This is a genomic window from Pseudalkalibacillus berkeleyi (assembly GCF_021608225.1).
Taxonomy (GTDB): Bacteria; Bacillota; Bacilli; order Bacillales; family Fictibacillaceae; genus Pseudalkalibacillus; species Pseudalkalibacillus berkeleyi.
In genome coordinates, this window is sequence record NZ_JAKIJS010000001.1 from 749,729 (window position 1) to 807,399 (window position 57,671).

Annotated in this window: 61 protein-coding genes and 1 tRNA gene (2 of these 62 running past the window's edge); 43 read left to right on the plus strand and 19 right to left on the minus strand. The window is 37.1% G+C overall.

Annotated elements, in window-relative coordinates; all coding sequences use genetic code 11:
- Together L2716_RS03985 and glf are read left to right on the plus strand one after the other, a co-directional pair.
- Positions 1 to 581: the 3' portion of a glycosyltransferase family 2 protein gene (locus L2716_RS03985; protein ID WP_236332000.1), read on the plus strand. 229 nt of this gene lie to the left of the window's left edge; only the last 581 of its 810 coding nucleotides appear in the window; its start codon lies beyond the left edge, outside the window; its stop codon occupies positions 579 to 581.
- 39 nt (positions 582 to 620) lie between these two features.
- Positions 621 to 1,751: a UDP-galactopyranose mutase gene (gene glf / locus L2716_RS03990; protein WP_236332002.1), complete on the plus strand. Its 1,131-nt coding sequence runs from the start codon at positions 621 to 623 to the stop codon at positions 1,749 to 1,751.
- Positions 1,752 to 1,847: 96 nt separating this feature from the next.
- Here glf and L2716_RS03995 read toward each other — a convergent pair whose 3' ends face one another.
- Positions 1,848 to 2,798, minus strand: a complete 951-nt coding sequence (locus L2716_RS03995) for an NAD-dependent epimerase/dehydratase family protein (protein WP_236332004.1) — start codon at positions 2,796 to 2,798, stop codon at positions 1,848 to 1,850.
- 132 nt (positions 2,799 to 2,930) lie between these two features.
- On the opposite strand from L2716_RS03995, the gene galE reads away from it, so the two are divergent.
- From galE to L2716_RS04010, 3 genes are read left to right on the plus strand one after another with little or no spacing between them, the layout of a single operon-like run.
- Positions 2,931 to 3,911: a UDP-glucose 4-epimerase GalE gene (gene galE, locus L2716_RS04000; protein WP_236332005.1), complete on the plus strand. Its 981-nt coding sequence runs from the start codon at positions 2,931 to 2,933 to the stop codon at positions 3,909 to 3,911.
- Positions 3,912 to 3,937: 26 nt separating this feature from the next.
- Positions 3,938 to 4,657 (plus strand): glycosyltransferase family 2 protein, encoded by a 720-nt coding sequence (locus tag L2716_RS04005; RefSeq protein WP_236332007.1) that lies wholly within the window; start codon positions 3,938 to 3,940, stop codon positions 4,655 to 4,657.
- Positions 4,654 to 5,376 carry a glycosyltransferase gene (locus tag L2716_RS04010; protein WP_236332009.1) on the plus strand — a complete coding sequence of 241 codons (723 nt, stop codon included), beginning with the start codon at positions 4,654 to 4,656 and terminating at the stop codon, positions 5,374 to 5,376. The genes L2716_RS04005 and L2716_RS04010 overlap by 4 nt, the downstream gene beginning before the upstream one ends.
- A gap of 59 nt (positions 5,377 to 5,435) precedes the next feature.
- Here the strand turns inward: L2716_RS04010 and L2716_RS04015 are convergent, their stop codons facing one another.
- On the minus strand, positions 5,436 to 5,678 hold the full coding sequence (locus L2716_RS04015) for a hypothetical protein (RefSeq protein ID WP_236332011.1): 243 nt from the start codon (positions 5,676 to 5,678) through the stop codon (positions 5,436 to 5,438).
- A gap of 256 nt (positions 5,679 to 5,934) precedes the next feature.
- Between L2716_RS04015 and L2716_RS04020 the strand changes: the two genes are divergently transcribed.
- The 14 genes from L2716_RS04020 to cysC all read left to right on the plus strand — a co-directional run bounded on the left by L2716_RS04020 (position 5,935) and on the right by cysC (position 19,270).
- A complete protein-coding gene (locus L2716_RS04020; protein ID WP_236332013.1) occupies positions 5,935 to 6,138 on the plus strand; it encodes a hypothetical protein in 204 nt (67 codons plus the stop codon).
- A gap of 57 nt (positions 6,139 to 6,195) precedes the next feature.
- Positions 6,196 to 7,122 carry a glycosyltransferase gene (locus L2716_RS04025; protein ID WP_236332015.1) on the plus strand — a complete coding sequence of 309 codons (927 nt, stop codon included), beginning with the start codon at positions 6,196 to 6,198 and terminating at the stop codon, positions 7,120 to 7,122.
- Between the two features lie 11 nt (positions 7,123 to 7,133).
- Positions 7,134 to 7,898: a glycosyltransferase gene (locus L2716_RS04030; RefSeq protein WP_236332018.1), complete on the plus strand. Its 765-nt coding sequence runs from the start codon at positions 7,134 to 7,136 to the stop codon at positions 7,896 to 7,898.
- An 81-nt stretch (positions 7,899 to 7,979) separates the two neighbouring features.
- A complete protein-coding gene (locus L2716_RS04035) occupies positions 7,980 to 8,756 on the plus strand; it encodes a sulfotransferase domain-containing protein (RefSeq protein ID WP_236332019.1) in 777 nt (258 codons plus the stop codon).
- 142 nt (positions 8,757 to 8,898) lie between these two features.
- Entirely contained in the window at positions 8,899 to 9,981 is a 1,083-nt protein-coding gene (gene wecB, locus L2716_RS04040) for a non-hydrolyzing UDP-N-acetylglucosamine 2-epimerase (RefSeq protein ID WP_236332021.1), read from the plus strand.
- Positions 9,982 to 9,984: 3 nt separating this feature from the next.
- On the plus strand, positions 9,985 to 10,968 hold the full coding sequence (locus tag L2716_RS04045; protein ID WP_236332023.1) for a polysaccharide biosynthesis protein: 984 nt from the start codon (positions 9,985 to 9,987) through the stop codon (positions 10,966 to 10,968).
- Entirely contained in the window at positions 10,968 to 11,804 is an 837-nt protein-coding gene (locus L2716_RS04050; protein ID WP_236332025.1) for a dTDP-4-dehydrorhamnose reductase family protein, read from the plus strand. Before L2716_RS04045 ends, L2716_RS04050 begins: the two co-directional genes overlap by 1 nt.
- Positions 11,791 to 12,693, plus strand: a complete 903-nt coding sequence (locus L2716_RS04055) for an NAD-dependent epimerase/dehydratase family protein (RefSeq protein ID WP_236332027.1) — start codon at positions 11,791 to 11,793, stop codon at positions 12,691 to 12,693. Before L2716_RS04050 ends, L2716_RS04055 begins: the two co-directional genes overlap by 14 nt.
- A gap of 45 nt (positions 12,694 to 12,738) precedes the next feature.
- Complete coding sequence (locus L2716_RS04060) at positions 12,739 to 13,488, plus strand: glycosyltransferase (protein WP_236332029.1); 750 nt, start codon at positions 12,739 to 12,741, stop codon at positions 13,486 to 13,488.
- Positions 13,478 to 14,674, plus strand: a complete 1,197-nt coding sequence (locus tag L2716_RS04065; protein ID WP_236332031.1) for a glycosyltransferase family 2 protein — start codon at positions 13,478 to 13,480, stop codon at positions 14,672 to 14,674. Before L2716_RS04060 ends, L2716_RS04065 begins: the two co-directional genes overlap by 11 nt.
- Positions 14,675 to 14,743: 69 nt before the next feature.
- The gene (locus tag L2716_RS04070) at positions 14,744 to 15,727 is read left to right on the plus strand and encodes a glycosyltransferase family 4 protein (protein ID WP_236332033.1); all 984 of its coding nucleotides are present in this window, start codon (positions 14,744 to 14,746) and stop codon (positions 15,725 to 15,727) included.
- A gap of 4 nt (positions 15,728 to 15,731) precedes the next feature.
- A complete protein-coding gene (gene sat, locus L2716_RS04075) occupies positions 15,732 to 16,874 on the plus strand; it encodes a sulfate adenylyltransferase (RefSeq protein WP_236332035.1) in 1,143 nt (380 codons plus the stop codon).
- Between the two features lie 11 nt (positions 16,875 to 16,885).
- Positions 16,886 to 18,649, plus strand: a complete 1,764-nt coding sequence (locus tag L2716_RS04080) for an SLC13 family permease (protein WP_236332036.1) — start codon at positions 16,886 to 16,888, stop codon at positions 18,647 to 18,649.
- Between the two features lie 12 nt (positions 18,650 to 18,661).
- Positions 18,662 to 19,270, plus strand: coding sequence for an adenylyl-sulfate kinase (cysC, locus tag L2716_RS04085; protein WP_236332038.1), 609 nt, complete (start codon positions 18,662 to 18,664; stop codon positions 19,268 to 19,270).
- 49 nt (positions 19,271 to 19,319) lie between these two features.
- Here cysC and L2716_RS04090 read toward each other — a convergent pair whose 3' ends face one another.
- Together L2716_RS04090 and L2716_RS04095 are read right to left on the minus strand one after the other, a co-directional pair.
- Positions 19,320 to 19,592 (minus strand): hypothetical protein, encoded by a 273-nt coding sequence (locus L2716_RS04090; RefSeq protein WP_236332040.1) that lies wholly within the window; start codon positions 19,590 to 19,592, stop codon positions 19,320 to 19,322.
- A gap of 395 nt (positions 19,593 to 19,987) precedes the next feature.
- Positions 19,988 to 20,749 carry a hypothetical protein gene (locus tag L2716_RS04095; protein WP_236332042.1) on the minus strand — a complete coding sequence of 254 codons (762 nt, stop codon included), beginning with the start codon at positions 20,747 to 20,749 and terminating at the stop codon, positions 19,988 to 19,990.
- Positions 20,750 to 20,856: 107 nt separating this feature from the next.
- On the opposite strand from L2716_RS04095, the gene L2716_RS04100 reads away from it, so the two are divergent.
- Positions 20,857 to 22,038, plus strand: a complete 1,182-nt coding sequence (locus L2716_RS04100; protein ID WP_236332044.1) for a BMQ_0737 family morphogenetic spore coat protein — start codon at positions 20,857 to 20,859, stop codon at positions 22,036 to 22,038.
- Between the two features lie 150 nt (positions 22,039 to 22,188).
- On the opposite strand, the gene L2716_RS04105 is transcribed toward L2716_RS04100, so the two are convergent.
- Positions 22,189 to 23,469 carry a UDP-glucose dehydrogenase family protein gene (locus L2716_RS04105; protein WP_236332045.1) on the minus strand — a complete coding sequence of 427 codons (1,281 nt, stop codon included), beginning with the start codon at positions 23,467 to 23,469 and terminating at the stop codon, positions 22,189 to 22,191.
- A 176-nt stretch (positions 23,470 to 23,645) separates the two neighbouring features.
- Between L2716_RS04105 and L2716_RS04110 the strand changes: the two genes are divergently transcribed.
- The 4 genes from L2716_RS04110 to L2716_RS04125 all read left to right on the plus strand — a co-directional run bounded on the left by L2716_RS04110 (position 23,646) and on the right by L2716_RS04125 (position 26,762).
- Positions 23,646 to 24,467, plus strand: a complete 822-nt coding sequence (locus tag L2716_RS04110) for a UTP--glucose-1-phosphate uridylyltransferase (RefSeq protein WP_236332047.1) — start codon at positions 23,646 to 23,648, stop codon at positions 24,465 to 24,467.
- Between the two features lie 100 nt (positions 24,468 to 24,567).
- The gene (locus tag L2716_RS04115) at positions 24,568 to 25,449 is read left to right on the plus strand and encodes a coiled-coil domain-containing protein (protein ID WP_236332049.1); all 882 of its coding nucleotides are present in this window, start codon (positions 24,568 to 24,570) and stop codon (positions 25,447 to 25,449) included.
- Positions 25,450 to 25,546: 97 nt separating this feature from the next.
- A complete protein-coding gene (locus tag L2716_RS04120; protein ID WP_236332051.1) occupies positions 25,547 to 25,786 on the plus strand; it encodes a hypothetical protein in 240 nt (79 codons plus the stop codon).
- Between the two features lie 76 nt (positions 25,787 to 25,862).
- Complete coding sequence (locus L2716_RS04125; RefSeq protein WP_236332053.1) at positions 25,863 to 26,762, plus strand: MBL fold metallo-hydrolase; 900 nt, start codon at positions 25,863 to 25,865, stop codon at positions 26,760 to 26,762.
- Here the strand turns inward: L2716_RS04125 and L2716_RS04130 are convergent.
- The 4 genes from L2716_RS04130 to L2716_RS04145 form a co-directional block, all read right to left on the minus strand.
- Complete coding sequence (locus tag L2716_RS04130; RefSeq protein WP_408005319.1) at positions 26,746 to 27,429, minus strand: DUF421 domain-containing protein; 684 nt, start codon at positions 27,427 to 27,429, stop codon at positions 26,746 to 26,748. The two genes, L2716_RS04125 and L2716_RS04130, sit on opposite strands and share 17 nt — an antisense overlap.
- Before the next feature lie 135 nt (positions 27,430 to 27,564).
- A complete protein-coding gene (locus tag L2716_RS04135) occupies positions 27,565 to 27,987 on the minus strand; it encodes a GNAT family N-acetyltransferase (protein ID WP_236332055.1) in 423 nt (140 codons plus the stop codon).
- A complete protein-coding gene (locus L2716_RS04140; RefSeq protein WP_236332058.1) occupies positions 27,987 to 28,505 on the minus strand; it encodes a YjcG family protein in 519 nt (172 codons plus the stop codon). Before L2716_RS04140 ends, L2716_RS04135 begins: the two co-directional genes overlap by 1 nt.
- Positions 28,506 to 28,605: 100 nt before the next feature.
- Positions 28,606 to 29,334, minus strand: a complete 729-nt coding sequence (locus tag L2716_RS04145; protein ID WP_236332060.1) for an alpha/beta hydrolase — start codon at positions 29,332 to 29,334, stop codon at positions 28,606 to 28,608.
- A gap of 139 nt (positions 29,335 to 29,473) precedes the next feature.
- Here L2716_RS04145 and L2716_RS04150 point away from each other — a divergent pair, with 139 nt between their 5' ends.
- Both L2716_RS04150 and L2716_RS04155 read left to right on the plus strand, forming a co-directional pair.
- Positions 29,474 to 30,028: a phosphatidylglycerophosphatase A family protein gene (locus L2716_RS04150; RefSeq protein ID WP_236332062.1), complete on the plus strand. Its 555-nt coding sequence runs from the start codon at positions 29,474 to 29,476 to the stop codon at positions 30,026 to 30,028.
- A gap of 188 nt (positions 30,029 to 30,216) precedes the next feature.
- Positions 30,217 to 30,291: transfer RNA gene (locus L2716_RS04155), tRNA-Val, on the plus strand.
- Between the two features lie 336 nt (positions 30,292 to 30,627).
- Here L2716_RS04155 and L2716_RS04160 read toward each other — a convergent pair.
- Positions 30,628 to 30,801, minus strand: coding sequence for an aspartyl-phosphate phosphatase Spo0E family protein (locus L2716_RS04160; protein WP_236332064.1), 174 nt, complete (start codon positions 30,799 to 30,801; stop codon positions 30,628 to 30,630).
- Between the two features lie 154 nt (positions 30,802 to 30,955).
- Between L2716_RS04160 and corA the strand changes: the two genes are divergently transcribed.
- Together corA and L2716_RS04170 are read left to right on the plus strand one after the other, a co-directional pair.
- Positions 30,956 to 32,011: a magnesium/cobalt transporter CorA gene (gene corA / locus L2716_RS04165; protein ID WP_236332066.1), complete on the plus strand. Its 1,056-nt coding sequence runs from the start codon at positions 30,956 to 30,958 to the stop codon at positions 32,009 to 32,011.
- Between the two features lie 73 nt (positions 32,012 to 32,084).
- On the plus strand, positions 32,085 to 33,593 hold the full coding sequence (locus L2716_RS04170; protein ID WP_236332068.1) for an MDR family MFS transporter: 1,509 nt from the start codon (positions 32,085 to 32,087) through the stop codon (positions 33,591 to 33,593).
- 85 nt (positions 33,594 to 33,678) lie between these two features.
- Here L2716_RS04170 and L2716_RS04175 read toward each other — a convergent pair whose 3' ends face one another.
- Both L2716_RS04175 and L2716_RS04180 read right to left on the minus strand, forming a co-directional pair.
- Positions 33,679 to 34,053 (minus strand): VOC family protein, encoded by a 375-nt coding sequence (locus L2716_RS04175; protein WP_236332070.1) that lies wholly within the window; start codon positions 34,051 to 34,053, stop codon positions 33,679 to 33,681.
- Positions 34,050 to 34,793: a sulfite exporter TauE/SafE family protein gene (locus tag L2716_RS04180; protein WP_236332072.1), complete on the minus strand. Its 744-nt coding sequence runs from the start codon at positions 34,791 to 34,793 to the stop codon at positions 34,050 to 34,052. Before L2716_RS04180 ends, L2716_RS04175 begins: the two co-directional genes overlap by 4 nt.
- Before the next feature lie 125 nt (positions 34,794 to 34,918).
- Here L2716_RS04180 and ccpC point away from each other — a divergent pair, with 125 nt between their 5' ends.
- The 4 genes from ccpC (at position 34,919) to L2716_RS04200 (ending at position 38,083) form a co-directional block, all read left to right on the plus strand.
- Positions 34,919 to 35,800 (plus strand): transcriptional regulator CcpC, encoded by an 882-nt coding sequence (ccpC, locus tag L2716_RS04185; RefSeq protein WP_236332075.1) that lies wholly within the window; start codon positions 34,919 to 34,921, stop codon positions 35,798 to 35,800.
- A 66-nt stretch (positions 35,801 to 35,866) separates the two neighbouring features.
- Positions 35,867 to 36,586, plus strand: coding sequence for a 2,3,4,5-tetrahydropyridine-2,6-dicarboxylate N-acetyltransferase (gene dapD / locus L2716_RS04190; protein WP_236332077.1), 720 nt, complete (start codon positions 35,867 to 35,869; stop codon positions 36,584 to 36,586).
- 21 nt (positions 36,587 to 36,607) lie between these two features.
- Positions 36,608 to 37,732 (plus strand): N-acetyldiaminopimelate deacetylase, encoded by a 1,125-nt coding sequence (locus L2716_RS04195; protein WP_236332079.1) that lies wholly within the window; start codon positions 36,608 to 36,610, stop codon positions 37,730 to 37,732.
- Between the two features lie 105 nt (positions 37,733 to 37,837).
- On the plus strand, positions 37,838 to 38,083 hold the full coding sequence (locus L2716_RS04200; RefSeq protein WP_236332081.1) for a YkuS family protein: 246 nt from the start codon (positions 37,838 to 37,840) through the stop codon (positions 38,081 to 38,083).
- A 37-nt stretch (positions 38,084 to 38,120) separates the two neighbouring features.
- Here L2716_RS04200 and L2716_RS04205 read toward each other — a convergent pair whose 3' ends face one another.
- Together L2716_RS04205 and L2716_RS04210 are read right to left on the minus strand one after the other, a co-directional pair.
- Positions 38,121 to 38,321: a ChaB family protein gene (locus tag L2716_RS04205; protein WP_236332083.1), complete on the minus strand. Its 201-nt coding sequence runs from the start codon at positions 38,319 to 38,321 to the stop codon at positions 38,121 to 38,123.
- Positions 38,322 to 38,377: 56 nt separating this feature from the next.
- Positions 38,378 to 39,220, minus strand: a complete 843-nt coding sequence (locus L2716_RS04210; RefSeq protein WP_236332085.1) for a mechanosensitive ion channel family protein — start codon at positions 39,218 to 39,220, stop codon at positions 38,378 to 38,380.
- 357 nt (positions 39,221 to 39,577) lie between these two features.
- Between L2716_RS04210 and L2716_RS04215 the strand changes: the two genes are divergently transcribed.
- The 6 genes from L2716_RS04215 to L2716_RS04240 all read left to right on the plus strand — a co-directional run bounded on the left by L2716_RS04215 (position 39,578) and on the right by L2716_RS04240 (position 47,099).
- Complete coding sequence (locus L2716_RS04215; RefSeq protein ID WP_236332088.1) at positions 39,578 to 40,126, plus strand: peroxiredoxin; 549 nt, start codon at positions 39,578 to 39,580, stop codon at positions 40,124 to 40,126.
- A gap of 162 nt (positions 40,127 to 40,288) precedes the next feature.
- Positions 40,289 to 42,043, plus strand: a complete 1,755-nt coding sequence (locus tag L2716_RS04220) for an ABC transporter ATP-binding protein (RefSeq protein WP_236332090.1) — start codon at positions 40,289 to 40,291, stop codon at positions 42,041 to 42,043.
- Positions 42,044 to 42,056: 13 nt separating this feature from the next.
- Positions 42,057 to 43,859, plus strand: a complete 1,803-nt coding sequence (locus L2716_RS04225) for an ABC transporter ATP-binding protein (protein WP_236332092.1) — start codon at positions 42,057 to 42,059, stop codon at positions 43,857 to 43,859.
- Between the two features lie 158 nt (positions 43,860 to 44,017).
- Positions 44,018 to 45,346: a cytochrome ubiquinol oxidase subunit I gene (locus L2716_RS04230; protein ID WP_236332094.1), complete on the plus strand. Its 1,329-nt coding sequence runs from the start codon at positions 44,018 to 44,020 to the stop codon at positions 45,344 to 45,346.
- A gap of 12 nt (positions 45,347 to 45,358) precedes the next feature.
- Positions 45,359 to 46,378, plus strand: a complete 1,020-nt coding sequence (locus L2716_RS04235; RefSeq protein ID WP_236332096.1) for a cytochrome d ubiquinol oxidase subunit II — start codon at positions 45,359 to 45,361, stop codon at positions 46,376 to 46,378.
- Between the two features lie 58 nt (positions 46,379 to 46,436).
- Positions 46,437 to 47,099 carry a potassium channel family protein gene (locus L2716_RS04240; RefSeq protein WP_236332098.1) on the plus strand — a complete coding sequence of 221 codons (663 nt, stop codon included), beginning with the start codon at positions 46,437 to 46,439 and terminating at the stop codon, positions 47,097 to 47,099.
- Positions 47,100 to 47,360: 261 nt separating this feature from the next.
- On the opposite strand, the gene L2716_RS04245 is transcribed toward L2716_RS04240, so the two are convergent.
- Positions 47,361 to 48,902: a mechanosensitive ion channel gene (locus L2716_RS04245; RefSeq protein ID WP_236332100.1), complete on the minus strand. Its 1,542-nt coding sequence runs from the start codon at positions 48,900 to 48,902 to the stop codon at positions 47,361 to 47,363.
- A gap of 310 nt (positions 48,903 to 49,212) precedes the next feature.
- On the opposite strand from L2716_RS04245, the gene L2716_RS04250 reads away from it, so the two are divergent.
- Both L2716_RS04250 and L2716_RS04255 read left to right on the plus strand, forming a co-directional pair.
- Entirely contained in the window at positions 49,213 to 50,289 is a 1,077-nt protein-coding gene (locus L2716_RS04250; RefSeq protein WP_236332102.1) for a hypothetical protein, read from the plus strand.
- Between the two features lie 41 nt (positions 50,290 to 50,330).
- Positions 50,331 to 52,118 (plus strand): protein-tyrosine phosphatase family protein, encoded by a 1,788-nt coding sequence (locus L2716_RS04255; protein ID WP_236332103.1) that lies wholly within the window; start codon positions 50,331 to 50,333, stop codon positions 52,116 to 52,118.
- A gap of 154 nt (positions 52,119 to 52,272) precedes the next feature.
- Here the strand turns inward: L2716_RS04255 and rnjA are convergent, their stop codons facing one another.
- A complete protein-coding gene (gene rnjA / locus L2716_RS04260; RefSeq protein ID WP_236332105.1) occupies positions 52,273 to 53,940 on the minus strand; it encodes a ribonuclease J1 in 1,668 nt (555 codons plus the stop codon).
- A gap of 3 nt (positions 53,941 to 53,943) precedes the next feature.
- Positions 53,944 to 54,153 (minus strand): DNA-dependent RNA polymerase subunit epsilon, encoded by a 210-nt coding sequence (locus tag L2716_RS04265; RefSeq protein ID WP_236332107.1) that lies wholly within the window; start codon positions 54,151 to 54,153, stop codon positions 53,944 to 53,946.
- A 275-nt stretch (positions 54,154 to 54,428) separates the two neighbouring features.
- On the opposite strand from L2716_RS04265, the gene L2716_RS04270 reads away from it, so the two are divergent.
- Complete coding sequence (locus L2716_RS04270; protein ID WP_236332109.1) at positions 54,429 to 55,355, plus strand: DMT family transporter; 927 nt, start codon at positions 54,429 to 54,431, stop codon at positions 55,353 to 55,355.
- On the plus strand, positions 55,352 to 56,131 hold the full coding sequence (locus L2716_RS04275) for a Cof-type HAD-IIB family hydrolase (RefSeq protein ID WP_236332111.1): 780 nt from the start codon (positions 55,352 to 55,354) through the stop codon (positions 56,129 to 56,131). The genes L2716_RS04270 and L2716_RS04275 overlap by 4 nt, the downstream gene beginning before the upstream one ends.
- Positions 56,132 to 56,241: 110 nt before the next feature.
- On the opposite strand, the gene L2716_RS04280 is transcribed toward L2716_RS04275, so the two are convergent.
- Positions 56,242 to 56,499: a hypothetical protein gene (locus tag L2716_RS04280; RefSeq protein WP_236332113.1), complete on the minus strand. Its 258-nt coding sequence runs from the start codon at positions 56,497 to 56,499 to the stop codon at positions 56,242 to 56,244.
- A 208-nt stretch (positions 56,500 to 56,707) separates the two neighbouring features.
- On the minus strand, positions 56,708 to 57,259 hold the full coding sequence (gene def, locus L2716_RS04285) for a peptide deformylase (RefSeq protein ID WP_236332115.1): 552 nt from the start codon (positions 57,257 to 57,259) through the stop codon (positions 56,708 to 56,710).
- A 244-nt stretch (positions 57,260 to 57,503) separates the two neighbouring features.
- Here def and L2716_RS04290 point away from each other — a divergent pair, with 244 nt between their 5' ends.
- Positions 57,504 to 57,671 carry the 5' end (the start) of a YkyA family protein gene (locus L2716_RS04290; protein WP_236332117.1) on the plus strand. Its footprint extends 501 nt past the window's final position, so the window shows 168 of its 669 coding nt (coding positions 1-168); the start codon lies at positions 57,504 to 57,506; its stop codon lies beyond the right edge, outside the window.

Sequence of the window (57,671 nt, forward strand, 5' to 3'; positions counted from 1 at the left end):
TAGGTTTAGATGAGATCGATACACCATACATCGTAAAGTTGGATAGTGATGATTGGTTTTTCCCGCATACAATAGAGGTTCTATTAAAAGAGATGGAGAGCGCTTCTGAAGATGTGGCGTTAATTTGGGGAAATAAAACGGATGTTTACGAAGATCGTGACGGGAACACTTGTCTGACAGTCCCTAGGTACGGAGGAGCATCATACGAAGATAAATATGAATTCATTTTATCGAATGATGTGCCTTTCCCGAGATTCTATCGGACGGCAGCTCTAAAGTCGGTAGGCGGTTGGCCTACTGATGATCCTTGGGAAGGAAGAGTGATGGAAGATCGGCGAATCGACATTCGATTGATTGAAAACTATAAAATTCATTGGATTGATGAAATGCTATACAACTACAGGCAACACCCATTCAATGCGACGAAGAAATTGGACCTATATAATGAAGTCTTCGAATGGCACATTTATGACACGTTGGTAAGGTGGGGGAACGAATACCGACCGAAATTCAAATATCGATGTGGCTGGAAACAATTAGCTGAACTTATTCCTAATAAAGGTAAAAATTTATTCGATTAAACATATAATTGTGTAAAACGGTCATTGGAGAGGATTGTTTTGAAATTCGATTGGTTAATTATTGGTGCTGGATTTTCTGGTTGTGTGCTTGCTGAACAAATTGCGAATCGTATGAATCAGAAAGTTTTAATTATAGAAAAAAGGGATCATATTGGTGGAAATGCGTATGACTGTTATGATCCCCATGGCATCCTCGTCCATCAGTATGGTCCACATCTTTTCCATACAAATTCCAAAAAAGTTTGGCATTATTTAACTCAATTTACTGATTGGACATGTTATCAACATCACGTGTTAGCTGTCATTGATGGAAAGACAGTCCCGGTTCCATTCAATTTAAATGCACTACGTTCATTGTTCCCTATCAAATATGCCGATCGATTAGAAGAGAAGCTTACCAAACAATATGGGTTTGGGAAGAAAGTTCCTATTCTAGAATTGATGGATGTAGCGGATGAGGAAATGAAGGAACTAGCGGAGTATATATACAAAAATGTCTTCTACGGATACACAGTTAAGCAATGGGGAATGAAGCCTGATGAACTTGACCGTTCTGTCATGGCAAGAGTCCCTATTCACATCAGTAGAGACAATCGTTATTTTCAAGATCAGTATCAAGGCGTCCCTATGCTTGGTTATAAGTCAATGTTTAATAATATGATATCCCATCCAAACATTAAAGTATTACTGAAAACAGATTACGATGAGGTTAAGGAATACTTTCATTCTACTAATATGATATACACAGGTCCGATTGACGCGTTTTTTGACTATAAATTTGGCAAACTCCCCTATCGTAGTTTGAACTTTACAGCACGCCACCTACATAATTGCACATCTTACCAACCAGTTGCGCAAGTGAATTACCCAAATAATTATGAGTTCACAAGAATTACAGAATACAAAAAAATAACGGGTCAAAACGTGCCTGGAACAACAATTATGCACGAAGAAGCTTGTTCCTATACCCCAGGGGTGAACGTTCCATACTATCCGATTCCACGAAAAGAAAACAATGATTTGTATACGAAATATAAAATGGAAGCAAAGAAATTAAAGGAAAATGTACTATTCGTCGGGAGATTGGCAGAATACAAATACTACAATATGGATCAAGTAGTCGCTAGAGCTTTACATGTGTTTGAAAATGAAATAGCCAAACAAAAATAAAGAAGCTGGACTCAAGCGTGATAATTATCTTCTGAGTTCAGCTTAATTTGAAGGTTACATGTATGAAACTAACCTGATGGTAAGTAGCAAGTAATTTTATAGATCATTTCGATATTCAGATATCATACGTTTTAATCCCTCTATTAAACTAATCTTAGGCTGCCAACCTAAAAGTTCCTTCGCTTTTGTAATGTCAGGGCATCGTTTTTGGGGATCATCGACGGGCAGATCTTTATAAACAATTGTGCTCGAAGAATGGGTCAAAGACTTCACCAATTCAGCTACCTCGGTGATTGTGTATTCTTGTGGATGACCGATATTGAAAATCTCTCCATTTGCTATTTCATTCGTCATCATTTTCTTAAGTCCAGCAATCGTATCTTCTACGTAACAGAACGTCCGAGTTTGTTTGCCATCTCCATATACTGTTATATCCTCGCCTTTCAAAGCTTGCATGACGAAATTGGACATGACACGTCCGTCTTTCTTCCATAGACCTGCAGAATAAGAGTTGAAGATACGAGCGACTGTTACCTTCGTATTATAAAGCGAATGATATAAGTAGCAGTAAACTTCTCCAAGTCTTTTCGACTCATCATAACAGGCACGCGGTCCCCAGGTGTTGACATTGCCATTATAGCTTTCTTCCTGTGGATGTTGATTAGGGTTGCCATAAATCTCACTCGTACTTGAATATAGGAGCTTTGCATCATTAATCTTTGCTAGTTCCAACATATATTTTGTTCCCAATGTGTTTACTGTAATGGTTTCAAATGGAGCAGCTTGATACCATTTTGGTGATGCCGGTGAAGCGAGATGGTAAATCATTTTAATCGGTTGTAATGAAGGATGATTGATTACGGAATCATCCGTAACATCGTACTCAATATAATGAAAATTTCGATAAGCTGACAACTTGATGATATTCTCAGCTCTACCTGTATATCCGTTATCAATTCCGGTGACTTTATGACCGCTTTCCAAAAGGTTCTCTGCAAGCGTGTTGCCAATAAAACCCGCTACACCCGTGATTAAGATATTACTCAATATATCCCCACTTCCTTCAATCGTCGACATATTCATAAAAAATCATGATGGATAATAATCTATTGATAAGTTATGAAATATGAAGAGGTTATGATTGGGCATTTATTTTGTTGCTGGAAGAAGGTGTGATAGATGATTTTGGTTACTGGTGGCGCTGGTTACATTGGAAGTCATATGGTGAAACTGCTTTTGAAACACAAATTTAAAGTAGTCGTACTGGATGATTTATCAACAGGAAATCGTAAAGCTGTGCCAGATGACGTACCTTTTATAATGGGTGATCTAAAGCATGCTTCTCAGGTTAAACAAGTTTTTCAAGAGTACCCCATATCAGCTGTCATGCATTTCGCGGCTAAATGTTATGTTGGAGAGTCTGTAGAACAACCGAGTAAGTATTACAACAACAACCTTTTGGGATTAATCAATTTATTGGATGTAATGGTTGAATCAAATGTATATAAGGTGATCTTCTCTTCTTCATGTGCAGTATACGGTGTTCCTGCTCAACACTTCATAAAAGAAGATACTACACAACGCCCTATCTCCGCATATGGAAGAACGAAATTGTTCTGTGAGGAAATTATCAAAGATTACAGCATAGCATACGGATTGAACTATATATTTCTAAGATACTTTAACGTGGCTGGTGCAGATACCGATGGGGAGCTGGGAGAAGACCATCAACCTGAAACGCATTTGATCCCGAATATTTTGAAACACCTCCAAGGTCAAACTCAACAATTCAATATATATGGAGTAGACTACCCTACGCCGGATGGGACGTGTATTAGAGATTATATTCATGTAACAGACCTTGTAAATGGACATTTAACCGCCTTATCTATGCTCCTCAATGATAAGGTGAAAAATGATGAATTTAATTTAGGAAGGGGAGCGGGTTATTCCATTAAAGAAATTCTCCATACATGTGAACAAATCACGAATAAACAGGCAAATATCCATATAGATAAAAGGAGACCTGGAGATCCTGCAAAGCTGATCGCAAATGCTTACAAAGCAGAAAATGTATTGAAATGGAAAGCTTCTCTTGATCTTGAGGATATGATACGTACTGCATGGAAGTGGTTCACAACTCATCCCAATGGTTATTAAGACTAGAGGGGCAGGGAGGTTGTTCAGTGATTTCAATCATTACTTGTACGATGAGAGATTCTTGTATGGATAACGTTTTTCAAAACTATACTCGCCAGAACTATAAGCAAAAGGAATTGATAATAGTCCTTACAAAGAAAGATATGGATGTAAAGATGTGGAGACAAGAAGCAAGTAAATACGATGGAGTGAAAGTGTTTCACATTATAGATTCGTGGTCTCTTGGAAAGTGCCTTAACTTTGCTGTGCAACAAGCAAGATACAATTGGATCGCCAATCTTGAAGACGACGACTATTATGCCACTCATTATTTAACTTCATCCCTTAGAGAAATTTCAAGGACTAAAGCAGATGTCATCGGAAAGACATCTGTTTACTTATATATGCCAGTAAAGAAGGTGTTAACAATTTTCAACTCTAACAATGAACACCAATATGTAAATGATCAAAAAAGGGTAGGGGCGCAATATTTACAAGGGGGGACACTCTTTTTCAGGCGCGATATCAATCATAGCGTTCCGTTCCGTGATCAAATCGTGGAATTGGATCGCTTATTTTGTTCTGATTGTTTACATGAAGGATATAAGGTGTATTCTGCAGGTAAGGAAAATTTCGTTTATATTCGAAACGACACTGGCACAACACACACATGGAAAGTACCAAATGACTTGATACTCAATGTCAGTAAGGTGGTTGCCTACACTGATGACTTCATCCCTTATATAGAAAAGAGGGATGTTGAATGATTAGTGTCATTACTTGTACGAATCGGAATACCTTTCGAAATAACATTATAGAAAATTACACCCGCCAAAAGTGGAAAGACAAAGAACTGATTATCATCCTTAACAATGATTCTTTAAATATTAAAGAGTGGGAAGCACATTTTGAATATGAGAATCATGTGACTATTAAACAAATGAAGGAAAGTTATACATTAGGAGAATGTTTGAATAGTGGTATACAACTAGCACAACATGATTACATTGCAAAAATGGATGATGATGATTATTATTCACGAGAATACTTGAATGGTAGCTATGAAGCATTAATGAAAAGTAAAGCGAAGGTAGTCGGTAAGACCTCAATATATATGTACTTTGAAGAGGATCAATCGCTTCAACTATTTAACCCCTATAAGTTTGCACCTATGAAAATTCAACACTCAGAAAGTATGTATAATCCTAAAGTATTAATGGGGGGCACCCTATTGTTCGAAAAGAAAGTCAATGATATTGTACCTTTTCAATCTTCAAGTCTAGGGGAAGATGCTAAATTTTGTGAGGATTGCATTGATAAGAAAATCACGATCTATTCGGGAAAGAAAGACCATTATGTTTATATTCGCCGATTGCAAAATGAGCATACATGGAATATCCAAAATGAGCAGCTTAGAAGATTTTGTTCTCTTATCACTAGAACTGATGATTTTCAAACTTACTTATCTACACAAACAAATGAATAATATAAAGGGGTCGACTCATAATGAGAGTCGACCTCTTTATTAAAGGAATATGAGTTGTGTTACACGAGACGGATCGCTTCTACTTTACGACAGTCTACGATGAAAGGATAGTCTCCATCTAAGAAAGTTGCACAGCAAGTAGCATTATCGATGCAAGCAAAAATCAGATTAGGAAATTCATTTCCATCAATGATCAAATCTACTACTTCCCCTGAACGAAGTTTTTTAAGTTGATCACAAACACATCCGTCGCACTTTGAAGCTCCAGCTACGTCATTACAGCCTTTATCAAATAAACTCATGATTATTCCTCCTTTGTTGTTAAAGTGTGTATGCACCCCAAAAATGCATAATAGAAAGGGTTACTATACTATATTGAAAAGGATGTCCTTTGGAATGGGTTAAGACCTATGAAAATAGAAAATGGTTGTCAGCCTGTCCGCCATAAACCATTTTTTAACAATTCTGATGTTTGTCCATACTACCTCCCACCTTTTTACATATATATAAGGGAGCATTCAATAACGGTGCTGAATCTTTTGATAAAGGAGTGGAAATATGGCTAGTACAAAACTTGTTTGGTTACGTATGCACATGGGAATGACGCTTACTGAAGTCGTTGTAGAAGCATCCGATATGATCTTCACAAATGTGGAAATTATTGAGGCTGGTAATGACTGGACAGTAATCCGTCAGAGCGGATCTGGTGGGTTAGGTGACGTTTGGATCCCGACTCAAAATATCGCGTGTATCATCATGTAATTGTAATGAGACTCTATTAGAGTCTCATTCTTTATCCATAATTGAGGTGAATAAGGTTTGAAAGAAACCCTTAATATCCTTTTTATTACAAAACCGATGCAATATCATATTGAAAAAAGTACCTATTATCTTGGAAAAGAGCTTGAAAAGCATTGTAAGCTTATATATTGGTATGAAGATGGAAATCTCCCGGATATTATCAATCAATTGGCCTCTCAACCTGACTTCATTCTATTCAATGACCAGAAGCCTGATTATTGTCCGTGGATCAGAAACATCAACCAAGTCAAGATACCGAAAGGAACGCTCGTACATGATTTGCAGTACCGAATCCCTCGAAGAAAGAAAATGTACAAAAAGGATCAGATTGAGCACTTATTTGTCCAATATCGAGATGCATTCTTAAATTGGTATCCCGAGTTCAAGGATCAAATGATCTGGTTCCCACACCATGTACCTGAAGATATTTTTAAAGATTACAAGTTTCCCAAAAATATCGACATGCTGATGTTCGGAAGCCTCATTCCTCACTTATATCCTTTACGAGTAAGAATATACAATCAATTCATTAAACACCCCTCATTCAAATATTACGACCATCCAGGGTACAAGACCCTACCTCAAGGGCATCATTTTATTACAGGACAACAGTATGCGATGACATTGAATAAATCAAAGCTCTTCTTTACATGTGATTCCATTTATAAATTCCCAGTCCTGAAATATTATGAAGCACTAGCTTGTCGTACGCTATTACTTGCATCTGGGTCCAAGGAACTCGAAGACCTAGGGTTTAAAGATGGTGAAACCTTTATAAGCGTGGATGAATACGACTTCCAAAAGAAAGCGATGTACTACTTACAAAATGAAAGGGAAAGGAACCGTATTACCATGAACGGAATGAAACTGATTCAACAACGGCATACGACAAAGATTCGAGTACAGCAACTGCTATCTTATATCAGACAAATATTGAACCGTTAAAGGAAGGGATTATGATGTGGAGGAAGAGTCCAAAAGTCTCCATTGTTATACCATTTTATAACTGCATGTATATCGATCGAGCGATTGAAAGTGCACTTGCTCAAACCTACCCGAATTGTGAAATCATTGTTGTAGATGATGGATCAACCATGTACGTGGATCGGATAACTCCCTATAAGAAGAAAATAAAATATATCCGAAAAGTGAATGGTGGAACTGCTACCGCCTTGAATAAGGGAATCCAGCTGGCTGAGGGAGAATACTTTTCTTGGCTTAGTTCTGATGACTTGTATCATCCACAAAAAGTTGAAAAGCAATTACAATACATGATTGATCATCAAGCGTTTATCAGCTATGGAAATTATTATTTGATGAATGAATATGATCAAATTACAAGTAATCCCACAGGAGTTGGAGCTCTTGACAAGCGACATTTCTTAAGATTAATGAGGTCGGGCTGCATAATTAATGGATGTACAATTATGGCTAAGATAGAAATCCTGAAAAAGGCGGGATTATTTGATGAAACCCTACCTTTTACACACGACTATGATCTTTGGTTGAGACTGTCTCCTGCCTATGACTTTCTTTTTTTTGACCAACCATTAGTAAACTATCGTATACATGGAAACATGGGCTCCCAGAAATATAAAGGAGCTATTGCAGTAGAGGTTCAAATGGTGAAACGTAAACACCGAGATACGATCAGCAGAATGATTAACAGCCTTGCACCAGTTAGAAGATCCAGGTATCTCAGAAATCAAAATCGTCAATAAGTTGTCCAATCAACTCGTTTTTGGAGAAATATAATTGAAAATGATGTAATGATTAATAAACATAAGAAAGGAAGAAGTTCGTTGGGACAATCAAATAAAGGTTTGTATCCATTTGTGCTGAATTCCATTCCAAAGAGTGGAACGCATTTGCTCAAACAAATATTAATGGGGATTCCAGGTATGCAGCACTATCCTGATAAAGGCATGTTTGGGCACTATCACTTCCAAACACCTAAACACTTTGAATGGGTGAGAACCCTTAGTGAAAACGAATTTGTGAATGGTCATTTGTTCTACTCCTCTGAATGGGAAGATTTTTTCAAAAAATTGAATATGAAGCAAATATTCGTCCTCCGAGATCCGAGAGATGTCATTGTCTCTTATGCTTATTTCATACCCACTCTGAAAATACACCCACTTTATACAACCTTTACTCAAGATGGATTTACTCATAAGGATAGACTTAAGTTTCTTATTGAAGGTGGAGACCCGATCAGCCAAACCAAATATGTACAACCGGATGTTCATGAATGGTTTACAAGTTTTTCGAAATGGATGGATAAGGAAAATGTATTTACAGTTAGATTTGAGGAATTGAATGGCTCACAGATATTAAGGTTTCAAGTGCTTCATAGAATGGTGAAATTTCTATGGGGTGAAGATCCCGTACCATTTACGAGGCCAATAATGGTAGGGAAAATGATACAAAACATCAATACTGCAACCTCTCCAACTTTTCGAAAAGGTGGGAGTGGGGGCTGGAAGCATGAATTAGATGATGAATTGAAGGGACTCTTTAAAGAAAAAGCTGGTCAATTATTGATTTCCCTCGGTTATGAAAAGGATACGAATTGGTAATAGCGGCACACGGACAAGTGCCGCTTTTTATTTTTTTATAAGATTAACTGGGAGCCTGTCTATGCGTTCATACAACCATTACATAGTATAGAAATAAATGGAATAAATGTTAGAACGGGTCCATAAATGGAAGGAGCATAGTATGAAAATTGTTACCATTCTAGGAACGAGACCAGAAATTATCCGGCTAAGTCTTATTTTGAATAAGCTTGACCAATGGGCTGACCAACATGTAATCGTCCATACCGGCCAAAATTTTGTTTATAACTTGAGTGAAATATTTTTCAAGGAACTTGAAATAAGAATGCCAGATTATATTTTGCAAACTGAACAAAGAACATTAGGTCAACAGCTTGGAACGATGTTTGAAAAGGTTGAAGAAATTCTTATTAAAGAGAAACCTGACAAAGTACTTGTCTTAGGTGACACAAACAGCGCGCTTAGTGCCATCCTATCAGAGAGGATGGGTATTCCTGTCATTCATATGGAGGCAGGAAACCGTTGCTTCGACTTATCTGTACCAGAGGAAAAGAATCGGAAGGTCATTGATGCAATTTCTACTTATAACCTTCCGTACACACCCAATAGTAAAGAGAACTTGATTCGTGAAGGTGTACCATCAAATAGGATCCTGTTATTCGGAAATCCAATATATGAAGTGTTGGCACATTTTCAAGATAAGATAGACAATAGCCACATTTTATCAAAACTCCAGCTCACCTCAGGAGAATATTTCCTCGTAACAGCTCACCGCGCTGAGAATGTTGATAACCCTAAACATTTGAATGAAATTTTTGAAGGGCTAAACTCGATTGCCCAAAAGTTTAACAAACCAATCATATGTAGTATTCATCCCAGGACGAAGAGTAGATTGGAAAAACAAATCAGTATTACACATCACCCGCTCGTTCGTTTCTTTGAACCTTTTGGATTTTTTGATTTTGTCAAACTAGAAAAGAACGCTTTTTGTGTATTAACAGATAGCGGTACTGTTCAAGAAGAGTGTTGTATTTTCCAAGTACCTACCGTAACCATTCGAAACAGTACAGAACGTCCAGAGACAGTGGATTGTGGTAGTAATGTGATTTCGGGGTTAAATCGTAAGCAGATCTTAGATGCAACGACTGTCATGGTGAATAGTGTAAATAACTGGGAGTGTCCAGCAGGTTATATCGAAAAGGAAGTTTCACAGAAAGTTGTACAATTTATATTAGGAGGTCGCTAACCATTGCGAAACAAAACGATATTAATTACAGGAGGAACAGGATCATGGGGGCATGAACTCGTTAAACAATTACTAGAAAAGAACCCCAAGGAGATTCGAATTTTCTCTCGGAATGAAGCAAGTCAAGTCCAGATGCAACATGAATTTGAATACAACCCTAAACTAACTTTCATAATCGGTGATATCAGAGAGTATCAGGGGATATGTAAAGCTACTGAAGGTGCCGATTATGTTTACCATCTTGCAGCATTAAAGCATGTCCCGATTTGTGAACATCAACCTTATGAAGCTTTGAAAACGAATGTATTAGGGACACAACATGTTATTGAGGCTGCTATACAAAATAATGTGGAAAAAGTGATTTATATATCAACAGACAAAGCTGCAAATCCTTCAAACTTTTATGGGATGACAAAAGCGATTGGTGAGAAATTGATTATTTATGCCAATGTACTTAGTCCATCAACGAAATTCGTTTGTGTGCGGGGTGGTAATGTACTTGGAACGAATGGGAGTGTTATCCATGTGTTTAAACGACAAATTGAACAGAAAGGTGAAATTGGTATTACAGATAAGCGGATGACCCGTTTCTTCTTAACGCTTCAAGATGCAATCAAATTATTGTTCAAAGCTACGAATGAAAGCCGGGGTGGAGAAATTTTCGTCATGAAAATGCCAACTTGTCGGATCATCGACCTCGCTGAAGTATTAATTGAAGCTTCAGGTAAAAAGAACATTAAAATTAACGAGGCAGGTATTAGACCGGGTGAAAAGCTGCATGAGATCCTATTATCTGAATATGAAAGCAACACAACCGTTTATTTTGATGAAGAATATTTTGTGATCCTTCCTACAATCGAACTGGAGAAACTGAAAGAATTTTATCAAAGTTATAAAAAAATCGATTTGCACAGTTATAGTTCACATGAATCATTGATGACTAAGCATGAGATTAAGGAAATGCTTAACAAAGGTGGATTCCTGTAATGAAAGTATTGATACTTGGTGGGAAAGGAATGCTTGGACATGTAATGGTACACTATTTTCAACAATTTCAAGAATATGATGTTCAATACACCCATCGTGACAAGAATGAATCCAACGGCATTTTCTTGGACGTCCTTGACTTTGATGATGTACGGTCACTAATCTCAACATACAAACCAGATTACCTCATTAATTGTGTTGGAATATTGAATGAACATGCTACGGAAAACCCACATGAAGCAATTAAAGTAAATACACTCCTACCACATATACTACGGTATGAATTATCTAAATTTGGTGGCAAGTTAGTTCACATTAGTACAGATTGTGTTTTTGAAGGAGATAAAGGGAAATATACCGAGTCTGATAAACCAGATGGAAAGAGTGTTTATGCCATGACTAAATCTCTTGGTGAGGTGATTGATGAGCCCCATTTGACGGTTCGGACTTCTATTATTGGCCCTGAGCTTAAAGAAGGGATCGGCCTCTATCATTGGTTTATGAAACAAACTGGAAAAGTAAATGGTTATGTCAATGTATTATGGAATGGTGTAACAACACTAGAACTTTCTAAAGTGGTCAAGTACCTTATTGAAAACAACGGGTCAGGACTGTTTCATTTGACGGCACCAGAACGTGTTTCGAAATATACGCTTCTCAAAAAGATTCAAAATGTCTTTGAGAAAGAAGATGTAACAGTGATTCCATATGAAGACGTCATATGTGACCGGACACTCGTAAACACCCGAGAAGATATTGAATACACAGTTTGTTCTTATGATGAGATGCTTAATGAGCTAAAACAATGGATCGTCGTTCCACATGAGAAGCGCTAATCCGAGAATTCTTATAACTGGAGCTACTGGCTTCACAGGCATGTATGCTTATCATTATGCATTAGAAAAGCATATGAATGTTACTTGCATTGGGAGGACCTTACAGCGTTTCCAACAAAATGATCACTTCGTACAATGCAATCTGACAAATTATTTGGAAATCGATCAATTGATTAAAGATATAAAGCCTGACTATGTGCTACATCTTGCGGGATTCAATGATGCAGCAAAGTCTTGGGAAAATCCGATGGAATGTATAGAGACCAATTTGCATGGCACGTTGCATTTGTTGGAATCAATTCGAAAATATGTACCCGAATGCAGGACACTCGTAATCGGTTCCGCACTTCAATTTTCCCCTCATAATGAAAAAGCACCCCATCCTTATAGCTTAAGTAAAACGCTTCAAATTCTTCTCACACAAAATTGGCAGGACCTCTTTTCAATGGATGTGATAGTAGCAAAGCCTTCAAACTTGATTGGACCAGGCCCTTCTAAAGGCATCTGCTCAATTGTTGCCGAGCAAATCGTAAAATCTGAGCAAGAAGGAAAGCCTGTAAAAATCACATTAAATAACAGTTTGGCTCAATGTGATTTTGTGGATGTAAGGGATGTAGTCAAAGCGTACTTTCTTCTCCTAGAATATCCATCCAGTTTCCGTTCTTTTGAGATTGGATCTGGTACGAGCCATACATTAGAAGAAGTGATAACCATTTACAAAACGATGACCCAACAACAGTTCTTAGTAAATATTAATGAAAGCTGTGAACAGACACCCGTTTGTATGGAATTAGGACCTATTCAAACGCTTGGGTGGGTGCCAGAGTTTACTCTACAATCGTCTTTAAAAGATATACTCACTTATTTTCGAACCTATGAAGCTTTGTAAAGTCAATTCTATGTAAAGATTAAATAAGGAAATGAGGAAAAGACGTTGGTAAACGATCGTCCCAAAATAAGTGTAGTCATCCCTTTTTATAATTGTCCATATATACATCTAGCCATTAGAAGTGTATTAAGACAAACTTATAGGAATTATGAAATCATCGTTGTTGATGACGGATCCACACTTAACCAAAATTTAATTAGTCCATATTTGAAACAAATCAAATACTACTACAAGGATAACGGTGGTACTGCAACAGCTCTGAATAAAGGGATTCAAGTTGCTTCTGGTGATTTGATCGCTTGGTTAAGTTCCGATGATATTTTCTTACGAAACAAACTTCACAGACAAGTGCAATACATGCAAGAGACTGGAGCAGATATGGTTTATACGAACTTTAGTTTAATTAATGAACGGAACAGGATTATTAGAGAGAATGTAGGTTTGGTTCTCGGAAACCGTAAGGATTTACTGAAAAGACTTCCAATTAGCTGTCCTATTAACGGAAGTTCTGTATTAGTCAAAAAAGAAATCTTCACAAATGTTGGTTTATTTGATCCTACCTTACGTTATACACAGGATTATGATATGTGGATTCGAATGGCTGCAAAGGCAAAAATCGAGATGTTAAATGAAACGTTATTGCATTATCGTCATCATGAAAATATGGGTTCAAAATTATATGTTGAAGAGCAATGGAAGGAAATTAAACAACTCCAAGACAAGTATAAAGGAATGTTAGCTAGATTGATACATTGTGAAGAACTTGGTTATGGAGGAGAATGTGATGAAATATGAAAAGGAAATCACTGTAATCATACCGACATATAACAAGTATCCTCAAAATCTCTTAACCCTTTACTCATTAACCCATCAAACATTTGACCTCACAAAAGTCGAAGTGATTATGGTCGATGATGGATCAACAGATGAAACAGAATCCATCACTAAACTCCATAACTTCCCTTTCGAATTCAATTATATGAAATGTAGAACTAATATTGGTAGACCCGCTGCCAGAAATAAAGGCTTGAAAATGGCTAAGGGCAAGGTCATCATCTTCTTGGATGCAGAAATTCTTGTAAGACCCGATTTCCTAACAATACACCATCAGTATCATGCTGAAACAACAAATCTCGTCGTGTCGGGTATCATGTTTCTAAAACGGTTATATTCTGTTTTATTTCCAGATTTCTCAGAGGAACAACTTGAAGAATGCATGAGACTTATGATACGTAATCGAACGCTCTATAAAAAATTAGAAAGCTTCAATACTCAGCCGCACATCTTGCCGCTTATAGAAAAATCTGATATTGAAAATGACTCTTTTCAAAAGCTTTCTTTGCCTTCTAAAGTAGAGGTGTTTTACAAAGAAATTATCGTGAAAAATTACGGTTATGGACTATCGAACTATCAAATTCCATGGCAATTATTTGGTACTGGTCACGTATCTGTTTCTAAAAAAGCACTTGATGAAGTGGGATTATTTGAAGTGTACCCAGGTTATGGATGGGATGATTGTGAAATGGGATATCGGTTATACAAGAACGGGGCTACTTATCTGACAGACAGAAGGTTAATTAGTTACCATCAGGAGCACCCAATAGCTCCGACGATTAAGAATGAATCCAAACAAAACTACTACCTCTTTCAAGAAAAGTATAAAGAAGTAGACCAGATGATCATTAGTTTGACATTTCTTCCAGTCCCATTCAATCTTCATCAAACTAATCAAATACTTGTCAATTATAAGCGCTTATGTAAAGAGCATCCTAAGAGCTTTCCAATAATGAAGAAGTATTTCCAGTCGATGCTAAGAAAAATTGGATTTTTGGCAAGCAAAAGTATGAACATCACTAACCTTAAACCAACTCCAACAAACATGACAGAACTCCATCAACTGGAACTGGAGAAAGAAAGACTTAAGGAATTAAATATATATATGACTTTTCTTCAATGTTTTAAACGACTGGAAAACTTATGAATGAAAGGAATCATCTAAATGAAAATAACGTTTGTTGCGATTACCCTTTGTAAGGGAGGGGCACAAAGAATGTTAGTTGAATTAGCGAATGGTCTATCAAGAAAAGGACATGATGTTTCTTTTCTAATGCCACCTAACGGCGTTATTGAGTACCCCGTAAATGTTAATGTGATTCGCACAGCAGGTCATATTATCAGAGCAACTGATATTCCGAAAAGCGATGTCATCGTCTCCAACTTCTATACTTTGACAAATACATGTCAAGAGGCAAGCTTATCAGGAAAAGGTACACACGTCCGAATAAGTCTTTGTTATGAACCGGTATTTTTACCTGATCATGAAGCTTCATTCAAAAGTTACCATGTAAGTAAAAATCTTGTAGTTCTTTCGGATTGGCAACAACAACTTGTTAAACTTAATCATGGAATTGAAGGAAAAATCGTTCCTGTAGGAGTGAGTAATCTATTCAAGAACTTAGGTATTAGGCGAAGTACTAAAAGAGTGCAAGTTAGTGGCATCTTACGTATACCAGAAGGAGGATATTCGTGGCACAGAGAACAAGAGTATTTAATTGAAGCTTTTACAGCCCTTAAGAGAAAATACCCGAGTGTTATCTTCAATATTATTACCCCACCGAGTGAATTGAGGTCTTCGGTCACACTTCGTAAAATTCATGCCAATCGATTATTCAATTCAATGACGCCCAACGATGATCAACAACTTAATCAATTTTTCAACAATACTGACATTTTTGTCAGTGCTTCAACATATGATACAGCTTCACTTCCGGGTCTTGAAGCGATGAAGTGTGGAGCTGCACTTGCAACCGTTTATTCCGGAGGGAATATGGATTATTGCAGACACGAAGAAAATTGCCTTCTATCGTATCGTCACGAAAATAGACTAATCCAACATGTATCTTCATTGATCGATAATCCAGGGTTACGAAATAAATTAGCGATCGCAGGAGAACAAGAAGCGATTAAATGGACATGGGCTAGAAGTGTCAACCATTTCGAAAATGCTTTAGAGACTTTTATTAAAAGGGGGTAGACGTATGGTAAGTATTCCACACGGAGGTTCTTTAATTAATCGTATAGATAAGCAAACAAAAGCAAATGACTTATCAAAATTTAAAAAAATAACTCTATCATCAGATGAGCTTGCTGATTTAGAAGCTATCGCTACAGGTGTTTACAGTCCATTAGTAGGTTTTTTGAATGAAGAGGACTATAAAAGTGTACTTCATTCAATGCGCTTATCTAGTGGATTAGTTTGGTCGATTCCTATCACTCTTTCGATTCCAAATGAACAAGTAGAACAGTTGCAGAGAGGGGAAACAGTCACACTCGTCTATGATGAGGTGATATACGGGTATATCATGATTGAAAGTATCTATGAAGTTGATTTGGAAGAAGAAGCGGAATTCATATATGGGACAACTAATAAGGATCACCCTGGTGTTGCTAAAATAATGATTCGTTCACCCTATTATGTCGGCGGAGAAGTCATGCTGATCCGTAAGAAATATAGTGAATTTCCGGACTATGTATACACACCAGGAGAAACAAGGGAACTTTTTGAACAAAAAGGATGGAAAACAATCGTAGGATTCCAAACGCGAAATCCAATTCATAGAGCTCATGAGTATATTCAAAAGGTTGCATTGGAACAGGTTGACGGTTTATTTCTACATCCGCTAGTAGGTGAAACAAAATCTGATGATATCCCAGCTGATATAAGGATGAAATGCTATGAAGTATTGTTGAAAAATTATTATCCTGCAGAACGCGTCCATCTTGGGGTCTTCAATAGTTCTATGAGGTATGCGGGTCCACGAGAAGCTGTCTTTCATGCACTTGTCAGAAAGAACTTTGGCTGTACTCATTTTATTGTAGGAAGGGACCATGCTGGAGTAGGAGATTATTATGGCACCTACGATGCTCAGCGTATTTTTGACTCTTTCACATTAATCGAACTTGGCATTACACCAATGCGGATGGAGCATAGCTTTTATTGTAAGAAATGTATGCAAATGGCGTCTTCGAAGACCTGTCCACATGATATAAAAGACCATATCCATCTATCTGGAACGAAAGTGCGAAACATGTTGAAAGAAGGAAAAGTACCACCGAGGGAATTCAGTCGTCCAGAAGTGATCGGTATACTGGTGGAATTATATAACAAGCCAAAGGAATGACATAATAGCAAATGATGGAAATTTGGATTACCTATACGGTAATAGGCTTCATGTTTTTGTTCTTAATCGCTAATTGGTATAGTGCTGAGGTTGTTATACTCAGTGCGGTTATTATATTGATATGGAGTGGAATTCTGACCATTCCTGAGGCATTTAATGGATTCATCAATGAAGGAGTTCTTACAATTGCCTCGTTATTTGTAATCATGAATACACTTCAAAAACACCCTGCATTTATAAAAATCACGAAGATTATTTTTGGAAATAAACAGACACTGAAGAGTGGTTTAGTACGTATGATGGCTGTAACTGGCGCGTTTTCTAGTTTAATGAACAACACACCTCTCGTCATACTTTTGACCCCAATCGTCAAAAAATGGTCTGACAAGTATAACATTTATCCTTCTAAACTATTGATCCCTCTTTCTTATGCCGCCATCATCGGAGGTATGTGTACGCTCTTAGGTACTTCTACCAATCTAGTCGTCCATACATTATTACAAAAAGAGGGTTATGATGGTTTCTCATTATTTGAGCTTAGCTTTATAGGTATTCCGTTTTTTGTAATTGCTTTGATTTATATGATCACGTTCGGACATAAGTTATTACCTGAGCGTGTCTCCATCCATATGGATGATCTACAAAGCACTCAATTTAATGTGCAAGCCATTGTGAATGATTCTTTTCCTTGGATCGGAAAATCAATTGAACAAGCCGGACTAAGGCACCTTAAACAAAGTTATGTTATGGCAATTCTAAGGCAAGGTGAGTTTATTTTCCCAGTAACTCCGGACCAGAAAATATGTTTGAACGACCATCTTCTACTAGTAGGTGATCAATTATCTGCAGATGAATTGAAGCGTTTTGAAGGGCTATCCATTCAAGCGTCTAATTTTGAAATTGGAGGGCAAGGATCCGAATTCAAATTATTAGAAGCCACAATTCCACTGCACTCTGCATTTATTTCATTAAGTATTAAAGAAATCGGATTTCGTGCGAAGTATGGAGGCGTAGTTGTAGCTGTTTATAGAAATGGTCTGCGAATGAATGGTAAAGTTGGATCTATCCGCTTAAAAGCCGGAGATATGCTTTATATTCTTACGACAAAAGATACTGTTCAATACGAACGTCTGGAAAGAAATTTATTATTATTATCTACTTATACGCCAGAGAAAGAAGTGAAAATGAGAGATTGGATACCAGTGATTTTGTTTGGTTTAATGATCTCCGTAGTTACATTTGGCCTTGTGCAAGTGGCCCAGGCTGCGATAACAACTGCATTACTGTTGTTGATATTGAGGAGTACTACATTTAATGATGCCAAAGATTCAATTAAATGGGATGTCCTATTTATTATAGGAGGAGCCTTTGGAATAGCTGAGGCGATGATTAAAACTGGAGCAGCTCAATATTTATCTAATGTTCTTTTGCGATCTCTAGATCAATTGACGCCTTTTTTCTTACTGTTACTTATTTACGTCATAACAAATCTTCTCACCGAATTGATTACAAATAACGCAGCAGCCGTCATCATGTTCCCGATTGCCATGTCTTTTGTTCAAGAATTGTCGTTAAACCCAGAGCCATACGCTGTTGCCATTGCCATAGCTGCTTCAGCTAGCTTTTCGACCCCTATTGGATATCAGACTAATTTACTTGTATATAGCACAGGTCAATATCGATTCAATGATTTTATTAAAGTAGGCATACCATTAAATATACTTGGACTAATCATATCTATCATGATCATTCCATTCGTATGGCCATTAAATTAGGGAGGTGGTCTTATGACTTCAAATTTATTCTGGCATCACCAAGATGTTTCTAAGAAAGCCAGACAACTGTTAAATGGACATAAAAGTTTCGTTATTTGGTTTACAGGATTATCAGGATCGGGGAAATCCACGATAGCAAACAAACTGGATCGGTCCTTATACCGAAACGCGATTTCAACTTATTTATTGGATGGAGATAATTTAAGAATGGGACTGAACAGTGATCTAAGTTTTAAGCCTGAGGATCGTGCAGAAAACATCCGAAGGGTAGGAGAGGTTGCTCGCCTATTTGTAGATGCAGGTATTGTAGTATTAGCAACATTCGTATCCCCATATCGTGAAGATCGTGAATTTGTCAGAAGCCTATTTAACAAGGATGAATTTATTGAAGTGTATGTAAAATGTAATATGGACACATTAAAAGCCAGAGACCCTAAAGGGTTGTACAAAAAAGCATTGAACGGTGAAATCGAAAACTTCACAGGTATTTCGGATCCATATGAAGTACCTGAAGATCCTGAAATCATTGTGGATACAAACATGATGTCTGCTAGCGTATGTGTGAAACAAATTCAAAACTATCTTTATAATAATGGCTATTTACCAAAAAAAAGTAGTTAAACTAAAATAAGGCTGAATTAATCAGCCTTTAATAAGGTAGACAACCTATTTAATCACTATTCACTTCAAGGAATAATGCATCAATCTTGCGACAATCAACAATGACTACATTACGCTCATCCTCATCTCCATCATCTTCTTGGATGAACTTGACACAGCATGTTTTATCATCAAAGCATACGAAGATTAAATCCTCAATTTCTTCTCCGTTCACGATGATTTTTTCTACTTCTTCTCCGACACTTAACCCTTTAAGTTCATTACATATACATGTATCACATGCATTGTCTGTTTTTTTCCAATCTTTATCAAATAAACTCATTCGGCATCCTCCTTTCAATACATAGAACTCTATAAAGCTTATTTTAAGATACTATATTATATTGAAGGTGCCGAAAAAGGAGTGGTTGAGTACCTAAATTTACTATAAATGGTTGTTCGCCTTGTCCTTATGAGAGGATAACCTTTAATACAGAAAAACCAACATACCATATTGAGGTGTTGGTTTTCATCGACAATCATTGATTAGGCTTCCATGTCACTTTTCCACATGACTTGCAACCAGATTGAGGTTTTCTTTCAAATAAATCTATTTTCTTCTTATTATTCCTCTTTCTTTTTACCTGTTTATATAAATCGATTACATCTTGTTTTCTCATGTCCTATCACCTCTAAATAAGATATTGTATGTTATTCGTACAAGGTAATAGAGGTGTGCTATTTCCTGAAAAATGGATTAATGACTTTAGTTTCTGCATTTTTATTTTGTTTCTTAAAAGGATTAATCTTTGAAGTCTCCGAATTTGTATTATTCTTAAAGGGATTAATGGGTTCTCCTTGTTTCTGTTCTTCAGGAGGAATGAGGAATTTAGGCTTTTCAGGCCAAGAAGGCTGTAACTGGTAAGAGGACAATGCAGGATTGATTGGTGCAAGCACTTTCCTGAGCAGGTTTTCATAGGTTGAAGTAGTGATTGATAGTGGGTGATTAGCAGATTCTGATTGGCACGTTTGAAGAATTAAATAGGTTAACCATTCTGCAATTTCTTCACATTGATTTGGATTCCAATAAACTTTCGTATCCCTATTGGTGATAATTGGGTTAAATCCTTTATAAACCCAATCCAGTGTGGATTTAAATGGTCCCTTTTGCTTCCTATATTCATAAACATCTTGGTCTGATTCCACTGATAAATACGACACAGAATCAGGTTCTCTAAACGATGAAAGCACTAAATGTTCTTCATTTTTGTGCGTTGTCGATAATGACACATCTGTATGTTTCAATAATTGATTCAAACGATTGAATTCTTTTTTATTCAAACCAATAATTCGGATCGTGTAATTTGATAAACCACCAACGAGATCTTGTTCGGATTCATTCCATATAAGTCCCCAGAAAACTGCAATCTGTTTTAATGCTTCAAGTTCGTCTATAGGTAGCATACATAACTCTCTTCTATTATATGAAACTCGATGCATAGCTTTTCCTCCCTCAAAAATAGGCATTAATCTTTGTGTCATTAGCCGTCGTATTCCCATAGTATGTATTGAATCTTCAGTTCATGATGAAGAAAGGAAGGGAAACTATGAGTCATAAAAAACACAATATACCTAAAGCTACCAATAGCTTACAGGATGAGTGTATTCGCGTACAAAAAGTGTACGACTGGGTAACCGATGCACTTACCGTTCGTAAGACGGTCCTTTTTACCCGCGAGCAGATAAAAGACATTGAAGAAGCGATGGAAGACCCTGGTCGTCGCCCTTTACGTCTTATCTGTGAGCCGCCTGAAACACCACCAATTTTCCCTCTAAACAACAGACGCAGTCATGATCACGATCATGATGATGATAATTTAGAATTCATCTGCGAGCAAGTTGGAGAAAAGCGTGATGTTACAATATCAACAAATGGCGGTTTCGTTGATGCACAGCTAGTAGAACTTTTAATCAGCACGGATTTGAGAATAGTTGTTGTAGATCGCCACGGTTGTATTGTAACTAAATCTAATATCAACGCTTCGGTTTTTGAGTCATTTGTACTTTGCTATCCAGATGGAACAGATCTTTTCTGTAAAGTATCTAAGATCTTCTGTAAAATTCCATCAGGAACAGTGTTATTGAACTCACCAGCACCAGAAAGCTTCGATATTGAAATTACATTCTGTCTCGACATTCAAGTAGAAGCGGAAGTGAAGCTAGAAGTACTTGCTAAATTCTGCTCTCCACGAGATAACGATTTGATTGCACCTGAGTCAGTTGATCAGTGTCCAAAAGTATCGTTCCCTCCACAATGTCCAGATATTTTCCCACGACCTAACTGTGACTGCTCTGCTGAAGGGGAAGCAAGTGGTAATACAGGAGAGGACTCATCTGCTACTGGTCGATTAGCTGTACTCGTAAACATTTGTCCTGACTGTAGTTTAGTCGACAGTGAGTTGAGAGGTAGTTTCAGAGATACAGACACGAGTGATGGTACTGAAAGCTTTAACTTTACTGCTACAACATTTGATCAAGATACACTTTGTTGTGAGGAAACACGAGGTGGCTTGAAACTGATCATCAGTGGTGAAGGTAAGGTAGACGGTAGAACAGTTGATTACAACTTTGCAGTAGTTGATGATAACTCAGGTACACAATTCCAGCTTCAATTGATCGATCGTAGGGGTAGAACGATCTTTGATTCAGGAGTCGTAGATTCTGACGAGGGCGAAGTTAAAGTAGAAGATTGTGTCACTTTCGCTGACATTAAAGTGAAAAGACCTTAATAGTAAATAAGAAAAAAGTGATCCGAGTAACTTTTCGGATCGCTTTTTTTTTGAGTTTTTTGAATCGTTACAGCTCAAACCTTAACTAAACAATTAAAAAGCTGACATAGAGAGTCCTAATGTCAGCTGCATTATACTTACAATCTCAGATTAGTTACGGCCAATTGCAACATATTGTAATCCGTGTACTTCAAGTTCAGATTTTCTCAAGCAATTTCGTGCATCTAGTACATGTTTTCCTTTCATTAATTTACTAATCAAAAGCCAATCCACATTAAGAAATTTATTCCATTCGGTAGCTACTACGATCATTTCAGCATCAATAACTGAATTGTATATATCTGTACATTGGTAAGTGCCTTTGATTGTATGATTGGCTATAGGGTCATAAGTGGTTAAGATAGCTCCTTGATCTTGTAAACTTTCGATTAGTCTTAAAGAAGGGGAATCACGACAATCATCAGTATTCGGTTTAAATGAAAGTCCCCATATTGTTATTTTCTTCTTATCAATACATCCTAACGTTTCTACAATTTTATGAACATAGTTGCCTATTTGGTTACGGTTAATTTGTTCAACTGCCTCGAGAAGAGTTGGCTGTATCCCTTTAGTTTGAGCTGCAAAAGAAAGCGACTGGATGTCCTTTGGTAAACAATACCCGCCATATCCTAATCCTGCCTTTAAGAAGTGGGGACCTATTCTAGGATCAGTGCCAAGTGCTTCTGAAACAGTTGTTATATCACCATTGTATACCTCGCAAATGATTTGCATTTGATTAATGAAAGATACTTTCGTAGCGAGAAAGGCGTTCGATGCATATTTAATAATCTCTGCATTAATTGGACTCGTAAATATATAGTTGGATGAAATATCTTTATATAACTCGAGAATCACTTCCAAGTCACTCTCATTTCTTCCACCCACGACCACTTTATCAGGATGTTGTAAATCAGATAATGCTGAACCTTCTCTTAGAAACTCTGGATTCGAAATAACTGTGCAGTTATGAGTAGGTACCCCTGATTGAATTAATTTTTGCATAATATAATCATTCGTTCCTGGGGGAACGGTACTCTTGATAATGATCGTTTTTGGTTCATTAATAGCGCACTGGAGGTGATCTATTACACTATTGATGTAGGATAAATCTGTTTCCCCTTTATCGTGGGAAGGGGTACCAACAGCGACAAAAATAATGGCATTTTTTTGTATACTTGCAATCACTTCATTTGAGAAATGCAAAGACTTATTCTCTAACTGCTCTTGAATGAGTTCTTCTAACCCTTCTTCAACAATTGGGCATTTACCTGAAAGTAAAAGCTTAATCTTTTCATCGTCTGTATCGACACAGGTGACTTGATGGCCCCATTTGGATAGCATTGCACCTGTTGTTAAGCCAACATAACCACATCCGATGACACAAATATTCATTGAAATCACCTCCAACCTATTAAAGTTCAAATCCATATATCCTATTTTAATTGACTCAAATCGGTGAGGGTTAAAGATATAAAAGTATATGTCCGAGCCTCATTTTCACAGTGACCTACACTACAACATCAACTTGTGAATAAGCTATTGTATGAAACTTAAGGGGGCATTAAAAGTTGATCAAAAAAGCAATTATACCTGCTGCGGGTTATGGTACAAGAAGTTTACCCATTACTAAGGTACTTCCTAAAGAGATGTTCCCAATTAATGGTAGACCGGCCATTCATTATATCGTCGAAGAGGCAGTACAAGCTGGTGTAGAAGAAATCTTGATTGTTGTTTCAAGTAATAAGAATATGATTGTGGACTATTTCGATACTTCTCTTGAACTCGAAGCATTCCTTAAACTAACGAATAAATCGAATTTACTCGATAAATTAAGAACACCAGATGTCCATATTCAATATACAAGACAACCGTATGCACGAGGGTTAGGTGATGCGGTCCGCCTTGGAAAGTCATTTGTTGGTAATGACCCGTTCATGGTGTTACTCCCAGATGATATCATTCTCAACAAGAATGGTTCTGTTACAAAACAAATAATGAACGTATTTAACGAATTACATTCTCCCGTTATCGCTCTTAGGCATGTCAGAGACGAATGCCTTAATCAATATGGAGTTGTTGAACCGACGTATCATTCTAGACACATACATGAAATTCGATCTATTGTTGAGAAGCCGCAAACAAATCCGCCTTCTAATTTAGCTGTTATAGGAAGATATGCGTTTACTTCCAATATTTTTGAATATCTCACAAGGCAAGAAGAGAGTGTGAATAGTGAAGTGCAGTTGACAGATGCAATTCAAACGATGTTAACGAACGAAAAGTGTTACGGATTCGAGGTTGAAGGAGACCGGTACGATATTGGAATTGAGAAAGACTATATACAATTATTACAGAGATTGAATGAGGAGAAAGATGAACAAGGGAGTTGACATCTAAATGTTCAACTCCTTTTGAAAAATCAAGTTCTTGTAAACCCATTTGAGTGATATACATATGATAAGGATATATGCCCGGTTAGGAGGGGACTTTATGAATCCGCAAAAAGAATTAAGTTATGACCGGCTTGCATCACGCACGAAATATTATCAGGAGAAATCTCTACAACTTGAGAAGAAATTGTTGTTCGCTGAAGAAAAAATGGAGCAATTGGAGATAGAATTAAAGGATGCAAGAGAGAATGATGAATTAAACGAGAAAATACAACAACAAGAAGAAGAGCTAGAGGCTTATCATCAAGAGGTTCATCGATTAAAGGAGCAATTGTCTCAATCTAACCTAACAGCTATGACGAAGAAAATATTAAGTTTCGAAGAATTATTAGAAACGGTAGAGAAAGAAATCAATGAAAAAGAAACATTAATTGAAAGTTATAAAAGTAAAATAAAAAGCTTGGAAAAGCGGATCAAAGTGAAAAACAATTCACCAGAAGAATTAGGGAGTAAGCTAGTCGATAAAGAGAATTTGCAATTAACTGCATATTTTAACCACAGTTTAATCTGTAAAAGCGAAAGTTCTTATGTCATCCATGGAAGTTTTCACATGACAAATAATGGAACTGAAGAGTTAGATCAACCACTCGTTTGCTTCCGTTTTCAGCCAATTGATTATACGAATTTAAAAGGGAAGATTAGTTCGTTAGAACAATCAACGATATCCGAAGAGAAACAAGAAGCTGACCAATGGGTCTACATCGAGAATGAGTGGGCGAAGGAAGCAAGGGAAAGAGGAGAAATTTGGGTTGCTCCCATGCATGACCTTACAATCCAACCCAATCAAACTATTTCAATATCTGATTTCCAAATACCAATTAAAAAGCAATTTGAAGATAGTATCATAATAGAAGCATTTGTCTATTTCCAAAATAAGGAATACAGAGCAAGGGCAATGAATCAAATCGCATTAAATTTTTAATACCCATAAATCATAACTTTTTACGAATATTATTAGACAATAACGGGTATAGGAAAAAGAGTGTAACAAGGGTGAAAATTTAAGAGTAGGTGATTCCATGGGTTATGTGCCGCCATATCTAGCTGATCAGAAAAGAATTTACGCAAGCAGAACGCAAGAGACATATTCTCCCTACAAGCTTCAATTACATCCAGTTGAAAGAATCCATTTTGAAAATGCAACTGAAAAGAACATGGAAAATGATAGGTATAATCAAGAGTATGAAGACTCAAAAGCATTCAGAAAAATATATTCAGATTTGACAGGAAAAGGACAGAACATAAACGAAAGTATATAAGGACTGGCGAGGAATGCATCGCTAAGTCCTATTTTTTTTTGTAAAATAGATTGGTAACGAATAGGGGTTGACCGATATGGAATTGATACAGCTGAATCACACTTGTTATTACTTTAATGGTCCGGTGAATGTTGGATATGTTAACAGAGGAAATTGCGGTCTTATTATTGATACTGGAATAGACAAGCAGAATATGAAGAAGATTCTCAAGGCATTAAAAGACAAGTCATTGCCAATCACACACTTGTTTATTTCCCATGCTCATGCAGATCATTATGGCGCAGCAGATTACTTGCAAAAAACAATAGATATCTACACATTTGCTCCACAGGTCGAAGAAGCTATTCTCAAATATCCAATTTTAGAGCCTTTATATTTATCTCAAGGTAATCGTCCTTTAAATGAGATGCGTAATAAATTTTTGGAAGCTCCACCGACTCGTATTGATCAAGTGGTGAGCGATGGGCCATTATCCATTGATGGTCTAGAAGTTGAGGCAATTGCACTTCCAGGGCATAGTATTTACCAAGTCGGCTTGAAGGTGGGACACATCTTATATGCGGCAGATAGTTATTTTGGGGAAGCCCAGTTAGACAAGCACAAGATACCATTTATTATCGATGCCCAGGCTACACTTGCTTCGATAGAGAAACTATTATCTATGACCAATGTCGGCATGATCCCTGGTCACGGTGTATTCGAGGAAGATCCCACACAGACACTTATACGTAACTACGATCATCATGTGAACATTATTTCAAATATGTATGATGTATTGAGTAATCACAAAGATGGTTGTTCTTTCGAGATCATAATGAAATCCTTGTGTGAGCACTGGGAAGTAGAGATTGCATCTCTTTCAATATGGTCTCTTTACCGAACGGCAATTTACTCTTATCTTATTAAGGGTATAGAAGATGACCGCATCTCTTTTGAATTAAAGGATTTTGCCCCGTTGTTTACTTTGAATAAGTAGTAATGAGTAATTGATCTGGAGATTGCCATTCTGCATGGAGAACATCCGTTATGTGAACAATATCCTGTTCGAAAAGCTTCTTCTTCAACCATGTTTCATTTCTACCTAGTTCTTGTAGATTATCATACACAATTTCTCCATCTAAAATAAGGGAGATTGGAAGGGACACATCTACTATAGGTAAGTCAAGATCTTTTCTTGTAACTGAATCTACATCAGATTTTGGTAACACGCTTATTGTACCGTTCGTTTCTAGAATCGCGTATTCTACATCGTAAAGAGAGAAGTACCCCTTTTGTCGGATCAATCCCTGTAATTGATTAATATCTAACTTGTTTTTCTTTAAAGATGGGTATAATATTTTCCCCTTATGAATGACAATGACCGGCTGTCCTTCTAAAAAGCCTCTGACACTTTTCTTTTTTTGCGTCCAGAATTCGATTAAATAGACTAATAAGCCCCAAATAACTAACGCATAGGTGATTGAGAAAATATTTACATTTTCATCATAAATGGCATTTCCTAATAACTCTCCAAGAATTAATGAAGAAATGAAGTCAAATGGTGTGATTTGAGAAATTTGTGTCTTACCCAGTAAACGAGTTACAAGAAAAAGCATGACAAATCCCAAAATCAACTCGATTGTTAATTGTGTGAAAGGCACAATACGTTCCTCCGATTCCTTCTTAATATGAACAGTTTGTTCATGAGGAATCGGAATTAAACCTATACCTTTAAAACAAAAGCAAGAAAACGACCTTAAGAATCAGGTCGTTTTCTAAAACAATAAGGGGATGTGATCCTAAACAGACTTTTTCATGGCAACATGAGGAATTCCTGCATCCATAAATACGTCAGAATAAGTTTCATATCCCAATTTACTATAGAATTGTTCAGCTTGTGTTTGTGCGTGTAACACAAGCTGGTTAACAGAACTTTCAGATGATACGGTTTCCATCTTCTGCATTAATAATTTTCCGACGCCCGACCCACGATACTCTTTCAATATGCAAACGCGTTCCACTTTCGCATAGTCTTCAACAAACCGTAGTCTGCCAGCGCCAATCGTTTTCTCACCATCATATACGACAAAGTGAGTACAATCATTTTCATATTGATCAATCTCTTCTTCCTCAGGTACGTTCTGCTCATCAATAAACACTTTTGAACGTACTTTGAGCGCATCTTGCTTTTGAGAATCACTAGATGCCACGACAACTTCCATTATCGTACTTTCCCTAAATGAAATGTCTCATATACTGTCCATGATCCATTCTCTAGCTGGTATAATAATTGGAAGCGATCCACTGGTTCAGAATGATCGATATCCATCATCTTCATTGATTCAAGGACATCATGATGTTCTTCATCTGGTAACTTTTGAGCAATAGTAATGTGTGGAACAAACGTATATGGACGTTCGCTATATAACTCATCCTTGTGTAACTGTTCATGTAGTTTACTAAGTCTTTCTTCTTCTTTAACTTTGAAATAAATAACGTTATTAACTGGGTGAAATGATCCAACTTTATAAACGTTAATGTTAAATGGTTGGATATTATCTGAGATTTCGTGAATTTGACGCGTCATTTCTTTCAATTCGTCTTCATCTTCGACATCGAACGGATCTTTTAATGTCAAGTGAGGAGCGATTAAAGCATAATGAGGGTCATAACGTTTACGATAGGAATTTACCAAGTCTTGTAGTTTTTTTGATGGAAAAATGGCTATACCATATTTCATAATTTCCCTCCTCGAACTTCATTCTTTACATTAGTTCATTTAAGCAATTCCATTATAGCAAATTTTCTTACTATTTCATACTCGGATAAGGTTCCATTGTTTAAATTGGATAAAGGAATTTCAGGGCTTTCGGTATATCAGGCTGCCAATATGTCCACTTATGATCTCCATCAAATTCCTCATAATAATATTCACCAAATGACTTGCTAGCAAACCTTTTATTTAATTCTCTATTTGGTGTGATGAAGTCCTTCTGTTTCCCATTAGTTGTTTCCACTTCTGTCTCGCCTTTACCTGCAACATGATAAACAGATAATAAGGATGGATCCTTAACGTTCGTAACAAGGTCAAGAACTTTGTCATTGACATATGGAGATTGTAGAGCTATCTTCCCAAACGTCCTAGGATACTCAAGAGCAGTCACTAGCGATACAGTGGCACCTAGAGAGCTTCCTATGAGTCCTCGTGCACTTGCAAGCTCTAGGGTCGAATATTCATCTTCAATGAATGGTAGCAATTCATAAACGAGGAAACGAACATACTTTTCATGCTCTTCTCCAGATGGATGATACTTCCGCCTACGATCTTGAACGTCTTTATAAGGTACACCTACAATAATGTATTCTTCGACTGCACCATCTTCAAACAAGGTCTCTGAGGATCTTGCGATTTTTCCGAGATTAAAATAATCCTTTCCATCCTGCGCAATAAGAACCGAATACCTTAATAGCGGTGTATAAGATGGAGGGAGGTAAACGTGTAATTGTATTTCTTCATTTAGAATTTCGCTGTAAATATTTCTTTCTTCTCTTTTTCCTTGCTGTGCCATGTATAATCAACCTCCAAAATGTTCACGATTGTAATGATATAAAAGTTGTAAAAGTATTAACCTGAGATTGATTGTAACATAAATGGTATAATCAATATAAGCAAGCACTACTGCACAGATACAGAAAGGGGAGTCTACTATGAATAAAAGGATCCATAGTAAAGAGGTTAAAGCTGCAACAATGAAACTCATAAAAGAGCGTGGCGTTGAGATTATGGATGTAGCTGAAATCGTATATGAAATGCAAATTCCTTATGCTCCGACCTTGAAAATGGAAGAATGTATAGAAAGCGTAGAGGCTGTTCTAGAGAAAAGGGAAATACAACATGCATTATTAGTAGGTATAGAGTTGGATAAGTTAGCAGAACAAAAGAAACTATCTGAACCTTTACAATCAATCGTCGAAACGGATGAAGGTTTGTTTGGAGTAGATGAAACCATTGCAATGGGTGCAGTTATGGGTTATGGCAGTATAGCGATTACAACTTTCGGACATTTAGATAAACAGAAGATTGGCATTATTGAGAAGCTTGATACGAAAAGAGGCAATGGTGTACACACTTTTCTAGACGATTTAATCGCAAGCCTAGCTGCTAATGCTTCTAGTCGTTTAGCACATAGAATTCGAGATCGTGAAGAAAACTTGAAAGAAGAAGAAATCCGAAGGCGTGATGAGGAAGAGCGGATCGGTTAGTATTCATTCTATATGAGTACTTCTAGTCATGCACCATCTTATTGGTGGTGTATGACTATTTTGGATACGGATACATTGTAATAAAAAGTTTGCTAAACTTATTGACAGAAGTCTAGCTTGAAAGTATAGTAATTATTGTCCGCTATAAACGTTTTAACATTAGCGAAGTGAATGATTGTACAATAGATGGGGCATTAGCTCAGCGGGAGAGCACTTGCTTGACAGGCAAGGGGTCACTGGTTCAATCCCAGTATGTCCCACCATACATAAACATTTGAGCACCTTTCATTAGAAAGTGCTTTTTTTATTGCAATCGTTTGATTTAACAAAAAGACATCCACGTTGAGTAGGTACCTGCTCAACGTGGATGTCTTTTCTTGTTCGTGATGTAAGAACAGAAAAGATGGTTGAGTATTCATTCTTTGAATCATACAAAGGTCATCTGTCATGTGTGTAATCAGTGAAGTCAGGGTATAGTAGTAGGTATCTTGAGGATTGTGGATTCTAGTTTGTCATTACCTAGATCTGTAGAAGGTTTTAAAAAGGTAGTTTGCGCGCATCCCTATTTATTTCATCTGTCGCAATATATTAGAATAGGATTATGATATTTTCCTTAAATGATAATCACGATCCCTAAGTTGATTAGAAAGATGAAGTTGTAGAAGACGGTCTAATTCTTGGCTGCATTTTAATGTTTGTGTCGATGACATCCCAAAGGTTTTAGCGGTTTCTAACATTTGTGCTCGTTTTCGCTCGATTGTGATAGATAGCATTATTTGTCCCCTCCGTCTTAATTCGAATTAACCTTGTACATTATCTTACAAAAACAAGAGATTTAAAATACTTTCGTCTAAACTTCTTATGATTCGACAGAAATAGTTAGCATTTACAGAAATGGTCGACAAAACTTAAATGGTGGTGAATTAAATGGGCATAGAACAAGATTTGGAGCGAAAAAAAGGGCTACCTCCTGGGTCTCTCGTCTATGTTGGTGATGAAGTAGCATCGTCAACGAAAATTTCGGTAATCGATTACATAGGTGATGATTTAGTAGAAAAGGAACTTGATAAAATTCAAGATGTTTATCCATATACTAAAACCAATTCTGTAACTTGGGTGAACATAGAGGGATTAAACGATATTGATGTCTTTAAAGAAATTAGAGATGAATTCGGTATTCATCCGTTACTGATTGAGGATATATTGAATACGGAACATCGACCGAAAATCAATATTTTAAATGATTACGTAGTTATGATTTTAAAAATGGTCTGGTTTAACAAAGAAGAAGTAGAGATAGAAGAAGAGCAGATTAGTGTAATTATCAAGGATCAAACAATCTTTACGATCCAAGAGAAAGAAGGAGACGTGTTAGATTCAGTTAGAAAAGCAATCCGTCAAAACCTAGGTAAAATTAGAAATATGAGTGCAGGTTATCTAGTTTATTCAATTCTCGATGCAATCGTCGACCAATATTTATTCGAGTCTGAAAGGATATCCTCCGACATCGAACAGTTAGAAGAAGATATGGTAATAGATCCAGATCAGACGGTTTTACAGCAAATTTATCATTATAAAAACATCGGCATGCATTTGAGAAAGCTTGTTTGGCCTGTGAAAGAAATCATTGGTGGGCTAGAAAAGTCGAAAGTCATTGATATGAATACAGGTTTCTATTTGAAAGATGTCAGTGATCATATCATTCACGTGATGGACACGGTTGAAATGACTCGATCCATGGCTGCGAACTTACTGGATGTCTATTTCTCTAGTGTAAGTAATAAGATGAATGAAGTCATGAAAGTTCTAACGATTGTTTCAACAATCTTTATACCTTTAACATTTATTGCTGGAATTTATGGGATGAACTTTGCACACATGCCTGAACTAGACGAAGCCTGGGCGTACCCTGTTGTTTGGGGAATTATGATTGCTATGACACTTGGAATGATTCTCTTCTTCAAAAGAAAGAAGTGGTTCTAATTCTTCCTTAAACCTTCCTTACTAATGTTAAAATAGTAGGTGGAATATCATAGAATAAATTGGAAGTGAATTTATGACGAAGGAAGAAATCGTTACAAGAATTAAAGAAAAAACAACATTAAGACCCCTCGTTCTGACATCTGTTATTTTAGCGATGTTCATGGCAGCGATTGAAGGTACGATTATATCAACAGCCATGCCTAGTATCGTCGCCGACTTGGGTGGGTTCCGTCACTATAGTTGGGTGTTTTCTTCGTATTTACTCATGCAAGCAGTCACGATCTTAATTTATGGGAAGCTATCAGACTTGTTCGGAAGAAAGCCTGTCTTTACATTTGGAGTTAGTATGTTTTTGATCGGTTCCATCTTATGTGGATTTGCGGAATCAATGCTATTATTAATTGTTTTCAGGCTTATTCAAGGATTTGGAGCTGGGGCAGTTATGCCGATTGCAACAACGATTGTTGGAGACATGTATACAATGGAAGAACGGGCGAAAATACAAGGCTATCTAGCAAGTGTTTGGGGGATATCTGCTGTTCTCGGACCTCTTCTCGGAGGATTCATCGTAATATATTGGGATTGGTCATATGTCTTTTGGTTAAATGTACCCCTAGGTATTCTTGCGATTGTCGGTACGAACCTTTTCTTACATGAGGATATTGAGAAGAAGAAACACAAAATTGATTACATAGGTGCCACGTTCATCTTCATAGCGGTTAGTAGTTTAATGGTTGCACTCATTCAAGGTGGAGTGTCTTTACCTTGGAGTTCTTGGCAAATCATTGGGTTACTGATCATGTTTGCAATTAGTTTTCTTCTATTCATCTATCAAGAAAATAGGGCAAGTGAGCCTACGATGCCTTTGAGTATTTGGAAAGATCGGCTCATCACATTGGCTAATTTAGCTTCATTAACATCAGGAGCTATATTGTTCGGTATTTCTTCTTTCTTACCGGCGTATGTACAGGGTGTAATGGGAGAATCTCCACTTATTGCTGGATTTACGTTGACTACGATGTCCATTGGCTGGCCGATTGCTTCAACAATTGCCGGTAAATTGATTGTTAAAATAGGCTTCCGTCCTGTTGCGATTGGAGGCGGAATTGCACTCATTATCGGTTCAATCTTCTTCCTTACTCTAGAAGCATCGAAAGGTCCTATTTGGGCAGGAATCGGTTCATTTATAATAGGTGTTGGTATGGGACTTACGACAACGACATTCATCGTTTCGATTCAATCCTCTGTTGATTGGAAGAAGCGAGGGGTAGCAACTGCATCCAACATGTTTATGAGAATATTAGGTAGTGCAATCGGTGCGAGCTTACTTGGAGGAATTCTAAATAATCGACTGAACAACTTCCTACAAGAAAACAATGCAAACATGGACGAATCCCTTTCAATTGATGCAGCCAACGTTTTACTCGAGGAATCCCAACGGAAGAAGCTTTCACCTGAAACATTATCTATACTTCAAGATGGGTTGTCGCTTGGAATGGATAGTGTATACTGGGGTGTTTTCGGACTTGCCGTGATTAGCTTCATCCTTATTGTATTTTTACCTAAGAAGGGATCTGTCTAATAAGTCCATAGGAAGAAAAGGACCAAGTAGGATGCTCAACTGCTTGGTCCAATCTTTTAGAATTGAGCATGAAAGATAGAATTCTTTAAACTGATGTTAATTCCACAAACTCAATCCTATTTTGAAAAGGGTCATAGAATGAAAATCGTTTCATCCCTGGAATTTGAGTTTCTTCTTTAATGGAAACATTTTGTTCAATGAAGTGTTTTTTGATTATATCTAAATTTTCGACTTCAAAGGCAGGGTGCCGCTTACTGATTCCTGAATGGGTCTCAGTTCCGATATGCAATTCGATGTCAGCTACTGTAAACCATAATCCACCATTCGCTTTTAACGCATCTGGCTTTTCAATCTCTTCTAATCCTAATATTTGAGAATAAAATTGCCTCGCTTTATTTTCTTCACCTGTAGGAATACAAATTTGGATATGGTGGATTCGTTTAATTTGTAAACATTTCACAATAGATCTCCTCCAATAAGTTTAATGAACAGTTGTATAACTAACAAAATCGTAATCACCCGTAATAAAATCTTGACGAAGGATTTCGGAAATTTACCAGCTATTCTAACAGCTATTTGTGCACCTAATAACGAGCCTATCGCTAATGGGATCGCCACATCCCAAGTTACAAACCCAGTCACATAATAGCTTATGAAGGCACCAAAGCAACTTAGAAATGTATTGAATCGGGTGAGTGCGATCGTTCTTAGGTAAGTGACACCTTGGTAAAAGAATAAATACATTTGCATTGTAGCTTGACCAGGACCAAACATGCCATCATAAACTCCGATACCAAATAATCCTGGGAAGGTCCATTTTGAAAAAGGCTTTTCACTCGTATTCACACTAAGCGGTTTTCCTAAGAATGATAAGAAAAGGGCAAAGACCAACAAGCCTATTCCAATCCACAACATGGTTACTTCTGAAAGTGATGAAGTGACTAATCCCCCTAGAAGGCCACCAGCGAAACTAAATGAAGCGATCTTCAATGCTGATTTGAAATCCACCTCCCGTTTTCTTAAGAGAACAAAGAAGCTTGAAAACGAACTAATCATGTTTGAGAATTTATTGGATGCAATGGCATTGTGTACAGGTATTCCCGAAACTAACATAGCCGGTAGATTAATCAGTCCACCACTACCAGCAAGTGTACCTACAAAAGAAGCAAATAACCCTATCATTAGTAACGTAATGAACATGATTGGTACCTTCTTCCATCAGTCGGTTTACTATTATCTTACGTGAGCATTAGTTATAATAAAATTAATAATATTTTATACTTTATGATAAGAATAACTTATGGATGTAAGGTGAGTGATTTGTTATGCAGTTGACTGAATTCAATGTCTTGAGTGTACTAGGAGAAGAATTAAATATGCGTAAAGCTTCTGAACGGTTGTATGTATCTCAGCCAGCGCTCAGTCAAAGGTTACAATCAATTGAGCAGCGATGGGGAGCGAAATTATTCATCCGATCTCAAAAAGGGCTCACGCTAACACCTGCAGGCGAAAAAGTAATCGAGTTTGTCAATAAGACGATACAGACAGAAGAAGATGTGAGAGACGAAGTTTTATCATTAGGAGATGTTGTTCACGGGACGTTGAAATTAGCGGTCGCATCGATTATTGGACAGTACTGGCTTCCGAAAGTATTGAAAGAATATGTGGAGCTATATCCGAATGTTAAAATTTCACTAGTAACGGGGTGGAGTAGTGAGGTTCAAAGACAATTGTATAGTGATAATTTCCATGTCGGTATCATACGAGGTCAACCTGATTGGAAGGGGCCAACTGAACATTTAATGTCTGATGAATTACATTTAGTAGATACGAAGATCCAGTCGCTAGAAGACCTGAAAGAAACCAATAGACCATTTATTCAGTTCAGGAGTCATTCCACCTATTATCAAGAGATCCAGGAATGGTGGTTAAGTCAGTTTAAAACATCACCAAAACGAACAATCGTAGTTGATCAAATTGAAACATGTAAACAGATGGCGTTGAATGGCATTGGTTATGCAATTTTGCCATCGATTAGCTTACCCAAAACGGAATCAGCGATTCACACGATCCCAATATTAAATGAAAAAACAAAGCCTCTTAGTCGAGATACGTGGATTATTTACAGTGATGCCTCTAAACAACTGAAGCAAGTGACGGCATTCATTGAACTGATTAATCGAATGAAGAAAAACGGTCATACTTAACATTCCAAGTAAAATACGATAAAATGAATCCGATTGTGATAAGAGAATATGAAGGAGGAAATAGGAATGAAAATGATGGATGCAAACGAAATTATTTCGTTTATTCAAAATAGCGAAAAGTCAACGCCTGTTAAGGTACATATTAAGGGGCAGTTGGATGGAATTGACTTCGGCACAAACACGAAGACCTTTATTACAGGAAACACAGGTGTACTTTTCGGAGAGTGGAAAGACATTAAACAAGTTATTGAGCAAAATGAAAAGAAAATCGAAGATTATGTCCTAGAGAACGATCGACGTAACTCAGCGATTCCATTACTTGATCTTAAGGGAGTTCAAGCACGAATTGAGCCTGGAGCAGTAATTCGTGACCAAGTTGAAATTGGTAACAATGCGGTCATCATGATGGGTGCAATGATCAATATCGGGTCCGTTGTTGGTGAAGGAACGATGATCGATATGAACGTTGTTCTAGGAGGACGAGCTACTGTAGGTAAAAACTGTCACATCGGAGCAGGATCAGTACTTGCTGGTGTGATTGAACCACCTTCAGCTAAGCCAGTCGTTGTTGAAGATGGCGTGGTAGTCGGTGCGAATGCAGTCATATTAGAAGGGGTAACAGTTGGAGAAGGTTCTGTAGTTGCAGCTGGAGCAGTTGTAACAGAAGACGTACCACCTATGTCCGTTGTAGCTGGAACGCCTGCACGTGTTATTAAGAAAATTGACGAGCAAACAAAAGGAAAAACAGAGATTAAGCAAGAATTGCGTCAATTGAAAGCTGATTAATAGATAAGGGAGAGAGCAGTGTTGATGTCATTGAATGAACTCATTCAAATACGTCGCTCTCTACACCGTATACCAGAGCTGGGTTTTCAGGAAGTGAAAACCCAGCAATTTTTATATCAATATCTTCAATCGTTGCCACAAGACAATATTGAAGTTGTTGAATGGAAGACTGGTTTATTGGTTAAGGTGAATGGAGCGGCACCTACAAAGACAATTGGATACCGTACAGATATTGACGGATTACCTATTGAAGAGGAAACGAGTTATGATTTCAAGTCCGAACACCCTGGTATGATGCATGCATGTGGTCATGACTTTCATATGACGATCGCGCTTGGTGCTTTGACGCATTTTGCGCACAATCGTCCTAAAGACAATCTTCTTTTTATATTTCAACCTGCTGAAGAGGGACCAGGAGGGGCATTACCCATATTAGAAAGTGACGCCTTTAACAAGGTCCGTCCTGATATGATCTTTGCACTTCATATTGCACCAGATTTGCCAGTTGGTACGATTGGTACGAAAGAAGGGCTATTGTTCGCAAACACTTCAGAACTATTTATTGACCTTGAAGGTTTAGGTGGACATGCAGCATACCCCCATAAAGCGAATGATATGGTAGTTGCAGGAAGTCATCTTGTCACACAATTACAAACGATTGTGGCAAGAAATATCAATCCTCTTGATTCTGCTGTTGTTACAATCGGTAAAATAACCGGTGGAACGAAGCAAAACATCATTGCTGAAAAAGCAAGGTTAGAGGGTACAATTCGTACATTATCTCCTGAAGCAATGAAAGATGTTCAATCGCGTATCGAAGCAATCGTATCAGGTATTGAAACGAGTTTTGATTGTAAAGCTGAAATTGATTACGGTGCAAACTATTATCAAGTGGATAATGATCCAGCGTTGATTAAGGACTTTAAAAAATTCATGGAAACGAGTAAATATCACCTTATTCAAAGTGATATGGCAATGACTGGTGAGGATTTCGGTTACTTCTTGAGAGAAATACCAGGTTTCATGTTCTGGTTAGGAGTCGAGACTGACTTTGGACTTCATCATTCGAAAATCGAACCGAAAGAAGAGGCATTGGAAGTGGCCGTAAACTTAATTATTGAATATTTATCTTATCAAACAAACTAGAGCCTAGATTAAGGGCTCTTTTTTTTGTGGGTAATTTTGGTTCTGAAAAGAATAACAGATGATTAAAGAGGATACTTTAAAAATAAATACAAGGAGGTGGAAGGTATGCCACGAATTGGAGTAGAGCAGTCATTGTCCTCAGTACAAGAGGCATTGAAAAGTAAAGGATATGATGTGAAAGAGCTGAAGCAGGAACAAGACGCAAATGACTGTGATTGTTGTGTAATCTCAGGGCAGGATGAAAATGTGATGGGAATTCAAAATGCAATCACACAAGGTTCAGTCATTAATGCACATGGAATGTCCGCAGATGATATTTGCCAACAAATTGATCAACGTTTCCAACAATAATAGATGACAAAGAATAGGGTCGCTTAATCGCGACCCCCTATTCTTTTTTGACCCAGTTGTCTTTTTCATTCTTCGTATATTTTTCCTTCACTGCATTCCATGCGACTTTATGAGCGGTTTTTTCTTGATCATACTGTTTACTTGCTGAATTGAACGCTTCCTTATAGATCTCTTTTGCATGTTTAGGAAGGTTGTCCTTCACTTGATCAGGTAATTCATTTATAGAGTTATAAGGCATAAGAAAGTACCCTCCTTTTTGTAAAGAAGGGTACCCGTTTTCTAATCGTTCAAAACTTATTTGTCTTCGTTCTTGTGGACATATACTTGATGTGGGAATGGGATTTCAATTCCGTTCGCATCTAGTGCTTGTTTCATTGCTTTACGTAGTTCACGTTCAACGCCCCATTGCATATCTGTTTTTGCTTGTGCGATGACACGGAGGACAACATCAGATGATCCGAGTGATTGGACACCAACAACATTTGGTCCATCCACAATGTTTTCATTTGTTTCTGCTACACGGTTACATGCTTCTTGTAATACACTGATCGCTTTATCAATGTCATCGTCGTACGATATACCAATATCGACAAGTGCTCGCATATTTCCTTTAGAGTGGTTACTAACTGTTGTGATTTCACGATTTGGAACAAAATGTAGCGTTCCATCAAAACCGCGAATATGAGTTGTTCTCAATCCGGTTTCTTCCACAATACCATCCATTCCAGCAGTTGTGACATAATCGCCTACATCCATCTGTTTCTCTAAAAGGATGAAAAAGCCTGTAACAACATCGCTAACGAGTCCTTGAGCTCCAAAACCGATTGCAAGACCGACAACACCTGCGGCAGCAAGTAGACCTGCGATGTCGATTTCGAAAGTACCCAATACAACAACTGCTAAGATAAAGATAATCACATATGAGAAAATGCTCTTAGTCAAGCTTTTAAGTGTTTGGGCACGTCCTGGTGACATGTCTTTTTTGGTTTCTAACTTTTCAAATGATGTACGAATGATGCGATTTCCAATGCTTCTAACAATCGCAAATGCGATGAAAATGAAGACAAGTTTAATGGTTAAAATACCTAGGTTTCTAAGTATTTCAGCCCAATCAATATTAGAAATAATTTCTGGCAAAATTCTTCAACTCCTTATGACGTGATTGATCGGCTAGTAACACTATAACGAAAATGTTAGGTGTCTCGCAATCAATATGGCTATTTATAAGTATATCCTTTGAGATGATTACGGAAACACGTTAAAATAAACAATGACATGGAATTCTCTAATAGGGGAATAGTAAATATGTCGAATGCGCTATATTAAATTAATTCTCATTTAATATTGACTATTAATAAGGGATTAACTATAATATAGCTGTATTGAATTAGAGTTAAGAAGGTTGCGTATTCCTTTTCTTGAGGTTAGGACAAGCCTTGATATTGGAATTGCGTATATCTTTTTTATTAAAAATCTTGTAGGAGGTTTTACACAATGGCAGAACGTATGGTAGCAAAACAAGCACCGCGCTTCGAAATGGATGCGGTACTTCCAAACAAAGAATTCGGTAAGGTAAGCCTTGAAGAAAACATGAAGAATGATAAGTGGACAGTGCTTTTCTTCTATCCAATGGACTTCACATTTGTATGTCCAACTGAAATCACTGCACTTAGTGATCGTTCTGATGAATTTGAAGATCTTGATGCTGAGGTAATTGGTGTATCAACAGATACAGTTCACACTCACTTAGCTTGGATCAACACGAATCGTGATGATAACGGTCTTGGACAATTAAAGTATTCACTAGCTGCAGATACGAATCATAAAGTATCTGAAGATTATGGTGTCTTAATTGAAGAAGAAGGTGTAGCACTTAGAGGACTATTCATCATCAGCCCTGAAGGCGAGTTGATGTACTCTGTTGTGAACCATAACAACATTGGACGTGACGTTGATGAAACACTACGCGTTCTTCAAGCGCTTCAAACTGGTGGACTTTGCCCTGCAAACTGGAAGCCAGGTCAAGAAACACTTAACGTATAATTAAACATCTTCTATAGGGGAGACTGACATTGTAGTGTCAGTCTCTTTTTTATGTCCTAATCTTTGAAAATTTAAGCAAAAATATGGTTATTTATTTCGGAATCCGTTATATTATGTATATTATGACTTTTTAAACAATACATAAAAGGTAGGTGTTTTTTGTTGGATACGTTTAAGCGGCTAAAAGATTTCTATTGGCCTTATCGTAAATACTTTTTCTTGTCGGTTTTTTCATTATTATTTGTTTCTGGAATTACAGTACTTTATCCAATGCTTTTGCAATTCACGATTGATGAAGTCATTGTTAATGAACAATATATGTGGATTCCATATTTGGCTATTGGATTTATCATCGCCATGATGATTAAAGGCGCAGCCACATTCTTCCATCAATATTTAGGTGATTTGTTCGGTGTTACAGCGGTATATAAATTACGGGAAGCCTTATATAAGAAGCTGCAGTACTTACCATTTCGATATTATGACAATGCAAAGACCGGAGACCTAATGTCACGCTTAACAGCTGATGTGGAAGGGTTTCGGTTCTTTTTATCCTTTGGGTTCGCACAGATTATCAACTTTCTATTACTCATTTCATTTAGTTTAGCTGTTATGTTTTATTATTCAGTCCCATTAGCACTTGTTACCCTTGGCATGCTACCGTTTCTTGCTGTTGCCGTATATCGGTTCGACAAACGTGTACATCCAGCTTTTCGTGGTATCCGTAAATCAATGGGGCAGTTGAATACGAAAGTACAGGAAAATGTAAGTGGGATCAACACGATTAAATCGCTTTCTAGAGAAGATTTCGAAATAAGTAAATTTGTTAACAATAACAAGGATTACCGCGATAACTATTTGAATACATCAGATATTTGGGCAAAATATTTCCCTGTTATGGAGTTAATCGGGAATCTCTGTGTCGTATTTTTACTTTCGTATGGAGGATTCCTTGTCATTAATGATGATTTAAAGCCTGGAGAACTCGTGGCCTTCTTCAGTTTAGTTTGGTATATCATTTGGCCAATCATGATGCTCGGATTTGTCATCAACACATTTTCACAATCCAAAGCATCTGGAGAACGTTTATTAGAAATTCTTGATGAGCCTGAAGATATTCAAGATATCGATCATCCACTTGAGGTTGAACGTATGCTCGGTGAGGTAGAGTTCAAACACGTTACTCACAAATATGCGAGTGAGGATGAAGAAGCATTAACTGATGTTTCATTCAAAGCTCCGAAAGGTACAACAATAGGCTTACTTGGAGCAACCGGATCTGGGAAGACGACGGTGACTCAATTGATATCTAGATTCTATGAACCAGAAGAAGGGTCAGTATTAATTGATGGAAAAGACATTAAGGAATACTCTATTCAATCACTTCGAAAAAATGTAGGTGTTGTGCTACAGGAGACATTCTTGTTTTCTTCTACAATCCGAGACAACATTGCATATGGGAATGCGGATATTGCACTTGAGCAAGTAGAGAATGCTGCCAAACGAGCTCAAGCACATGATTTCATAATGGAATTACCTGATGGTTATGAAACGGTCCTAGGAGAAAGAGGGATGGGACTATCAGGTGGTCAGAAGCAGAGGATTGCCATTGCTAGGGCGATCTTATCAGATCCTAGTATATTAATTCTTGATGATGCAACGAGTGCTGTGGATATGGAGACAGAATTTAAGATTCAAAAGGCATTCCAAGAGGTGATGAAGGATCGAACGACGTTTATCATTGCGCACCGAATCTCATCATTAAAGCATGCTGATGAAATTCTAGTGTTAGAAGACGGACAAATAGCACAACGAGGAACACATGAGGAATTAATTGAACAAGAAGGCATGTATAGACGTGTTTATGATATACAATACAAAGACAAGAAAGTGATCAATCAAAAACAGACGGGTTAACGGGGGTGAACAAATGAGTTCAAATACGAAGAAACGTTTTCATTATTCACAAGATCAAGCAATTGAGAAACAATTTAATTGGCAACAATTGATTCGTTTATTTGGTTTTATTAAACCATACAGATCTAATTTACTACCAAAAGCGATTGTAACTATGCTGATCACTACAATTGTTCGATTAATTATTCCTATCATAATCGGGGTCTTATTATTTGATCATGCGATTAAGAATAAAGATGAGAATTTATTAGTGCAACTAATTATTGGGATATTTTCTCTTTATATATTGTCTTGGGTGGCTAACACCTTTCGAATAAAGTGGACGAATCAGTTAGGGCAACATATCATTTATGACATCAGACAAACCTTATTTAAACATATACAAAGGTTGTCGCATCGGTTCTTTGACCAGAGATCAGGTGGTTCCATTCTAGTACGTATTATTAATGATGTGAACTCATTACAGGAGTTATTTACAAACGGAGTCATCAATTTATTAATGGACTTCATATTATTAGTTGGTATCTTGGTCATCATGTTTGTGTTGAGCCCACAATTAACGCTTGCAATCATGATCATATTACCGATTATGTTCTTCATCTCTACAAGACTGAGAAGGAATATTCGTCGATCATGGCAGATGGTAAGGATTAAGCAGGCGAAGATGAACTCCCATTTGAACGAGAGTATTCAAGGCATTCGAGTGACACAATCCTATACACAAGAAAAAGAAAACATGGGGTTCTTTGAAGGTGTAAATGGAGAGACTTTTGAAAGTTGGAAAGATGCAACTCGGAAGAGTGCTGTATTCCGTCCATTCGTAGAAATGTCGAATGCTATTGGAACAGCAATTCTTGTATGGTATGGGGTTTATTTGATTCAAAATGGAATGGATTATGGGGTATTCGTAACGTTTGCATTTTATTTAGGTATGTTCTGGGAGCCGATTTCACGAATGGGGCAAGTATATAACCAACTTCTAGTCGCGATGGCCTCAAGTGAACGCATCTTCGAATTTCTAGACGAAAAACCGAACGTTTCTGAAAGAGAAAATGCAATCACCTTTGAGGAAATAGATGGAAAAATTGAATTCAAAAACGTTGAATTCGCTTACGATGAAAAGAGAAAAGCGTTGAATGGTATTAACTTAACCATCGGTGCTGGAGAAACAGTCGCATTAGTCGGTCATACTGGTTCTGGTAAAACGACCATTGCTAATCTAATCAGCCGTTTCTACGATCCGACTAAAGGTTCGGTTGAAATAGATGGTACGGATCTAAAGGACGTCAAATTAGATAGCTTACGGCAAAAGGTTAGTGTCGTCTTACAAGATACGTTTATTTTTTCCGGTACGATCATGGAGAATATACGGTTCGGAAAGCCGGATGCAACGGATGAAGAAGTAATCCGTGCAGCAGAAGCAGTTGGTGCAGGTGCATTTATTGAAAAGCTTGATAATCAGTATGAGACGGAAGTTGAAGAGCGTGGTAACGTTCTATCCGTTGGGGAAAGGCAGTTGATTTCTTTTTCAAGAGCTCTACTCGCCGATCCAAGAATTCTGATCTTAGATGAAGCGACAGCGAGCATTGATACTGAAACAGAATTGAAAATCCAGAACGCTTTACAAACCTTGTTGAAAGGACGAACAGCAATCATAATTGCACATAGACTATCAACAATCCGCGAATCTGATAACATTTTCGTTTTGGACCATGGAAGCTTAATTGAACAAGGAGATCATGATGAGCTGATGGCTCAAAAAGGCGAATACTACGACTTGATTGTTTCACAATTTAAGATGCTTGATGCCATGTAAAATAAAGCTAATCCACTGATTTGATAGTGGATTAGCTTTATTTAGTTTAGAACAATGTATACGTTCGTTTTTAAGTCATTGCAATAAGGGTAATGTAATAATGGCAGAGTATTCTAGACAATTCTTATGTGTACAAGGAATTTATGGGGGGTTGGAAGATGCCAGAATTAGATAGTGCAATGCTTAGTCGATTACTGACGAGTCTAACACTCGGATTTCATATTCTATTTGCAACTTTAGGAGTTGGAGTTCCGTTATTAATCAGTGGAGCAGAATGGATCGGAATCCGGAGAAAAGACAATCATTATCGAATATTAGCAAGAAGATGGACGAGAGGGTTTGTTGTTACCGTTGCTGTTGGTGTTGTAACAGGAACCTGTATCGGATTACAATTATCTCTACTTTGGCCGAGCTTTATGGAAGTGGCTGGTCAAGTGATCGGTCTACCTTTATTTTTAGAAACATTTGCATTCTTTTTTGAAGCTATCTTTCTTGGGATTTACTTATATACATGGGATCGTTTTGAAAATCCATATTATCATTGGTTACTATCTGTACCTGTTGTAATTGGTTCAACCGCTTCGGCATTCTTTATTTCTACTGTCAATGCATTCATGAATTCACCAAAGGGATTCAAATTAGATAATGGACAAATTACTGAAATTAAGCCTTTGATTGCAATGTTTAATCCAGCTACACCAACTAAGGCCTCTCATGTAATCTCGACAGCTTACTTAACTTCAGCATTTGTATTAGCCGCTATAACCGCTTTCTTAATTTTGAAAAAAGGCAACAGTGAATATTATAGAAAGGCACTACATTTTACGATGGTTACAGCATTCGTATTTGCAATTGCAACAGTAGTAATCGGAGACTTTTCTGGTAAATATTTAGCAAAATATCAGCCTGAAAAATTAGCAGCTGCAGAATGGCACTTTGAAACGGAGAAAGGAGCGGACCTGATTGTTGGTGGGATTCTCGGAGAGGATGGAGAGGTGAAGTACGGACTTCATCTACCGAACTTCCTAAGTATTCTAGCTCATGGTGATCCAAATGCCGAGGTTATTGGACTTAATGAATTTCCTGAAGATGAAACAGCACCTTTATTCATCCACTATTTATTTGATTTGATGATTGGCATTGGCATGTTCTTGGCCGCCTTATCGACGGTATTCTTAATACTAAGCAGGTGGAGACAAGGCTGGCAGCATTCGAAATTAATATTATGGACGATAGTTGCTGCAGGGCCACTCGCCTTGTTAGCCATTGAGTTCGGATGGATCTTCTCTGAAGTAGGTCGCCAACCATGGATCTTATGGCATGTTATGGAAACTGTTGATGGCGCAACAACGAGCGAGCATGTGGGGGCAATGTTCATTCTTTTCTTTGCACTATATGTTGTTCTTGGATGGATTTGTATATCTGTCTTGTTGAAAATGTTTCGTAATAATCCTGTTGAAACTGAATTTGAGCAAATGGATCGGTAGGGAGGGGATTTAATGGATATACAAATACTTGGAATTACTGTGTTATGGATATTCCTATACGGTTACTTAATTGTCGCCTCTATAGATTTTGGTGCAGGTTTCTTCGCTTACTATGGAAAGGTTACGAAAAGAGATGATGTAATTAATTCCATAATCAGTAGATATTTGTCTCCGGTATGGGAAGTTACGAATGTGTTTTTCGTATTCTTCTTTGTTGGATTAGTAGGGTTCTTTCCGAAAACTGCTTATTATTACGGAACTGCATTATTAGTGCCAGGAAGTATCGCATTAGTTCTCTTAGCGATCAGAGGCTCATTTTACGCTTTTGGAAATTATGGTGCGAAGGACAGTCACTTTTATACGTTCTTATACGGGGCAACAGGGTTATTGATTCCTGCTTCTCTATCTACAGCGTTGACGATTTCAGAGGGCGGATTTATTGATGAAAAGAACGGAACGGTTGTTTTCCTAGTGGAAGAACTACTAACTAGCTTCTATTCTTGGGCCGTTGTCTTTCTAGCTATTGTGAGTGTGTTATATATAAGTGCCATGTTTCTAAGCTTCTATGCAAGTAAAGCGAAGGACTTAAAGGCTTTAGAATTATTGAGGAAATATGCGTTATTTTGGAGTCCTCCAACTATTCTAGCGAGCTTTCTCGTTTTCTTAGCCCTTAAGGGACATAATGAAGAACATTTTAACAACATGGTTGATTATTCATACTTCTTTATCCTGTCTTTTATCTGTTTCAACATCGCAGTTTGGCTCGTATATAAAAATAAACGTTATGGTACAGCCTTCATATTTGTCATGCTTCAGTTTCTTTTTGCATTCTTCGGGTACGGGGTTTCTCACTTACCCTACATTCTATATCCGTATATAACAATCGAGGCTGGGTTTACGAATGAAGCAATGGGGATCGCACTTGTTATCGCATTTATTGCTGGTCTGTTCTTACTCATTCCTTCTTTATTTTTATTAATGCGAATGTTTCTTTTTGACGCAAAATATGTTGAAGGGAACAGGGAAAAGTAGTCTGAAAATGTGATACAATGTTCTAAACTGAACGTTATTGGCAATTGGGGGAGTATTTGTGAAGAAGCAATTTGCGGTAATTGGATTGGGGCGTTTTGGTGGAAGTATTTGTAGGTCATTGACTAATAATGATATGGATGTACTCGCAATAGATAGCGATGAAGATCGAGTAAATGAATTTTCATCTATTGCAACTCATGCAGTAATTGCAGATGCTACTGACGAAAGTGTTTTAAAGAGCTTAGGGGTAAGGAACTTTGACCATGTTATTGTAGCAATCGGAGATAACATTCAAGCGAGTATTCTTACTACACTCATTTTAAAGGAATTAGGCGTAGCCCATATAACCGTTAAAGCACAAAATGACTACCATGAGAAAGTGCTACGGAAAATTGGGGCAGACCGAATTGTCCACCCAGAAAGGGATATGGGACAACGTATTGCCCATAATATCATGTCGAATAATGTGTTAGATTACTTAGAACTATCTGATGAACATAGCATTGTTGAATTAATTGCAAGTAAGAAAATGCATGACCGCACGCTGATCGAGTTAGATGTGCGTGCCAATTATGGCTGTAACGTTATGGCTATTAAAAGAAACGATGATATCGTCGTCTCACCCCAAGCTACTCACACAATTCGTGAGGGTGACATCTTAATCGTGATTGGTGCGGATAACGATATAAGCCGATTAGAAAAGCATTTACTAATGGACTAAACGCTAAATGCTTGTGAAAAGGGGCTGCATGTTAATCCCTTGAATGAACAAGACCGAGTAGAGGAGGACTTTTCTTCTGCCGGTCTGTTTTTATTGTTTTAGTCCTTTGATAAAATGCTGTAGTGGGGAAGCTCTTACACTTGATCTTCGTTGAGGTCGTGGCATAGTGATATATTTATTGGATGCACACTATAAAAAAGGAGCTGTCAGAAAGTCCATTTCCACTGACTTTCTTGACAGCTCCTTGTTATTTAGTTGGCATTATAGGTTGTTGAAATCATCATTCTCATTTCGATTTGTTTTGTTTACGCTCATTTGCTCTAGCTTTGAGTCAAGGGTTTGGAGGTGTTTATTTGCAAACTCTTTACCACCAAGACCAAATGCAAGACCGAATGCAAGTGCTAGGCCTCCTAGGATTAGAATGAATGCAGAGTTAACGATTGAATCTGCCACGCCTAATTGATCGAGTGCCATAAAGAATGAAATGACTACGATTGAATACTTTGCAATACTTGCGAGTATGCGGTAGCTAGGCCCTTCGAGAACGTTCAATAGTAATTTCTTAACGAGATTACCAACATACAATCCTACAGCAAGGATAACGATCGCTGCAAATAGGCTTGGTAAATAGGCAATGACGCCTGTTGCGAGTGTTACTAGGAAATCCAAGTTAATTAATTCTAGAGCTTCTACAACGAAAAGCAATACTACGAATATTTGAGCAATGTAACCAGCAATCTCTGAAAGCTTCAATTTAGATTCTGAAGGGTTCCATTTTCCGATACCCATATTGTTAAGGATGGAATTAAATCCTAATCTTTCAAGTAAAGAGGATACCATTGATTTCACCCATTTACCTACAAATAATCCAGCTAGAATCAATATGATTGACACGGCGATATTCGGTAACATGGTTAGTACATCATTTAACATGGCGATCGCTGGTTCAGAGATTCCCTTGATATCAAGTTGTTCCAATGCTGATATGATTGTAGGAATCATAATTAGAATGAACACGATTGTTCCGATTACAGAAGAAAGACTCGTGCCTTCAAAGAATTTAGTAAGTCCAAGTCTCTCTGCAAAACGCTCTGTTCCAATACTCTTTAAGAAGTTAGAAAGAATATCCCTAACAATTTTGGCTACAAGCCAACCGATGAATACGATTAATACTGCAGCAAATAATTTCGGGATGAAACCGAGCAAGCTACCAATCATATTTGCAAATGGTTCGGATGTGCCAGTAATATCTAATGCTGAAAGAACGCCAGGTAAGAAGATGAGTAGTACGAGATAAAATACAATCTTGGACGCATTATGAACAGCCTTAGTAGCCTCTTCATCTGTACTAGTAATCTTCCACTTCTTTAATAATGACCCAATTTTAGTACCCTTACTGAATTTTCTTACGGTCCAACTTAGTAAGGATGCAACAGCCCAGCCTAATAATAGGATGAGAGCGGCTTTAAGAACATTAGGTACAGTTGCGGTGATTGCAGATAGCATACTAACAAGAGGTGTGGCGATAAAGCTTAAACTTAAAATGTTGAAGAACATAATGAACACAAATACTAAAATTAAGTAATAAACAATTTTACTTACAATTTTTTCAGAAGAGTATTTGTTTTGTGATCCTCCAAATAACTTATCGTCGAGGCTTGTTTTATGAAGTGCTTTACGTACAACACTTGCGACCCCTTTAGCGACGAGCCAACCTACAAACAGTACGATGAGTGCAAGTAGTAAATCTGGGAGCTTTCCTAAATAAGAGTACCATTCTTCCATGATTGAATTGTAATCCATCTCCTCATCTCCTTCATAAAGTAATGGGGTGATCTTTAATCCCTTCCCCTCTATCTTTTTACATTAAACATCGTTGAAATTAAGTGCTGTAGGAATTAATGCCCAGATTACATTTTTACATTTGAGGGATGGAGTCCATTCATTAAATAACTATAGGGTAATCCTAAGACGAAACTTCCAAATACCGTTTAATTATATCCGTAAATTTAGAAAATATGTTATATTTCAGATACACAGAAACAAATGTTTACAGAATAGTAGCTAATTATTCTTATTTGAAAATATGAAACTTAGATTCGGGTGTATGTATATGAAATTTAAATATGTTGTGATGATGACTTTGTTGCCTCTCCTCATTATTTCAGTATATCCGTTCCTTTCATGGCATTTTAAAGCGCCGGTTGAGCGGTCGATTCAAGTTATTGATAAAACAGTACCAAAGGAGGATTATAGAGAGCATTTAGGGCTCTTTTGGGTTCTAGACCATGAAAGGGTTGTTGATGGGACTGAAGAGTACTACCAGAAGGAAAATGATTACTATGGATATGACCCTGTTGAAGGGAAGGGAGATACAGGTTTAACTATTGCGAAGGACGTTGACTTGATATATATCGCAGACACATATGGTATATACACAAACGACCTTCAAGATCAACCAACAGGAGAGCGATCTCAATTAATATACGGAGGTTTAAATATATTTGATTGGAACAAAATCATTGAAGCCAAAGGTGATGATGTTACGCTTGTTCTGGAATTCAACTCTATTGCTTCCCCAACTGATAAATTAACAAGAAGCATCGTTGAAGATGAAATGGGTTTTAAATGGTCAGGTTGGGTAGGGCGTTATTTTAGCGATTTATCTAGTAGAGAAATACCGCCTTGGTTAATCCAAAACTATGAAAAGCAAAATGATAAGAAGTGGACATTTGATGGTGAAGGGCTTGCATTTGTACATGAGAGTGACGAAGTAGTCATTATTGAAGGAGAAAACCTCAACGACCGTGTTATGGTTAACTGGACAAAAGCAGGAATCGAACATTATACAAATGTGAAGAAAAGTGAATATCGTTATTGGTTTGATATTGTGAAACCTGATCAACAAATGAACGTCGAAGCGAATTATCATATAGATCTTAATAAGGAAGGGCAAGAGAAACTGGATGCGCATGACATTCCGTCGACCTTTCCTGCAGTTTTACATAATAGTGTTGAAAAAAAATATTATTTTGCTGGAGATTTCGCAGATATTTCAGCAGATTATTATTCAAGATGGGATTTACCTACAGAAATATACTCGGTTTATTCCTACTTTAAGCCTGACGAAGCATTTTTTTGGAATAATTATATTCCGGTAATGAAACAAATTATTGAAGAATCTAAATAATGCTTTCAAAAGTGTTGTACATCTAGATAGGAGAGGTATTCTTGAGGCGTTTTAAACATTTTTCTCTATGGTTTATATTTTTATCAACCTTTGGATTTGCTGGTGGGGGTTATTTTCTATTATTTTTAATTGTTCCGTTTGAGGAATGGCTTGTGGGTCTAGGCTCCGATCAGGATCAAATAGACGCGATTCTAAAGTATTTTGTATATGGCTGGGTAATATTTGGATTCATCGTGTCATTTCTTTATTACAGATTCATTTTACATAAGAAAAAAATGAAGCTTGCTTATCTCTTTGTTGCATTCACAATCATTAATGCCAGTTTTGTTTTCTATCTATTTATGAATACAAATTCCGCAATTGTAGCGATGAGTAGGGGAGAAGTAGAACAAACGACAGAGCAATTGACATTCGGTCCCTATCCAGATGAACAAGCATTAATTGATTTAAAGAAGCAAGGTTATGATGGTGTCATTACACTGTTAAGTCCTACGATTATTTTTGAGAAAGAGTTATTAGAGGATGAAATAGAATACGGTGAGGAAGTCGGTTTGAACATTCATTCCTTCCCTATGTTGCCATGGGTTGGAGACAATACAAAATCGATTGACGGCATTGTTGAACTCCTTAAAGAGAATCCGAATAAACGGTATTACGTTCACTGCTATTTAGGTAAACACCGAGTTGATTTAATTAAGCAAACGATTTTAAAGAAACTTGGTGAAACGAATGCAAGTGATGAGGACAAGGAAAGGATTTTTCTGCAGTCAAAATTTGAACGAGGTAATGTATACACATTCAAGAATGAATCCATTATTTTAGGACCTTTCCCAACAGATGAGGAGTGGTTCAAACTTCTAAGATTGAATGTCGAAGAGTTAATTACGTTTCTTGATGAGGATTCAAAATTCTATAAACAAGAGAAAAAAATAGCTGAAGAACAAGGTATGAAAGTTACAAGGTTTGATCTAGATGCAGACTTACCTGACCCAGATCAACTAAAAGAAATAAGAGATTATATAAAAAATAATAAACGTAAAGTATATGTACATGATTTCTCAAAAGGTAAGAAGATAGATCATGTTGAACTAATGTTAAGAAAAGAGTTAGCACCTATTCAAAAACGCAAGCTGCCACAAAACTTCAATAAAGGCAATATTAAAATCTTAGATAACTGGCTGGTAATTGGACCAGAACCAACAAATACTGAAATTGACATGCTGAAGGATGCCGACATACAAACAATGATTTATACCGGTGAAGTATCTAAGAAAACGAATGAAGTAATGGATCAAGTGCTAAGTCAAGATATACGGATGGAGATCATTCCCCATAAAGAATCTTATACAACACAAGATCTTTATCAGCTGGCCGAACGGATTGATAAAGGGACATCACAAACCTATTTATTTGGGCTGATAGAATCTGAACAACAAATATTATTCTCTATGCTACAGGGAATGTCAAAGGGTGTTAATAATCGAAGTTTGCAAGATAGAAATGTTGCACGAGGGTCATTTACTGTAAAATCACGTAAACTGATGATTGGACCAGAGCTAAATGAGGATGAATGGGAAGAGCATATTCTCAAAAATGGATTTAGCCAGATTGTATTATTGCAAGCATCTAGTGTTCAAACAGATGATTTGTTAGAAACACAACATGAATTAGCGAAAAAGTCTCACATTCCTTTTGTAAACGTACAAATGGATGAAGACTATTTAGAAGATTTATTGAATGTTATTTCACCAACTGAAAAGACAACTTATTTGATTGTACCTGATCAATTAAAGGAATTGGTAATGAAAGATCTGAAGAGTCTTAGATAAAAGATTAGTCGCCAAGGCTCTACGGATGACTGCAAGAGGGAACGAGGAAACTCACTGGAGGCTTGAAGTTATGAAAATAGGACCAAGTAGAAAATTCTACTCGGTCCTGTTTTTTTAGGGACGTTTCAGACAGTCCCTTCTTTCATTTAGAGAATTATATTTCCATGATAATCGGTAAAATCATTGGTCGACGTTTAGTCTTTTCGTATAGGAATGGTGCAAGGACGTCAGTGATTTCATTTTTGATTTCAGACCACTGTGTAGTTCTTCGCTCCATCATCCCATTCAAGTGCTTAGATAGGATTCCTTGTGCATCATTAATCAAGTCTTCAGATTCTCTCATGTATACGAAACCACGTGAGATAATGTCTGGTCCAGATGCAATTCTGAATTCTTTCATATTAATGCTGACAACTACAACAACTAATCCTTCTTCGGACAGGATTTTTCTATCCCGTAATACGATGTTTCCGATATCTCCAATACCGTTCCCGTCTACATACACAGAACCTGATGGAATTTTCCCGGCAATAGAAGCCTCATTTTCACTTAATGCAAGCACTTCACCGTTATCCATGATGAAAGTATTTTTTTCTTCAACCTGACAATCAATAGCAAGTTTCGTATGCATTTTCATCATACGGTATTCACCGTGAATAGGCATAAAGTATTTTGGTTTCATTAAGCGTAGCATAAGCTTTTGCTCTTGTTGGCCACCATGACCAGAAGTATGAATATCGTTTAATGAACCAGATATAACATTTGCTCCAGCACGGAACAATTGGTTAATGATCCGACTTACACTTAATGTATTGCCCGGAATTGGTGAGGAAGAGAACACGACTGTATCACCAGGGATAATTTGGATCTGGCGATGTGTTCCATTCGCAATACGAGAAAGAGCTGCCATTGGTTCACCTTGGCTTCCTGTACAAAGGATGGTTACTTCGTTATCAGGTAGTCTGTTGATTTGGTTTGCATCAATGAATGTATCTTTTGGCGCTTTGATATAGCCTAACTCTTGTCCAATTGTAATCGAAGAGTCCATGCTACGTCCAAATACTGCAACCTTTCTTCCGTGTTCTACAGAAGCTTCAACTACCTGTTGAAGTCTATGAATGTTAGATGCAAAAGTTGCAAAAATAATTCTTCCATCTTCTTTACGGAATATATCTTGGATGCTTTCTCCTACACGACGTTCTGACATCGTAAAGTCAGGTACTTCACTATTCGTACTGTCTGATAGTAAGCAGAGAACGCCTTCTTGTCCAATCTGAGCCATTTTGTTCAAGTTAGCTGGTTCACCAACTGGTGTGAAATCAAATTTGAAGTCCCCAGTATGCACAATGTTTCCAGGAGGTGTTTTAACGACAACTCCATAAGAATCAGGGATTGAATGTGTGGTTCTGAAGAAGGTAACAGATGTCTTTCTAAACTTAATGACATCTTCTTCTTGAATTTCATAAAGTTTTGCTCTACGTAAAAGTCCGTGTTCTTCTAATTTGTTTTTGATTAAACCAATTGCAAGTTTCCCAGCATAAATTGGAATGTTGATTTGGCGAAGAAGATAAGGGATGCCACCAATGTGATCTTCGTGACCATGTGTAATAAATAACCCTTTAATCTTATCGACATTTTTAACAAGATACGTATAATCAGGAATGACATAGTCGATTCCAAGTAGCTCGTCTTCAGGGAATTTGATCCCAGCATCTACAAGGATAATTTCATCCTGAAATTGAATGCCATACGTATTTTTTCCGATCTCGTCAAGTCCACCTAATGCGAATACTGCTGTTTGATGATTTTTTACAAATTTCATTTGTTATCGTGTCTCCAATTCAAAATCTTCTGATTGTTGTTCATATTCTAGATGGGAACCGGTCACGGATTGAACGAATTCAATGTTATAGTTCCGATCTGCTAATTTAGCTCGTACTGCTTGTACGGAGTCTGCTTCCATATAGAGGCTTTTCGTTGCTTCACGTACGGGTACCTCCTGAAGGTTCTCCTGATAAAATACTTTAAAAATCATGCTTAACTCTCCTTACCGTTTTCAATTAGATTCATCTGCGTTTTATTATAAATGAATTTAAAACGTTTTTCATGTTTTTTTGCTACTGATTATAGAATTTTAGTGGAGATGCCTATGTAAAAAGGTATCCTGAATACATAAGATACCAAATTAATGCCTTCAAAACAAATCTTCTAATTAAGTATAAATGAAATTGGATGACATTAATAGTAAGTGCGTATGTAATGATATACTCAATATTGTGTTTAAGAGAACAATTGGAGAAGAGGCATGCTATGAAATTATATGTCGCATTAATTACACTAAGCTTAATTTGGGGGACTTCATTCTATTTCATCAAGATACTTGTTGAGGACTTAGGTCCTTGGGGGATCGTGTTTGTTAGGTGTTCACTTGGGGCTCTTACCTTATTGTTGATTATCTTTGTTAAAAGAAAACAATTCTTCGTAAAAAATATACCATGGTTATCCTTGCTGATCGTTGGCTTATTCAATGCATTGATTCCATGGGGATTGATAGGGATAAGCGAAACAAAAATTTCAAGTAGCTTAGCATCAATTGTGAATGCAACAACGCCAATCTGGACGAGTGTCATCGGTGTCATTTTCTTTTCAGTTACTTTAAGAATGAAACAGTGGTCTGGAGTGGTAATCGGTTTTATTGGCATTTTAATTTTGATTGATTTAAACCTTACTCAATTATTTAATGAAGATTTAATTGGAATGGGGACAATGATTGCAGCTACTTTATGCTATGGGTTCAGTTCCCAGTTTACGAAAAAGCATTTACAAGGTATAAGTGTTATGATAATTTCATTAATTACACTGGTAGTAGGAGCTATCGGAAGCTCAGTGCTGATGTTTATATCTAACAGTTCAATCGACTTAACATTAATAACGACAACTGAGAATTTGATTGCGATGGTTGGATTAGGTGTGTTTGGATCTGGACTTGCTTATTTGCTTTTTTATTATATGATCCAAGAAGGCAGTGCCGAATTTGCGACGTTTGTAACCTATCTTGTCCCTATTACAGCTATGATTTGGGGGTGGCTGTTATTGGATGAACATATTCCTACACACGCAATATTTGGGCTAATACTAATATTGGTTGGTGTTTATTTCTCAACGAAGAAAACGGCTATCCAAACTCATACTCCAAGCCATACGACCAACAACAAGAAGCAAAGGAGTTTCATATGAATAACAAAATCGTTTTCTTTGATATAGATGGTACATTACTTGATCATGACAAGAAATTACCTAAAGGAACTGTTGAAGCTATTAAAGAATTAGATGAAAAAAATATACCGATGATTATAGCAACAGGAAGGGCGCCTTTCATGTTTAGTGGACTTCGTAGTGAACTTGGGATTCAATCATTTGTGAGTTTCAATGGACAGTATGTTTCATGTGAAGGTGAATGTGTTTTTGAAAATCCGCTGGATGAGACTATTTTAAAACAACTTGTGACCCAATCTTCAGAACATGATCATCCGATGGTTTTTCTGAATACAAAGGAAGGACGAACAACCCATGTTCAACACCCTCATGTCCAGAAATCGATGGATGACCTAAAGCTTGAACATCCTAAACATGATCCTGATTTTTATCAAGGAAGATCCATATTCCAAGCTTTGCTATATTGCGATAACAATGAAAAAGAAACCTTCTATCGAAACGCTTATCAAGATTTTAATTTTATTCGGTGGCATCAATACTCAATAGACGTATTGCCTCGTACTGGCTCTAAAGCTGTTGGAATAGAGAAAATGATTGAACATCTAGGTTATAGACAAGAAGATGTTATTGCATTCGGTGATGGATTAAATGATCTTGAAATGTTGGAATATGCTGGAACTGGCGTGGCTATGGGAAATGCCAAGAATGCGGCAAAGAAATCAGCTGATTTCATCACTAAAGCGGTTGATGAAGATGGAATAAGGTACGGTCTTAAACATATAGGATTAATTGACTAGTTGTAAGATGATATAGGCTTACTCGGTAAGGTGCTCATATATGGTTTGAAAGTAATATTATTCAATTGTATGTAGAGAGTTTTCTAATAAAGGATGACCCTATTTTAGGGTCATCCTCTTTTTAGTTTACCAAACCCAATGTCCACAAGAGGATCTGCCAGAAGAACGTCTGCCTGAAGATCTGCCAGAAGAACGTCTGCCAGTAGATTTACCAGAAGAACGTCTGCCTGTAGATCTTCCAGTTGAGCGTTTTCCGCTGGATTTCTTTCCTGAAGAGCAGTCTTTCTTCTTCTTTTTCTTACGCTTATGGCTGCATGTAATACAATTACATACAGTATCTTTATATTCACTTTCGTAATAGCCCACAAATAAAACCTCCTTTCCTTATTACCAATCTATTCATCCTTGTCCTATAGTGCTTGTACGATTGGATGTGATAAACGCATATTTATTGAAAAATAAGGCATATATGTATGGGCTAGCTAAAGTGAGACAACATGAAAAAGCTGCGGTTATTTGTTTAAAGTGTAAACAAAATACCACAGCCTTCTATTTAAGTATTAAATTTCTAAATGGTTACCGTCCAATCGCTATGCCATCGGGACGTTCAAATGGATCTTCCTTATTAATATGGTCATAGAACATAACCCCATTTAAATGATCGATTTCATGTTGGAATACTATGGAAGGTAGTCCTTTCAATCTTAATTCAATGTCTTTCCCATCAAGATCAGTAGCCTTAATTTTCACTTTATGATATCGAGGTACAAATCCAGGGACATCTCTGTCAACAGATAAACACCCTTCTCCACCTTCTAAATAAGACTGTTGAACGGAATGGCTTACGATTTTTGGATTAAACAAAGCGTAGCTATACAACTTTCCGTCCTCGTCTTCAACAAGAACCGCAATCATTCTTTTTCCGACACCAATTTGGGGAGCGGCAATCCCGATTCCAGGTCGAAGGTTATACTTTGCACTCATATCTGGATCTTGACTATTTACTAAGAATTCATGCATTTTCGCTAGCGTATTTCGATCCTCTTCTGAAGGTGGCGTTGGTACAGCTTCAGCCCTCTCCCTTAAAATCGAGGCACCTTCCTTCACTACATCATTCATTGTTATCATTTTCTTCAACTCCTTAAGCCTGCTGGTTACTCGATACTGACGCGCTTGTAAGCATTGAGATTATTTTAACACAAGTTGTTTTCTAAAAGAATATGTGCCAATGTTAGTTTTGTTCTAAGAAGTTCTAAATCGAAAGAATCGGTCATATTGTACTAATATCCTCGTCCTGTATAATTTTTCTTGTATAGCTTTATTGAAACGTTTAATATAAATAATTAGAGAGAAATTGATAGGGGGAACCATTTTGAGCGTCAAAAAAAGTATAGTTTTGATCTTTTTGACAATTGGATTATTAGTCAGTGGTTGTTCAGTAGGACAGTCAACAGAAGAAAAAATACATGAACATTTAGAAGAGACGGTTAGTTTAGAGAAGGGCTTTGGAGAGGTACAACAGTCACTTGTTGATGCAGAA

What these genes read in the sequence shown, in the direction of transcription:
- L2716_RS04105 (WP_236332045.1), bottom strand. Translation starts at nt 23,469, where the DNA reads ATGAATATTTGTGTCATCGGATGTGGTTATGTTGGCTTAACAACAGGT.
- L2716_RS04100 (WP_236332044.1), top strand. Translation starts at nt 20,857, where the DNA reads ATGAGTCATAAAAAACACAATATACCTAAAGCTACCAATAGCTTACAG.
- L2716_RS04205 (WP_236332083.1), bottom strand. Translation starts at nt 38,321, where the DNA reads ATGCCTTATAACTCTATAAATGAATTACCTGATCAAGTGAAGGACAAC.
- sat (WP_236332035.1), top strand. Translation starts at nt 15,732, where the DNA reads ATGGTAAGTATTCCACACGGAGGTTCTTTAATTAATCGTATAGATAAG.
- L2716_RS04015 (WP_236332011.1), bottom strand. Translation starts at nt 5,678, where the DNA reads ATGAGTTTATTTGATAAAGGCTGTAATGACGTAGCTGGAGCTTCAAAG.
- L2716_RS04140 (WP_236332058.1), bottom strand. Translation starts at nt 28,505, where the DNA reads ATGAAATATGGTATAGCCATTTTTCCATCAAAAAAACTACAAGACTTG.
- L2716_RS04135 (WP_236332055.1), bottom strand. Translation starts at nt 27,987, where the DNA reads ATGGAAGTTGTCGTGGCATCTAGTGATTCTCAAAAGCAAGATGCGCTC.
- L2716_RS04125 (WP_236332053.1), top strand. Translation starts at nt 25,863, where the DNA reads ATGGAATTGATACAGCTGAATCACACTTGTTATTACTTTAATGGTCCG.
- rnjA (WP_236332105.1), bottom strand. Translation starts at nt 53,940, where the DNA reads ATGAAATTTGTAAAAAATCATCAAACAGCAGTATTCGCATTAGGTGGA.
- L2716_RS04270 (WP_236332109.1), top strand. Translation starts at nt 54,429, where the DNA reads ATGAAATTATATGTCGCATTAATTACACTAAGCTTAATTTGGGGGACT.
- L2716_RS04215 (WP_236332088.1), top strand. Translation starts at nt 39,578, where the DNA reads ATGGCAGAACGTATGGTAGCAAAACAAGCACCGCGCTTCGAAATGGAT.
- cysC (WP_236332038.1), top strand. Translation starts at nt 18,662, where the DNA reads ATGACTTCAAATTTATTCTGGCATCACCAAGATGTTTCTAAGAAAGCC.
- L2716_RS04180 (WP_236332072.1), bottom strand. Translation starts at nt 34,793, where the DNA reads ATGTTCATTACGTTACTAATGATAGGGTTATTTGCTTCTTTTGTAGGT.
- L2716_RS04265 (WP_236332107.1), bottom strand. Translation starts at nt 54,153, where the DNA reads ATGATTTTTAAAGTATTTTATCAGGAGAACCTTCAGGAGGTACCCGTA.
- L2716_RS04090 (WP_236332040.1), bottom strand. Translation starts at nt 19,592, where the DNA reads ATGAGTTTATTTGATAAAGATTGGAAAAAAACAGACAATGCATGTGAT.
- L2716_RS04120 (WP_236332051.1), top strand. Translation starts at nt 25,547, where the DNA reads ATGGGTTATGTGCCGCCATATCTAGCTGATCAGAAAAGAATTTACGCA.
- L2716_RS04160 (WP_236332064.1), bottom strand. Translation starts at nt 30,801, where the DNA reads ATGCTATCTATCACAATCGAGCGAAAACGAGCACAAATGTTAGAAACC.
- galE (WP_236332005.1), top strand. Translation starts at nt 2,931, where the DNA reads ATGATTTTGGTTACTGGTGGCGCTGGTTACATTGGAAGTCATATGGTG.
- dapD (WP_236332077.1), top strand. Translation starts at nt 35,867, where the DNA reads ATGAAAATGATGGATGCAAACGAAATTATTTCGTTTATTCAAAATAGC.
- L2716_RS04095 (WP_236332042.1), bottom strand. Translation starts at nt 20,749, where the DNA reads ATGCATCGAGTTTCATATAATAGAAGAGAGTTATGTATGCTACCTATA.
- L2716_RS04235 (WP_236332096.1), top strand. Translation starts at nt 45,359, where the DNA reads ATGGATATACAAATACTTGGAATTACTGTGTTATGGATATTCCTATAC.
- L2716_RS04020 (WP_236332013.1), top strand. Translation starts at nt 5,935, where the DNA reads ATGGCTAGTACAAAACTTGTTTGGTTACGTATGCACATGGGAATGACG.
- corA (WP_236332066.1), top strand. Translation starts at nt 30,956, where the DNA reads ATGGGCATAGAACAAGATTTGGAGCGAAAAAAAGGGCTACCTCCTGGG.
- L2716_RS04250 (WP_236332102.1), top strand. Translation starts at nt 49,213, where the DNA reads ATGAAATTTAAATATGTTGTGATGATGACTTTGTTGCCTCTCCTCATT.
- L2716_RS04115 (WP_236332049.1), top strand. Translation starts at nt 24,568, where the DNA reads ATGAATCCGCAAAAAGAATTAAGTTATGACCGGCTTGCATCACGCACG.
- ccpC (WP_236332075.1), top strand. Translation starts at nt 34,919, where the DNA reads ATGCAGTTGACTGAATTCAATGTCTTGAGTGTACTAGGAGAAGAATTA.
- L2716_RS04230 (WP_236332094.1), top strand. Translation starts at nt 44,018, where the DNA reads ATGCCAGAATTAGATAGTGCAATGCTTAGTCGATTACTGACGAGTCTA.
- L2716_RS04010 (WP_236332009.1), top strand. Translation starts at nt 4,654, where the DNA reads ATGATTAGTGTCATTACTTGTACGAATCGGAATACCTTTCGAAATAAC.
- L2716_RS04225 (WP_236332092.1), top strand. Translation starts at nt 42,057, where the DNA reads ATGAGTTCAAATACGAAGAAACGTTTTCATTATTCACAAGATCAAGCA.
- def (WP_236332115.1), bottom strand. Translation starts at nt 57,259, where the DNA reads ATGATAACAATGAATGATGTAGTGAAGGAAGGTGCCTCGATTTTAAGG.
- L2716_RS04080 (WP_236332036.1), top strand. Translation starts at nt 16,886, where the DNA reads ATGATGGAAATTTGGATTACCTATACGGTAATAGGCTTCATGTTTTTG.
- L2716_RS04200 (WP_236332081.1), top strand. Translation starts at nt 37,838, where the DNA reads ATGCCACGAATTGGAGTAGAGCAGTCATTGTCCTCAGTACAAGAGGCA.
- L2716_RS04170 (WP_236332068.1), top strand. Translation starts at nt 32,085, where the DNA reads ATGACGAAGGAAGAAATCGTTACAAGAATTAAAGAAAAAACAACATTA.
- L2716_RS04055 (WP_236332027.1), top strand. Translation starts at nt 11,791, where the DNA reads ATGAGAAGCGCTAATCCGAGAATTCTTATAACTGGAGCTACTGGCTTC.
- L2716_RS04275 (WP_236332111.1), top strand. Translation starts at nt 55,352, where the DNA reads ATGAATAACAAAATCGTTTTCTTTGATATAGATGGTACATTACTTGAT.
- L2716_RS04145 (WP_236332060.1), bottom strand. Translation starts at nt 29,334, where the DNA reads ATGGCACAGCAAGGAAAAAGAGAAGAAAGAAATATTTACAGCGAAATT.
- L2716_RS04065 (WP_236332031.1), top strand. Translation starts at nt 13,478, where the DNA reads ATGAAATATGAAAAGGAAATCACTGTAATCATACCGACATATAACAAG.
- L2716_RS04070 (WP_236332033.1), top strand. Translation starts at nt 14,744, where the DNA reads ATGTTAGTTGAATTAGCGAATGGTCTATCAAGAAAAGGACATGATGTT.
- L2716_RS04030 (WP_236332018.1), top strand. Translation starts at nt 7,134, where the DNA reads ATGATGTGGAGGAAGAGTCCAAAAGTCTCCATTGTTATACCATTTTAT.
- L2716_RS04050 (WP_236332025.1), top strand. Translation starts at nt 10,968, where the DNA reads ATGAAAGTATTGATACTTGGTGGGAAAGGAATGCTTGGACATGTAATG.
- L2716_RS04150 (WP_236332062.1), top strand. Translation starts at nt 29,474, where the DNA reads ATGAATAAAAGGATCCATAGTAAAGAGGTTAAAGCTGCAACAATGAAA.
- L2716_RS04245 (WP_236332100.1), bottom strand. Translation starts at nt 48,902, where the DNA reads ATGGATTACAATTCAATCATGGAAGAATGGTACTCTTATTTAGGAAAG.
- wecB (WP_236332021.1), top strand. Translation starts at nt 8,899, where the DNA reads ATGAAAATTGTTACCATTCTAGGAACGAGACCAGAAATTATCCGGCTA.